Here is a 56423-nt window from a genome sequence, read left to right as displayed (position 1 = left end):
TCACTGCATCGCGCATGTCTTCGGATCACTTCCTCTGGATGGAACTGCACAGTCCCGACGAAGTCTAATCCGGTAAATGAATACCCTGCCAAGCGGATGCTTGGTAGGGACCGCGATTCAGGGTGCGGGTCGTTCCGGCGCGCCCTTGACCAGCTGCATCACGGCCTTGCGGATCTCGTCCGGAATCGGCACCGGTCGGCGTGTGCGCGCGTCGACGTAGACGTGCACGAAACGTCCGGTCGCTGCCGGTGTCAGCGCTCCGTCCGGGCCCTCGCGGAAGATCGCCAGCTGGTAGGTGATGCTGCGTTTGCCGAGGCGGTCGACGTCGATGCCCACCTGCAACCGATCGGGGAACGACAGTTCCGCGATGTAGCGGCAGGAGGTTTCGGCGACCACACCGATGGCGTCGAGTTCGCGGATGTCCACACCGGTCGTCGCCATGAGCCAGCCGTTGACCGCGGAATCGAAGTACGAGTAGTAGGTGACGTTGTTGACGTGGCCGTAGTGGTCGTTGTCCGCCCAACGTGTCTGCATCGGCCACAGCGCCGGGAAGCGGGCCGGGTCGGGCTGCGCGTCGGGAGTCGTCGGCTGGCGGTTGGTCACTAGATCATTGTGTCAGGAAGCACCGAACTTCACCTGAAGAGAGACCGTCGAGGCTTGCTCGGGCCGAATCGTTACCGCTCCACAACCTTTCCTGTACCCGAATTCAACTGTTCGGACGACAGGACCGCGCGCACCGCGAGGCCCGCCACCAGCGCCCAGAAGGCCGCTCCGATGCCGAAGGCGCTCAGCCCCGACGCCGCGACCAGGAACGTCACGACCGCGGCTTCGCGACCGTCGGTGTCGCGCAACGAGGATGCGAGCGCACTGCCCAGGGTGGCCAGCAGTGCAAGCCCGGCAACCGTTTCGACGACCCCGGCCGGGGCGAGCGCCACCAGTGTCGCCACCGCGGTGGACAGCAGGGCGAGTGCCAGGTACGACCAGCCGGCCGTCCACGCCGCCACCCAGCGGCGGTTCGGGTCCGGGTCGGCCTCGGGCGCCGCCGACAGGGCCGCGCTGATCGCCGCCAGGTTGATGGCGTGCCCGCCGGACGGGGCGCCGAGCACGGTTCCGAGTCCGGTCACGGTCATCGCTGCGCGCCAGGGCGTTCGGTAGCCGAACGACGAGAGCACCGCGGTTCCAGGGATGTTCTGCGACGCCATCGTCACGATGTACAGCGGCAACGCGACGCCCAGCAGCGCCTGCCAGGTCCACGCCGGTGTGGTGAACGTCACCGAGGGCAGCAGATCCGCCGGCGCCGGACGAGTTCCGGAGCGCGCCAGGCCGATCGCGATCACCACCGTGGCCGCGGCGAATGCCGCCGGGACCGCCCATCGCGGGCGCAGTCGCAGCACGATCAACCAGGTCAGCGCGACCGGGGCGATGGCAGCGGGATCGGCCGCCAGCGAGGTCACCGGGGCCAGGCACAACGGCACCAGGACACCGGCGAGCATGGCCTGCGCCAGCGACGTCGGGATCGCCGCGATCAGGCGTCCCAGTCGGGGGGAAAGGCCGGTCAGCACCACGGCCAGCCCGACCGCGACGAACGCGCCGACCGCGGCGGGCCAGCCCCCGGCGACGGCACCGGTCCCGGCGAGCAGGGCGGCGCCCGGCGTCGACCAGGCCAGGGTGATCGGGATGCGATAGCGACGGGCCAGCCACAGGATGCCGACGCCCTGTGTCACGCACAGGGTGAGCAGGCCCGATGCGGCCTCCGGCCCGGACGCGCCCACTCCGTGCAGGCCGGTGAGCACGACCGCGAATGAACTGGTGAATCCGACCAGGGCCGTGACGATTCCGGCGCCGATCGGCTGGGAGAGCGGAACCGGTGTCTGCAAGTCGGTGGTCACCGACGGGATTCTGCCGCAGCCCGGGCCGCGGCGTCCGCTCGTACAGCATCGCCGCGGCGGACAAATAGAAGCATTCTCGGTGCACATTTTACTTTCTTAGGATTTTTAAATTGGTACTTGCTTAGGGTTCAGAAATTTGTATTTTTTTAGGATGCGTAAATTGACTGGTTTCGCGACATCGGCCGTAGTTCTCGCACTCGGTTGTGCTCTGGTTGCTCCCGCCGCAGGCGTCGCGGATACGGGTGCCCCTGCCTCGTCGCAGTGCGTGCCCGCGGCCTCCGGAATCGAACAGGCCCGCCTCGCCGAGGTCACCGATCCCACCGGTATCGACTCGTTCGACGCCGCGCGCGACCGCATCGCGCAGCTGCGCGAACTGCTCGTCCACAGTGGCGACTATCGCGGCACGTTCGTGCTGGCGTTCGACGAGATCCTCGAGCTGACCGCTCCGACGCTCAACGCCGGCATCTACGACGACGAGCAGTGGGCGAGCGATCTGGCCGTCGAGGTCGTGCGCCTGTACGTGGCGAACCTGCACGAGTACGTCACCGGCGGGACCCCGGCGCCGCACTGGGCCGACGCGTTCGCGCTCACCGAGCAGTGCGATCGCAGTCCCGGCCGGGTCCTGACCGCGGCGATCGTCGCGCACCTCGTCACCGACTTCCCCGAAGCGCTCGTCACCATCGGATCCGGTCCCGAGCACACGCGCGACTTCTACACGTTCGGGAACGCCCTCGTCGCCGCCGCACCGCGCATCGCCGAGGAGTTCAAGGCCGTGTACGGCACCGACCTCGGACCGTTCTTCACCGGCTGGTTCGTCGGCGATCTGCTCGGCGCCGAGCGGACCACGACGTTGATGTTCCAGTCCGCCCGGACGGTCGCGTGGGTCAACAACTTCGGCCTCCAGAATCCCGCGACCCACGATGCGACCCGTGCCGAGATGCGGATCGCCACCGCCGTGGCCGGCGAGGTTCTCGATCTGCTCGAGGAGGCGCGGACGATCTGAATCCGGCCCTCTTCGTCCGTGGATCCGACTACGGTCGATGCCGTCGGCCCACGGAGCCGAGAAATTCTCCGCGAAGTGTCGATCGCCGGCCGCGCCGCTCGACGTGTACGTGAACGGACCGGAGATGCGGTCCCGTGACGGAGGAGAACCTCATGAAGTACATGCTGATCCTGCGAGTCACCGACCAGGCCCTCGCAGCGTCGAAGGAAGCGGATTTCACGGAAATCGTCAACGCGATGGGCCGATACAACGAAGAGCTCATCAAGGCGGGGGTCATGCTCGCCGGGGAGGGGCTGTCCGACCCCGAGGAGGGATTCGTCGTCGACTTCGACTCCGATCCTCCACTCGTGTCGGACGGGCCCTACGGTGAGACCAAGGAGCTGTTCTCCGGCTACTGGGTCATCCAGACCGCGACGAAGGAAGAGGCAGCCGAATGGGCGAGGCGCTGCCCACTCGGCCCGGGCAGCAAACTGGAAGTGCGCAGGGTCAACGAGCTCGAGGAGTTCGACCAGAGCAACGAGTACATCCAGAAGGAAGCGGGCTGGCGCGAGCAGCTGGGCACGGACCGTCCGATCACCGGCTGAGCCGTGGGCGAGAACGCCGACGCAGAACGCGCACGCCGTGCCGTCGAGGCGGTGTGGCGCATCGAATCGGCGAAAATCGTTGCAGCGCTGACCCGTATGGTCGGCGACCTCGATCTCGCCGAGGACCTCGCCGGCCAGGCGCTGCTCGAAGCCATCGAGCAGTGGCCGGCCGGCGGGGTTCCCCGTAACCCTGCGGCCTGGCTGACCGCCGTCGCCAAACGCCGGGCGATCGACGGGTGGCGGCGGCGGGACCTGCTCGACGAGCGCTACGCGGCGATCGCGCGCGACCTCGACGCGTCGCGCTTCGACGACGAGGCCTGGGATCCCGATCGCATCGACGACGACGTGCTCCGCCTGATGTTCATCGCGTGCCACCCGGTGCTGGGCCGCAAAGCGCAGGTCGCGTTGACGCTCCGGGTGGTCGGCGGCCTGACCACCGAGGAGATCGCCCGCGCCTTCATGATCCCCACCGCGACGGTGCAGCAACGCATCGTTCGCGCCAAGAAGACCCTCACCGCGGCCAAAGTTCCGTTCGAGGTGCCGCCGCGGGCGGAGTTCGCGAACCGGCTGAGCGCCGTCCTCAACGTGCTCTACCTGGTATTCAACGAGGGATACGCCGCGACCTCGGGATCCGAATGGATGCGGGCGGATCTCGGGGCCGAGGCGTTGCGGCTCGCCCGGATCCTCGCCGAACTCGTGCCGCAGGAACCCGAAGCCCACGGGCTCGTCGCCCTGATGGAACTCACGGCGGCGCGTTTCGGCGCCCGCACCACGCCGACGGGAGAGCCGATCCTGCTGGCCGACCAGGACCGCACGCGCTGGGATCGCGCCCAGATCACCCGCGGCGTCGCTGCTCTCGCCCGTGCCGACGCGGTCGGCCGGGGTCGCGGACCGTACGCCCTGCAGGCGGCGATCGCCGAGTGTCACGCGCGCGCGGCAACTTTCGAGGACACCGATTGGGAGACGATCGTGCTTCTCTACGAGGCGCTCGGGCAGGTCGCGCCGTCGCCGGTGGTCGAACTCAACCGCGCCGCGGCCGTGTCCATGGCGTACGGCCCGGCGCCCGCGCTGGAATACGTCGACAAGCTCGTCGCCGACGGCGAACTCGCCGGCTACCACCTGTTGCCGAGTGTGCGCGGCGAGCTGCTCCGGCAGCTGGGCCGCATCGACGAAGCCCGCGCCGAACTGCTCGAGGCCGCGCGGCTGACCGGCAACGAACGGGAGCGCGCGGTCCTGCTCGCGAAGGCCGAGGAACTGCGCGACCGGCCGTGATCGGCACCGTCAGGAGCGGGAGAACTCCGACGCGCGGTGCACCTGCTCGGGCGTCGGGGTCACACCCGTGTACAGCGCGAACTGCAACGCCGCCTGCAGCGCGATCACCTCGGCGCCGGTGATGACCGTGTGACCGTGGGCGCGCCCTGCCCGGATCAGCGGTGTCTCGGGCGGCATCGCGACCACGTCGAAGACCACCGTCGCGGCCTCGACCGCGGCGGACGGGAACGGAAGCGCCTCGGCTTCGGGACCACCCGCCATGCCGATCGGGGTCGCGTTGATCAGCACGGCGGGGGAGGAGTCGCCGAGGTCGGCGCGCCACACGTATCCGTACCGGTCGGCGAGCGCGGTCCCGGCGGCCTCGTTCCGCGCGACGACGGTGACGTCGGTGAAGCCGTGTTCCCGGACCGCCGCGACCACCGCCTTGGCCATGCCGCCGCTGCCCGCGACCGCGACCGACAGCCCCGGATCGACGCCGTGCTCGCGGAGCAGATCCAGCACCGCCTGGAAGTCGGTGTTGTAGGCGTGCAGCACCCCGTCCTCGTTGACGATGGTGTTGACCGAATCGATCGCACGGGCCGACTCGTGCATCACGTCGACGAGCGGGATCACCTTCTCCTTGAACGGCATCGACACCCCGGCACCCCGGATGCCGAGCCCGCGGATACCCGTGACCGCGGCCTCGATGTCGGTGGGCGCGAACGCCTTGTACACGTAGTCCAGGCCGAGTTCGTCGTACAGGTAGTTGTGGAATCGGGTGCCGATGTTGCTGGGCCGGCCCGACAGCGAGATGCACAGCCGGGTGTCCTTGTTGATCCGCGGAGCCATGACCTCCAACCTAAACCCGCTGCACCCCGCGAGGCACTCGGTCTGCGCTCGGAGATGGCGGTCGGTGTACCGACATGTCGGTACCTCAACCACCAGAGCCGGCGCCTCCGACGCGGACGAACCGGGCATGGGCGACCGAGGGGGACGAGACGAACTCGACGCACTCGAAATCGGTGGTGAGCACGTCGTCGTCGAACACGCGCTCGCCGCGGCCGAGCAGCACCGGCACGATCGCCAGATGCAACTCGTCGACCAAACCCGCGCGCAGGTACTGCCGGACGGTCGCGGGACCACCTCCGACCCGCACATCCGCACCGCCGGCGGCCTCGACGGCCTGTTCGAGCGCGTCCTCGATGCCGCCGGTGACGAAGTGGAAGACGGTGCCGCCGCCCAGGGCGATCGGATCGCGGGGATGGTGGGTGAGTACGAAGACCGGGTGATGGAAGGGCGGTTCGTCGCCCCACCAGCCCGACCACTCGTCGCTGTCCTCCCATCTCCCGCGGATGGGGCCGAACATGTTGCGGCCCATGATCGTTGCGCCGATCCCGTCGATCCCGCGGGCCATGAAGTCGTCGTCGACCCCGGTCTCTCCGCCGTCCTTCCCGAACGACCGGTGGAAGGACCGGGTCTCGTGCACCCACCCGAGGATCCGTTCCCCGCCGATCCCGCCGGGGTTCTGCAGGCTCTGATCCGGCCCGGCGGAACAGCCGTCGACCGTGATCGCGAAATTCTGTACCCGAAGCCGTGTCATCGTCGAACTCCTTCGAATCGTCCGGTTGAAATCGTTCCCGTGTCACAGTGAAGTCGGAGACCGTGCCGCGAAGTCGGAGACCGTGCCGCCGTCCGGACATCGGCGAACAGAAATGCGCGATCCGCGATGTCCGGATCGGCCCTGCGACTCCGACTCGGGGGTGAAGCCCCATCCGGGGGCATGGCAGAGGAGACGACCGTGAAATACATGCTGTTGATCTACAACCGTCCCGGCTTCGTCGAGGAACTGAGCGACACCGCGCGGGAGGAACTGTTCGGGGAGGTCGACGCGATCATGGCCGAACTCACCGAATCCGGTGAACTCGTCGGCGGGCAGGCCCTGACCGACCCGTCCACCGCCCGCACCGTGCGGCAGGGGGCGACCGCCGCGCACACCGTCACCGACGGTCCGTTCATGGAGAGCAAGGAACAGTTCTGCGGCTACGTCGAGGTCGATGTCGACAGCCTGGACCGGGCCGTGGAGATCGCCGCGCGCTGGCCCGACGTGCGCTACGGCGGGGCGATGGAGGTCCGGGCCGTGATGCACGACGGCGGGGCCGAGATGTGAGCGACCCGCAGGACCTGCTGCGCACCCTCGCGCCGCAGGTCCTCGGGTACCTCGCGGCGCGGCACGGACAGTTCGACGCGTGCGAGGACGCGGTGCAGGAGGCGTTGCTCGCCGCGCACCGGCAGTGGCCGGTCGAGGGCGTGCCGTCGAATCCGCGCGGCTGGCTGATCACCGTCGCGCAGCGGCGGCTCACCGATGAGTGGCGCAGCGACAGCGCGCGCCGCGACCGCGAACATGCCTGGGCGGCAACGGAACCGGACCGAACCGTCACCGATCTCACCGACGCCGGGCATCAGGGTGACGACACGTTGACAGTGCTGTTCCTGTGCTGTCATCCGGCGCTGTCGCCGTCCTCGCAGATCGCGCTGACCCTGCGCGCGGTCGGGGGACTCGACACCGCGCGCGTCGCGCGGGCGTTCCTGGTGCCGGAAACGGCGATGACCCGGCGCATCACCCGCGCCAAACAGGCGATCCGCGACGCCGGGGCGACCTTCACGCTGCCCGCTGCGGCGGACCGCGCCGAACGGTTGCAGGCGGTTCGCCACGTGCTCTATCTGATCTTCAACGAGGGCTACACCAGTTCCGGGGGACCGTCCCTGATCTCGCACGAACTCAGCGCCGAAGCGATCCGCCTGACCCGCCTGCTGCACGCGCTGCTGCCCGAGGACGCCGACACCACCGGCCTGCTCGCGCTCATGCTGCTCACCGATGCCCACCGCGACGCCCGGACCGACCCCTCCGGCGCCCTGATCCCTCTCGCCGAGCAGGACCGGACCCGCTGGGACCGGGCGCAGATCGACGAGGGAACCGCGCTGGTCACGGCCGCGCTCACCGCCGCCCCGCCCGGGCCGTACCAACTGCAGGCCGCGATCGCCGCGGTGCACGCGGAGGCCACCCGCGCCGAGGGTACCGACTGGGCGCAGATCGTCGCCCTGTACCGGGTGCTGGAACACGTCGCCCCCAATCCGATGGTCACGGTGAACCGGGCGGCCGCCGAGGGCATGCTCGAGGGCCCGCGCGCCGGGCTGGATCTCCTCGCGACGGTGGCCGACGACCGGCGGCTCGCCGGCAACCACCGGGCGGTCGCGGTCCGGGCGCACCTGCTGGAGATGGCGGGTGAGGCTGCCGCTGCGCGCGCGGCGTACCTCGACGCGGCCAGGCTGACGGCGAGCGTTCCCGAACAGCGCTATCTGCAGGGACGGGCGGCGCGGCTGTCGCCGACCGGGATGCCTGAGGAGCATCGGGACAGGTCGCGGTCGCGTCGGTGAGCGCGCGGTGGTCGGCCGCGGTCACCGACAGTCCGTACCGCACCGCGACCGTCAGGTACTTGCCCGCGAACCAGCAGCGGGTGCTCGACGCGGGCGGCAGCCAGTCGGCGGGAGTGCGGTCGCGTTTGTCCTCGTTGGCCTCACCGTCCACGGCGACGAGGTTGAAGTCGATGTCGTTGGCGAACTGCCGGCGCAGCTGCGGTGGCCACGTCGCGGCGCCGAGGTCCCACGCCGCTGCCAGGGGAAAGATGTGGTCGACGTGCACCGCCCGGGCGTCGCTGCGCCGGAACAGGATTCGCTCTCCCGTGTACGGGTCGTCGAGGGTTCCCGACAGCACGACGCAATCGCCCGTGCCGGGACGGAACGTCGCCTCGCGCAGGTCGCGCGCAAGCACGTTGTTGCGGGTGTCGCAGCCGTCGTGCCCACCACGACCGGGATGGTCGTCCGACCAGGCCGGCCCGAAGACGCACGCTTCGCCGGTGTCGCAGCCGCGCTGATATCCCGGCACGTGCGGACGCCGGAACACCACTTCGACGCCGGCGAGCAACCGCCCGAGGTCTTCGCGGGACGGGCTGCCGGGCGCGGCCGGCCCCGTCGGCCCGGTTCGTTCCCATCCCAGCGACGCGACGATCGCGACCGCCACCACCACGACCCAGACGCCCCTGCCCCCGCGCACCGGCCGATCGTCGCAGCAGGCACCGACAACCGGGATCGATCAGCCCCGGGTGCTCATCCGTCGACGGTCAACGGAAACCGGGCAGCGTGGATCGACGAGACGGTTCGGCCGTCGTGCCCGATGATCCACGATCCGCCGCTCTGCTTGCACTGGGCGATCCGGTCGAACACGGTGAGCAGGAAGAAGATCGCCTGCTCGGGACTGGCGGTCGCGGCCAGGCGATGGGATTCGCCGTGTTTGGTGCCGTCGAGCCACACCCCGCACTGGCCGTCCAGCCGCAGGGTGGTGACGTGACCGGAATCGACGAACGCGTACTTGACCTGTTCCCAGGGGGTGTTGGAGCTGTAGGTCTGCTCGAGGACCTGGATCAGAATCGTCATGGCGGACTCCTGGTGAGGGACCTGTTCACCAGTGTCCCAGTGTCGTTCCCGCTGTGCGCCCGATCCGCGGGTGCGCTCAGCGAACCGTGATGACGACCTTGCCGCGGGCATGGCCGCCTTCGACGACGGCGAGCGCCGCACCCGCCTCCCGCAGCGGGAACGTCCGCTCGACGTGCGGGTCCACGGTGCCGTCCGCGACGAGAGCCGCAACGGCCGCGAACACCTCGGTGGTGCGTCGCCGTTCCACTCCGGAACCGCCCAGTTCCGCCGCCCCGGCCGGATCGGCGACGCTGACGATGCGGGCTCCGGGAGCGGCCGCGGCGAACGCCCGGAGGGTCGCGCCGCCGACCAGGTCGACGATCGCGGTGATGCCGGAAGCGGCGGCGCCGGAAACACGGTCGGCCGCGTCGTCGCCGGATTCGATCCAGGTGGCGCCGTTGCCTTCCACCAGGTCCCGCTTGCCGGCCGACGCGACCCCGAGCACGGTTGCGCCGCGAGCCCGCGCGAGCTGGGTCGCGGCTGATCCGACGCCCCCGCCGGCACCGATCACCAGCACGGTGTCCTCGTCCGTGATCGCGAGTGCGTCGACGATGTCGAATGCGGTGCCCAGCGCCACCGGGACGGTCGCGGCGGCGGCGAAACTCACCGGCTCCGGTTTGCGGGCGGCGCTGTGCGCGTTGAGCAGGGTGTACTCGGCGTATCCACCGAACCCGGTCGCGGTCGCGCCGAAGACCGCGTCCCCGATCGCGAAGCCGTCGACGCGGTCGCCGACGGCGGTGACGACACCGGACACCTCCCGGCCCAGCACGGCCGGCAGGGTCACGGGCACCGTGTCCTTGCGGGTGCCCGCCCGGACCTTCCAATCGGCCGGGTTCACGCCCGCCGCGTGCACCGCCACCAGCAACTGCCCGGGACCCGGTACGGGGAAGTCGGGGTCGAGGAACTGCTGGGTTTCGGGGCCGCCGTATTCGGCGAAACCGTAGGCGAGGGGCATGCGCTCAGCCTAGGGCGGCTCCGCCGCCGGTGTGTCTTTGTGGCGGCCCTGACCGCCGGAAAGACGCACCGGCGCCGAAGGCGCACACGCCTGGCACCATGGTGGGCATGTTGCACGGGGTCTGGTCACCGGGATCGGGTCTGTTGTTGTGGCGCGACCCCTCGGCCCCGCGCGACGACGACCTGCTGCCGTCGGTGCTGCGGCGCTGGACCGACCGCCCGTTCCGGCATCGCGTCGAGCTGAAACTGCTCGGGGACGACGAGCCGCGCACCCTGCCCGCGGTCGCCGTGGCACCTCCGGATGCTGCCCAGCTCCTGCTGGATCTGCCGCGCCGGCCCGACGGCGTGTCCGGGGACCTGCGTTTCCTCGCGCACGTCGCCCGCGGCATCGAACGCTGGGCTCAGGCAGGCCGCGTCGCACCCCAGATGCATCGCGCCGAGAAGCAGTGGTGGGTGCGCTGGCAGTTGCTCGGCGGGGAGCGGACCCGCGCGTGGAAGGCGGAACTGGTCGCCGCGATGCCCCCGGTGCAGCGGCAGCTGGGCAATCCGTCGCGGCTGCTCGAGAACCTGTGCACCGAACTCACCGACCCGATCACCCGGTCGATGCTCGGGTCCGGCACCTCGCTGCATCCGCTGATCGCGGCGCTGACCGAGGGGGCGCCGCACCACGCGGGCACCCAGCGCATGGCCGACGCGCTCGACGAGTGGCGCGCGAGCCTGTCGGGCAACGAACCCGACCTGGTGCTGCGGCTCGTCGAACCCGACGAGGCCGACGATCCCGCGGACGCCCTGTGGCGGCTCGAGGTGTGCCTGCGGTCGGAGGGCCAGGCCCCGGCGCCGGTGCCGATCGGCGGCACCGACGCGGAACTGCTGCAGATCGGCATCCGCAAGCTCGGCGCCGCGTTGAAGGCCTACCCGCGGCTGCAGGACGTGCCCCGCGACCCCGACAGCCTGGACCTGCTGCTGCCCACGCCCGTCGTCGTCGACCTCGTCGAGCACGGCGCGCGTGCCTTGCAGGACACCGGCGTGGCGCTGCTGCTCCCGCGCGCGTGGGCGACGGTCGAACCGTCGCTGCGGTTGCGTGTCGAGTCCGCCGCCGCCCCGGTCGCGGCCGAGGAGAGCGCGGTCGGCATGAACGCGATCGTCTCGTACGAATGGCAGCTCGCGGTGGGCGACATGCTGCTCAGCGCGACCGAGATGGAACAGCTCGTCGCCGCCAACAGCGACCTGGTCAAGTTGCGCGGCAAGTGGGTCAAGGCGGACGCCGCCGCGCTGGCCCAGGCCGCCCGGTACGTGACCCGCAATTCCGGGCAGGACACCACCCTCGGCTCGTTGTTCGCGCAGTTCACCGGCGACGACGTGCCGCCCGCCGAGGTCACCGATATCAGTGCCTCCGGCTGGGTCGCGACGCTGCTCGACGGGCAGGCACACCCGGAACCGGTCCCGGCCCCGGCCGGTCTGCACGCGACCCTCCGGCCCTACCAGCAGCGCGGTCTGGACTGGCTGGCGTTCATGAGCGGACTCGGACTCGGGGCGGTGCTCGCCGACGACATGGGTCTGGGCAAGACCGTGCAGGTGCTGGCGTTGCTGGTGCACGAACGCACCCGTGGCCCGGTCCGGCCGACGCTGCTGGTGTGCCCGATGTCGGTGGTCGGCAACTGGCAGCGCGAGGCCGCGAAATTCGCGCCCGGCCTGCGCGTCCACGTCCACCACGGGTCGGGCCGGTTGCGCGACGACGACCTGGCGGCCGTGGTCGACGACAGCGACCTGGTCATCACCACCTACGCGATCGTCGCCCGCGACCTGGCACACGTGCGGGCGCTGCCCTGGCATCGGGTGGTGCTCGACGAGGCGCAGCACGTGAAGAACGCGAACACCGCGCAGTCCCGCGCGGTGCGGTCGGTCGCGGCCTCGCATCGCATCGCGTTGACCGGCACGCCCGTGGAGAACCGGCTCGAGGAACTGAGGTCGATCCTCGACTTCGCGAATCCGCGGCTGCTGGGTTCGCCGGCGTCGTTCCGGGCCCGGTTCGCGGTGCCCATCGAACGCGAACGCGACGCGGCGGCCGCGGCCCGGCTGCGGGCACTGACCGCCCCGTTCGTGCTGCGCCGCGTCAAGACCGACCCGGACGTGATCGCCGACCTGCCCGAGAAGTTCGAGCAGACCGTCCGCGCGAACCTCACCGCGGAGCAGGCCGCGCTGTACCGGGCGGTCGTCGACGACATGATGCGCAAGATCAAGGAGAAGGAGGGGATGGCCCGCAAGGGCGCGGTCCTCGCGGCGCTGACCCGGCTCAAGCAGGTGTGCAACCATCCGGCGCACTATCTCGCCGACGGATCGCCGGTGCTGCGCCGCGGCCGCCACCGCTCCGGCAAGCTCGGCCTGGTCGAGGACATCGTCGAGTCGGTGCTCGCCGACGGCGAGAAGGTCCTGCTGTTCACCCAGTTCCGCGAGTTCGGTGCGCTCATCGCCCCCTATCTCGCCGAGCGGTTCTCCACGCAGGTGCCCTTCCTGCACGGCGGGGTGTCCAAGACCCGCCGCGACGCGATGGTCACCGGGTTCCAGGAACCGGACGGACCTCCGATCATGCTGCTCTCGCTCAAGGCCGGCGGAACCGGACTCAATCTGACCGCGGCCAATCACGTCGTGCACCTGGACCGATGGTGGAATCCGGCGGTGGAGAATCAGGCCACCGACCGTGCGTTCCGGATCGGCCAGCGGCGCGACGTGCAGGTGCGCAAGCTCGTGTGCGTCGGCACCGTCGAGGAACGGATCGACGAGATGCTCACCGGTAAACAGGAACTCGCGGACCTCGCGGTGGGTGTGGGGGAGAACTGGATCACCGAGCTGTCCACCGACCAACTCCACGCCCTGCTGACCCTGAGCGACGACGCGGTGGGTGAATAAACATGGCGCGAAACAACTTCCGCAGATACGGCACACCGATCCGCGTCGACGGCGGCATCGAGGCCCGCACCAAACGCGGCGCGATCGGGCGTAGCTGGTGGTCGAAGGAACTGATCGGTGCCATGGAGCAGGTCGCCGACAAGGGCCGGCTGACCCGCGGCCGCACCTACGCGCGCTCCGGGCAGGTGCTCTCGATGCGGCTCGAGCCGGGCGCGGTCGTCGGCGACGTGCAGGGCAGCCAGCTGCGCCCGTTCACCGCGACCGTCACGGTCCGCACCCTCGACGAGGAGGCGATCGCCGAACTGGTCGAGCAGGTGCGTTCGGCGCCCGGGATGCTTGCGCGGCTCGCGGCCGGGGCGCTACCGGAGGAGCTGGGGCCGCTGCTCCTGCCGCGACGCGCCGGGGAGCTCGACTTCGACTGCACCTGCCCCGACGACGGCTGGCCCTGCAAACACGCCGCGGCGGTGGCGTATCTGCTGGCCGAACACGTCGACGAACACCCGCTGGCCGTGCTCACCCTGCGCGGTGTGGGCCTCGAGCGGCTGATCGGCGAGGTCGATGCGTCGGAGCCGCCCGCCGACGACTTCTACGGCGACGACACGGAACTGCCGGAACTGCCGATGGAGCGGTTCCGCCCGGCGCTCGAGGATCTGGACCCGATGCTGCTGCGGCGTGCGCTGCGCGCGGGCGGCACGGACGAGGCCGTCGTCATCCGCGCGGTCTCCGACCTGGAGGATCTGTACCGCCGCCTGCGATGATGCGGCGTCGCCGGGACCCGGCAAGATGTGACGGTAGACATACATGGACTTCCAACTATAGGATGGACACAGACTTCGAGGGGCGCTTTCGGTGCCCTACGTCCGAACCGTCGATCAGCAAAGGACTCGCGACAATGAGCATTCGTGAACTCACCCACTTCATCGGTGGCGAGCACGTCGCCGGGACATCCGGGCGATTCGGGGACGTCTTCGACCCCAACACCGGCGAGGTGCAGGCACGCGTCCCGCTCGCCACCCAGGCCGAGGTCGAAGCCGCCATCGCCAACGCCGAAGAGGCCCAGAAGGTGTGGGCGTCGTGGAACCCGCAGAAGCGCGTCCGCGTGCTGATGCGGTTCCTGCAGCTCGCGCAGGACAACATGGACGAACTCGCCCGGCTGCTGTCGAGCGAGCACGGCAAGACCATCCCCGACGCCAAGGGCGACGTCCAGCGCGGCCTCGAGGTCGTCGAGGTCGCTCTCGGTGCCCCGCACCTGCTCAAGGGTGAATACACCGAGTCCGCCGGCACCGGCATCGACGTCTACTCGATGCGCCAGCCCCTCGGCGTCGTCGCCGGCATCACCCCGTTCAACTTCCCCGCGATGATCCCGCTGTGGAAGGCCGCCCCGGCGCTCGCGGCCGGTAACGCGTTCGTTCTCAAGCCCTCCGAGCGCGACCCCTCGGTGCCGCTGCGCCTCGCGGAGCTGTTCCTCGAGGCCGGCCTGCCCGCCGGTGTCTTCAACGTCGTCAACGGCGACAAGGAATCCGTCGACGTCCTGCTCAACGATCCGCGTGTCAAGGCCCTCGGCTTCGTCGGCTCCACCCCGATCGCGCAGTACATCTACGAGACCGCCGCGAAGAACGGCAAGCGCGCACAGTGCTTCGGCGGCGCGAAGAACCACGCGATCATCATGCCGGACGCCGACCTCGACCAGGTCGCGGACGCACTCGTCGGCGCCGCCTACGGCTCGGCCGGTGAGCGCTGCATGGCGCTGTCCGTCGCCGTCCCGGTCGGTGAGGAGACCGCCGACCGCCTCGTCGCCAAGCTCCAGGACCGCATCGCCGAGCTGCGCATCGGCACCAGCTTCGACGAGAAGGCCGACTTCGGTCCGCTCGTGACCGCCGCCGCTCGCGACCGCGTGCACGACTACATCGCCAAGGGTGTCGAGGAAGGTGCCGAGCTCGTCGTCGACGGCCGCGGCTTCGTCCTCGAGGGCAACGAGAACGGCTTCTTCTCCGGCGCGACCCTGTTCGACAAGGTCACCACCGACATGTCGATCTACCGCGAGGAGATCTTCGGCCCGGTGCTCACCGTCGTGCGCGCCCGCGACTACGAGGACGCGCTGCGTCTGCCGACCGAGCACGAGTACGGCAACGGCGTCGCCATCTTCACCCGCGACGGCGACACCGCCCGCGACTTCGCCACCCGCGTCCAGGTCGGCATGGTCGGCGTCAACGTCCCGATCCCGGTGCCGATCGCCTACTACACCTTCGGCGGCTGGAAGGCCTCCGGCTTCGGTGACCTCAACCAGCACGGTCCCGACGCCTTCCGCTTCTACACCAAGACCAAGACGATCACGCAGCGCTGGCCGTCCGGCGTCAAGGAGGGCGACCTCGAGGGTGCCCACGTGAGCGACACCGACCACTTCGTCATCCCCACGATGGACTGAGCGCCTCGGACCGGACCGGACGACAGACCCAGACAGGATCAGCATGTTCACCCTCACCGACGACGACCGGGCGATCCGCGACACCGCCCGCGACTTCGCCACCGAGTACCTGGCACCGAACGCAGTGGAATGGGACCAGGCCAAGCATTTCCCGGTCGACGTGATGCGCAAGGCCGCGGCACTCGGCATGGGCGGCATCTACGTCCGCGAGGACGTGGGCGGCTCCGGACTGCGTCGACTCGACTCGGTGCGGATCTTCGAGGAGCTCGCCAAGGGCTGCCCGTCGATCGCCGCGTACATGTCCATCCACAACATGGTCACGTGGATGATCGACAAGTTCGGCAACGACGATCAGCGGCGCCGCTGGGTGCCGGGGCTGTGCTCGATGGAACAGCTCGGCAGCTACTGCCTCACCGAACCGGGCGCAGGCTCGGACGCGGCGGCCTTGAGCACCAAGGCCGTCCGCGACGGTGACGACTACGTGCTCACCGGCGTCAAGCAGTTCATCTCCGGCGCCGGCACGTCCGACGTGTACGTCGTGATGGCGCGGACCGGCGAACCCGGCCCGCGCGGCATCTCGGCGTTCATCGTCCCGAAGGACACGCCGGGTCTGTCGTTCGGCGCGAACGAGAAGAAGATGGGCTGGAACGCCCAGCCCACCCGCCAGGTCATCCTCGAAGGCGCGCGGGTGCCGGCGGAGAACCTGCTCGGCGCCGAGGGCGGCGGCTTCCGCATCGCGATGCAGGGCCTCAACGGCGGTCGCCTCAACATCGCCGCGTGCTCGGTCGGCGGCGGCCAGACCGCCCTCGACCGCACCGTCGCCTACCTCGCCGAACGCAAGGCGTTCGGCGACCGGCTCCTCGACTCCCCGGCGCTGCAGTTCCGCCTCGCGGACATGCGCACCGAACTCGAGGCGGCCCGGACGCTGCTGTGGCGGGCGGCGGACGCTCTCGACCAGGGCGCCGACGACGTCGTCGAACTGTGCGCGATGGCAAAGCGTTTCGCCACCGACGCCGGTTTCGAGGCCGCGAACGAGGCGCTGCAGCTGCACGGCGGCTACGGCTATCTCGCCGAGTACGGTATCGAGAAGATCGTGCGGGATCTGCGTGTGCATCAGATCCTGGAAGGAACCAACGAGATCATGCGGGTGGTCGTCGCGCGCAGCGTGGTGGCCGCGGCGCAGACAGGAGCGGCATGACCGGGCAGGAACCGGAAGTTCTCGTCGAGGTGTCGAACGGCGTCGGCCGTCTGACCCTCAATCGCCCCAAGGCGATCAACGCTCTCAACCACGGCATGGTCCGTACCATCGCCGAAAATCTCCGCACATGGGCCGACGACGACTCGATCCGGGCCGTCGTCGTGTCCGGGGCGGGGGAGCGGGGGCTGTGCGCCGGCGGTGACATCGTCTCGATCTACCACGACGCCAAGGACGGCGGCACCGGATCGCAGGAGTTCTGGCGCGACGAGTACATCCTCAACGCCGCGATCGGCCGCTACCCGAAGCCCTACGTGGCGATCATGGACGGCATCGTGATGGGCGGCGGCGTCGGCATTTCCGCCCACGGCAACGTGCGGGTCGTCACCGAACGCTCCACCATCGCCATGCCCGAGGTCGGCATCGGCTTCGTCCCCGACGTCGGCGGCACCTACCTGCTCTCGCGTGCCCCCGGTGAACTCGGCACCCACATCGCGCTCACCACCGGCCGGCTGAAGGCGGGCGACGCGATCGCCCTCGGCTTCGCCGACCACTTCGTCCCGTCCGAGTCGCTCGACAAGTTCGTCGGGGCGATCGGAAGCGCCGGGCTCGACGACGCGATCGCCGAATACTCCCGTCCTGCACCGGAATCCGAACTGCTCGCACAGCAGTCCTGGATCGACGCCGCCTACTCCGCGGACACCGTCGAGGAGATCGTCGAACGCCTGCAGGCCTCCGGCCTCCCCGAAGCACAGGCCACCGCCGAGCAGATCCTCGGCAAGTCGCCCGTCGCGCTGAAGGTCACGCTGCGCTCGCTGCGGCAGGCCCGGGAGGCCGGCAGCCTCGAGCAGGTGCTCGACGAGGAATACCGGGTGTCGCTCGCGTCGCTGAAGTCGCACGACCTCGTCGAGGGCATCCGTGCCCAGGTCGTCGACAAGGACCGCAACCCGCAGTGGTCGCCGGCCACCCTCGCCGACGTGACCACCGCCGACGTCGATGCCTACTTCCAGCAGCTCGGCGAGCTCGAACTCGGCCTCGCCGCATCCCAAGGAGAATGACATGAGTGCTCTCCCCACCGTCGCGTTCCTCGGTCTCGGCCACATGGGCGGGCCGATGGCCGCGAACCTCGTCAAGGCCGGCTACTCGGTCACCGGATTCGACCCGGTACCCGCCGCCCAGGAACAGGCGACCAAGGACGGAATCACCGTCGTGGCCTCCGCCGTCGAGGCCGTGCGCGACGCCGACGTCGTCATCACCATGCTGCCCAACGGCAAGCTCGTGCTCGATCTCTACGACGAGATCCTGCCCGCCGCCAAGCCGAACACCCTGTTCATCGACAGCTCCACCATCGACGTCGCCGACGCCCGCGAGGCGGCCGAACGCGCCCACAAGGCCGGACATCGCGCCATCGACGCCCCCGTCTCCGGCGGCGTCGCGGGTGCCGCCGCCGGCACGCTGGCGTTCATGGTCGGCGGTTCCGAGGACGACTTCGCCACCGCGCAGCCGCTGCTCGACGTCATGGGCAAGAAGGTCGTGCACTGCGGCGCCTCCGGTGTCGGGCAGGCCGCGAAGATCTGCAACAACATGATCCTCGGCGTGTCGATGATCGCGATCAGCGAGGCGTTCGTGCTCGGCGAGAAACTGGGCCTGAGCAACCAGGCGCTGTTCGACGTCGCGTCCAACGCGTCCGGCCAGTGCTGGGCGCTGACCAGCAACTGCCCGGTCCCCGGACCGGTCCCGACGACTCCGGCGAACAACGACTACCAGCCGGGCTTCGCGGCAGCACTCATGGACAAGGACCTCGGACTGGCCGCGAACGCGCTGCGGGCCAACGGAGTGGAGGGCGAACTCGGGCTGCGCGCGGCCGAGCTCTACCATCGGTTCAACACCGGTGGCGGTGGCGGACTCGACTTCTCCGCCATCATCACCGACATCCGTGCCCGTTCGAATGCAGAGGACAACCAGTGACCGATTTCGAGACCATCCTGCTCGACCGCAAGGGTCGCGTGGGACTCATCACGCTCAACCGGCCCAAGGCGCTCAACGCGCTCAACAGCCAGCTGATGCGCGAAGTGGTCGCAGCCGTCGAGGAACTCGACGCCGACCGCGAGATCGGCGCGATCGTCATCACCGGCTCGGAGAAGGCGTTCGCAGCCGGCGCCGACATCAAGGAGATGGCGCCGAAGACCTACTCCGAGGCGTACGGCGAGGACTTCTTCTCCGACTGGGACAAGATCTCGTCCGCCCGTACCCCGATCATCGCCGCGGTCTCCGGCTACGCGCTGGGCGGCGGCTGTGAGCTGGCGATGCTGTGCGACTTCATCATTGCGGCGGACACCGCGAAGTTCGGGCAGCCCGAGATCAAGCTGGGCGTCATCCCGGGCATCGGCGGTTCGCAGCGCCTGACCCGCGCCGTCGGCAAGGCGAAGGCCATGGACATGTGCCTGACCGGACGCAACATGGATGCCGAGGAAGCCGAACGCGCCGGCCTGGTTTCGCGCATCGTGCCGGCCGCCGAGCTGCTCGACGTCGCGCTCGAGACCGCAACCACCATCGCGTCGATGTCGCTGTCCGCGGCCATCATGGCGAAGGAAGCGGTCAACCGCGCGTTCGAGACGACCCTCGCCGAGGGCGTGAAGTTCGAACGGCGCCTGTTCCATTCGACGTTCGCCACCGCCGACCAGAAGGAAGGCATGGCCGCGTTCATCGAGAAGCGCACGCCGGAATTCAAGCACGCATAGCGTGGTGTTCGAGCACGCCTGAGCGTGATACGACTGCAGGGCCGACCCGGAAGGGTCGGCCCTGCAGTCGTTTTCGTGATCTGGATCGGCGCCGTCACCACTTGGTGGGCGCGCCACCGGTGTCGAAGTCGCCGGCGTCGTGCCGCATTCCGGCCAGGATGCGCAGCAGCGGCTCGAGTTGATCGTCGGGAATGCCGGGTCGCGAGAACACCTCGGTATTGAGCTTCTCGGTCGCGGCGATCGCCAGCGCGCGACCGTCGTCGGTGAGTTCGACCAGTGTCGCGCGGCGGTCGCTCGGGTGCGGGGTCCGGCGCACCAGCCCTGCCGATTCGAGCCGGTCCACCGCGTTCGTGACGCTGGTCGGGTGCACCTGCAGCCGCGCGCTGGCCTTGGCCATCGGCAGGGCGCCCTGGCGCGTGAAGTGCAGCAACGTCAGCAGTTCGTAGCGCGCGAAGGTGAGACCGAACGGTTTGAGCACCTCTTCGACCCGCGCCATGAGGATCTGCTGGGCCCGCATCAGCGACGTCACCACGGCCATGCCGTCCGCGACCTCACCCCAGCCGTGGTCGATCCACTGGCGGTGGGCTTCGGCGATGGGGTCGAGCGGCAGCGGTGCAGGCATACGTCGATCATCCCACGAAGGAACGCCCGATCGGACAGTGGACACCGTCCGAAATCGATTCCGCGGGTGTCGCGGACGGCGATTCCGGGGCAGGTGACGGCCCGAACGGCCGGCACCGGGACCCGGAATGCCCGCTGTGCCGACGGTGATCACCAACCATGGGGTGCCACCGCATGTTTCGCGCCCGCGGACGGTCAGCGGAAGGCGTAGTCGGGGAAGCGTTCGTCCACCTCTTCGACGGTCAGCCCGAACTCCTCGAGGGTGTAGCGATGCGCGGGTTTGCGGTCGCCCTGGCGGCTTTCGGCGTGCAGGGCCGCCATCGCCGCTTCGGCCTCGGCGCTGAGACCGATTCCGAAGCGGTCGTAGAGCGAACCGATCGTGCCGATCGGGTCGCCGACGAAGTCGCGGTAGTCGACGTCGACGAATCGGGCCTGGTCGTGCCGGGCCCGGACCTCGGTGAACTTCTCGAAGCCGCGCGCCCACAGGTCGAGCTGGCTGCGGCCGATCGTGTCGCCGACGAAGGCCTCCGACCACCCCTCCGAGGCCTGCGCGGTGAGGCTGCACACCGACGGGATGACGGTGCGCGGGTCGCGATGGGTGACGACGACGAGCGCGTCCGGGTACACGGTGAGCAACTCGTCGAGCGCGAACAGGTGGCTCGGGTTCTTCAGCACCCAGCGCTTGTCGGCGTCGGGCAGGCCGATGAGCTGCAGATTGCGGCGGTGCCGCTCGTAGGCGCTCGTCCAGTCCTGGGTGGCGAGCCACCGGGAGTAGGTGGGCAGGTGCGCGAGGCACTCGTACGACACGGACCGGAAGGACTGGCGCAGCAGCTGCCAGCATTCCTCGACCTCACCGGCGGACATGTAGTGCACGCCCATGAACTCCGGGTGCTCGATGTGGTGCTGCGCGAATCCGGCCTCGATCCCGGCGAACACCGGGTTGTCCGCCCACGTGTCCCGCGGCGGCCGCGGCTGGGGTATCTCCGTCAGCCACATCTCGAGCCCCTGGTGGGCCGGGTCGGCGGTGAGCAGCCGGTGCAGCGCGGTGGTGCCGGTGCGGGGTAGTCCGGTGACGAAGATCGGGCGGGTGATCTCGACGTCGGCGTGTTCGGGATGCTGTTTCCAGGCGGCCTCGGACAGCAGCCGCGCAACGAGGGCGCCGCGCAGGAACACCCGCGACATCTTGCTGCCGAGCGGTGTCAGTTTCTCATCGCGGGCGTACGACTCGAGCAGGACGCCGAGGGCCTCGTGGTAGTCGTCGCTGCCGAAGTCGGTCAGTCCGGTCAACCGGGTTGCGGACTCGTGCAGGGATTCGGCGCTGCCGATGGTGGTGCGTTCGGTCATGGTGGACTCCGTCCCCGTGTGCCTTCGTGGCGGCTCCTGCCGCCACAAAGGCACACGGCTCAATGATGAAATTCGCCGCAGTTGACGTCGAGGCACTGCCCGGTGATCGCCGACGCCATCGGCGAGGCCAGGAAGATCACCGCGTCGGCGATCTCCTCGGTGGTGGGCAGGCGACGCAGGTCGCTGGCGGCTGCGGTGTGCTCGTAGATCTGCTCGACGGTGGTGCCGTACTTACCGGCCTGGTGCTCGAAGTAGCTCCGGAGGATCGGACCCCAGATGTAGCCGGGGGCAACGGAATTCACTCGGATTCCCTGGGGTCCGAGTTCGGTCGCCAGCGACTGCGACATCGACAGCAACGCCGACTTCGCGATCTTGTAGCTGCCGTACCGTTCCTGGGAATGCCGCAGCACCATCGAATTGACGTTCACCACTGCGCCTTTCGACTCGGCGAGGACGGGGGTGAACAACTGGGTCAGGCGCAGCGCGCCGAGCACGGACAGTTCCACGCTGTCCCGGATGTGCTGGAAGTCGGTGCGCGCCAGCGGCTTCATCGACGGGACCGAGAAGGCGTTGTTGACCAGCACGTGCACGGCGCCGAATTCCTCGACGGCCGCGGCCACCAGTGCGCCGGCGGATTCGTCGTCGGTGATGTCGGTGGGCACTCCCAGGGCGCGCCGGCCCAGCGCGGTGACCTCCGCGGCAACCTCGTCGAGCCGCTCGCGGGTGCGGGCGGCCAGCACGACGTCGGCGCCGTGTTCGGCGCACCGGACCGCGAGGGTACGCCCGAGACCGGGCCCGACGCCGGAGATCACGACCACCCGGTCGTGCAGCAACCCCGCCGGCGCGCTCACGCCTGCATCCGATCGGCGATCGCGGTCTGGCGCGCCGCGATCCGCCGGGACCACGCCTCGGGGGTGATGCGGTTGGACTCGTGGAACGGCAGCGACTCGGCGATCTTGTCGAACGGAACCACCTGTGCCGTCGGACCGTCCGCGGCGGTGAGTTCGCGGTCGATGCGCTGCCAGCGGAACTGCAGGATGCCGCGGCTGCGGCCGAGCGTCTCGATCCAGTTGGTGATCCCGGGGTTGCGGTTCGAGATCACGATGCGGACGTTGCCGTCCGGATCCACCTGGGCCTGAGTGTTGTTCAGCGACGTCTGGTGGTGGATGTAGTCCAGCGAGATGTACCAGAGGCTGCCGATCTGGAAACCCAGGTAGGGGGCGTCGGACGCGGGCACGGTGAGGATCATCGCCTCGTCGTCGGCGAGTTCGTAGTGCCCGACGGACGAGTACTGCGTGTCCAGGCCGCCGGGGGTGCGGCGGGGTGCGGTCACGGTGTTGACCGGCAGCTTCAGGTAGAACCACTCGGGGAACTGCAGCCACGTCTTCACCCGCGAGACGAGCGCACGTCCGGCCCGCTCGTAGCGTTTGACGGCGTCCTCCTGCGTCGGTTCGGCCGCGGGGACGCCGAGCGCGTCGACCCGGTCGATGCGGACGGTGCCGCGTCGCTGCGACCAGTCGCTGTACACCTCCCGGATGACGAGCTGCGACGATCCAGGCGCGAGAGTGAAGTAGTTGCGCTCCGGGTCGGTGGGACCGGGGCCGAAACGCACCTCGAACGTGCCGTCGTCCTCGATGCGGATCGCGCGGTCGTCGAAGGCGGTGACGTTGCCGGGCACGTCGGCGTCGGTGTAGTTGCCGGCGAGCACCTGGAAGCTCAGGTCGCAGGTGGTGCCGCGGCGGCCGGTGACCACGTACTCGGCGTTGTCGCGCACGGCCGCACCCCAGTACAGGGTGTCGGGGTTGTCCAGGCCCATCTTGGAGTACGGGCCGGTGCCGGTGATGAGGACCGGATGGGTACTGCTGTGGGCCCAGGCGGCGTGCACGCACGCGGCGATTCCCCCGGCGAGGTAGGCGTAGCCCTCGGCGAGATCCTGATCGGTGCGGATGTGCGACGCGGTGGCGACGAGTTTCTCGGCCTCGGCGATCGCCGCGGTGAGCGGATCGGTGATCACATCGATCTCCCTGTGGTCCAAATATGTACCGCTGCGGTAAGGTCTGATTGGACCGACGATAGAACGTGTTACAGGAAGTGGTCAATGGTTCGTCGCAGTGATTCCACCGCGCCGATCGGGGACGGCGCTGCCGGGTCCGCCCGCCGCTCACCGCCGACCGAGCGGGTCGTGCAGGTCCTCGACCACCTCGTCGCCCACCCGGGCGTCCGGTTCGGCCTCTCCCAACTCGCCCGCGAGCTGGACCTGAGCAAACCGACCTGCCTCGGCATCCTCACCGCGCTCGCCGACGCGGGTTATCTCATGCGCGACCCGGTCGACAAGACCTACGGGCTCGGCCCCGCCCTGATCGTCGCCGGGCGCGCGGCGCAGCGCGGCTTCGCGGCCGGTCCGGTCGCGCACCGGCATCTCGCGCAGCTCAGCGACCGGTTCGACGCCGCCTGCACGGCCTCGGCCGTGGTCGGCGACCGCATCGCGGTGCTCGACGTCGTTGGACCCCGGGGCGCGACGGCGAGCGCCCGGGTGGGGGAGGTGTACCCGTTCGCGCCGCCCGTCGGCCTGATGTACGTCCTGTGGGACACCGACCAGCGCCTCGAACAATGGCTGCGGCGCGAGCCGACGCTGCCGGTACGGCTCGACCGCCCGCATCTGCAGCGCGTGGTCGACCGGTGCCGGCGCACGGGATACCTCGTCGAATCGCTCACCCGGGGCGGGCGGCGGCTGTATGCGCTGATGGCCGGTGTGGTCGCGCACGACCTGGCGCCGGAACTGCGCGAACTGCTCGGGGAGCTGGTGTCCAGTCCGGGTGAGCGCGTCCTCTTCCCGGAGGAGGCCCCGGCTGGTGAACCGCTCGCGGTGAACCTGATCGCCGCGCCCGCCTACGACCCGGACGGCCACCAATCGCTGGTCCTCGCGCTGCACGTCGAGGCCGAGATCGACGCCGCGGAGATCGCGCGGCGCGGCGCGGCGCTCGTCGAGGCGGCCGATGCGATCACCGCGGAGCTCGGCGGGCGCCGTCCGGAGCGCTGATGGCTGCTCCGGTCTCCCGAAACCGTTGACCCGGAATTGAAACTCGTTCTATCGTTTCGGTAGTTCGACTTCGACCGAATCGGTACATATTTGGACCGACATCCCGGGTGGGGAGTACCTCATGACCACGGCGCAACCGTTTCGACCACCGTCCTACGAGTTGCCACCCCTCCGCGCGCTCGAAGCCGAATCCGTGCACATCTTCCGGGAGGTCGCGGCGACCTTCGAGCGACCCGTGCTGCTGTTCTCGGGCGGCAAGGATTCGGCGGTGATGCTTCATCTCGCCGCCAAGGCGTTCTGGCCCGCGCCGCTGCCCTTCCCGGTGCTGCACATCGACACCGGCCACAACTTCGACGAGGTCGTCGAGTTCCGCGACCGGGTCGTCGAGCGCCTCGGCGTGCGCCTGATCGTCGCGTCCGTCCAGGACGACATCGACGCCGGCCGCGCCGTCGAGGACACCGGCCCGCACGGCGGCCGCAACCGGTTGCAGACCGGCACCCTGCTGCGCGCCCTGCGCGAAGGCGGCTTCGACGCGGTCTTCGGGGGTGCCCGCCGCGACGAGGAGAAGGCTCGCGCCAAGGAACGCATCTTCAGCTTCCGAGACCGGTTCGGGCAGTGGGATCCCAAGGCGCAGCGACCCGAACTGTGGCACCTGTACAACGGGCGGCACCGCAAAGGCGAGCACATCCGCGTCTTCCCCCTGTCGAACTGGACCGAACTCGACATCTGGTCGTACCTGCGCGACGAGAACATCGACCTGCCGACGCTGTACTACGCGCACCGCCGGTCCGTCGTCGAACGTGACGGAATGCTCCTGGCGCACACCCGATTTCTGACTCTGCAGCCCGAGGAGCAGCCACGCGAGGCGCTCGTGCGCTTCCGCACCGTCGGCGACGCCACCTGCACCGGCTGCGTCGAATCCACCGCGGCCACCGCCGAACAGGTGGTCGCCGAGGTCGCCGCCAGCCGCGTCACCGAACGCGGCGCCACCCGCGCCGACGACCGGATCTCCGAGGCGGGCATGGAAGACCGCAAGAAGGAGGGCTACTTCTGATGTCCCACCTGCTGCGCATCGCGACCGCCGGCAGCGTCGACGACGGCAAGTCCACGCTGATCGGCCGGCTGCTGTTCGATTCCAAGGCCGTCTTCGAGGATCAGCTCGAGGCCGTGGCCCGTACCAGCCGGGACCGCGGCGCCGAACAGACCGATCTGGCGCTGCTCACCGACGGCCTGCGCGCGGAACGGGAACAGGGCATCACCATCGACGTCGCGTACCGCTACTTCGCGACGCCGCACCGCAGCTTCGTCATCGCCGACACGCCGGGACACGAGCAGTACACCCGCAACATGGTCACCGGCGCCTCGACCGCCGACCTCGCGCTGATCCTCGTCGACGCCCGCAAGGGCATCCTCGAACAGACCCGGCGGCACGCGTTCCTGGCAAGTCTGCTCGGGGTGCCGCACCTGGTGCTGTGTGTGAACAAGATGGACCTGGTTGACTGGTCGCAGGACCGCTTCGAGGAGATCTGCGACGAATTCCGGCGCTTCGCAGCCAAATTGGAGATCCACGACCTGTACTTCGTGCCGATCTCGGCGCTGCAGGGCGACAACGTCGTCAGCCGCACTGCGAACATGCCGTGGTACGAAGGGACTTCGCTGCTGCATCATCTCGAACAGGTGCACATCGGGTCCGACCACAACCTCATCGACGCGCGCCTGCCGGTGCAGTACGTCATCCGCCGCAGTGGCGAATTCCGCCGCTACGCGGGCACCGGCGACTTCCGCGGCTACGCGGGCACCGTCGCCAGCGGTGTGTTCAAACCCGGCGACGAGGTGGTCGCACTGCCGTCCGGGTTCGGTACCCGCGTCGAGCGCATCTGGGGGCCAGGCGGGGAACCGCTCGAGCATGCGTTCGCCGACGTCGCCGTGTGCGTCGAACTCGCGGACGAACTCGACCTCGGCCGTGGGGACATGCTGTGCCGGCCCAACAACCGGCCGCTCGTCGGCACCGAGATCGACGCCATGGTCTGCTGGCTCACCGAACGCTCGACCCTCGATCCGGACACCCGCTACACCCTGCTGCACACCACGAAGGCGGTCCATGCCCGCCCTGTACGGCTCGACTACCGGCTCGACGTCAACACGCTGCACCGCAACGAGACCGCAACAACGCTGAGCCTCAACGAGATCGGGCGCGTCCAGCTGCGCACCCAACAGCCATTGCTGTTCGACCCGTACCGGCGCAACCGCACCACCGGCAGCTTCGTCCTCGTCGACGAGACCACCGGCAACACCGTCGCCGCCGGCATGATCACCGGACCCACCCTCGCCGAGACGGGCGCCGTGTGGCACCCCGCCGAGGTCGTCCGCGCCGACCGCGCCACCACGGGCAGGACGGTGTGGCTGACCGGCCTGTCCGCATCCGGAAAATCCACGGTCGCAGCGGAACTCGAACGCAAGCTGCTCGCGGCGGGAATTCCCGCCTATCGCCTGGACGGTGACAATCTGCGCCACGGCCTCAACTCCGACCTCGGATTCGGACCCGAGGACCGCGCCGAGAACGTGCGCCGCGTCGGGGCCGTCGCCCAATTGATGGCCGACGCCGGCCTGATCGCGATCTGCTCGCTGATCAGTCCCTACCGCGCCGACCGCGACCGGATCCGGCAGCAGCACGCCGACGCCGGCATCCCGTTCGTCGAGGTGTTCGTCGACACCCCGCTCGCCGACTGCGAGGCCCGCGACCCCAAGGGCATGTACGCCCGCGCCCGGGCCGGGGAGATCACCGGCTTCACCGGCGTCGACGACCCGTACGAACCGCCACAGAGCCCCGACCTGGTGCTCCGCCCGTCCGACGGCGATCCGGTCGCGCAGGCCGCCCGGATCATGGAAGTGTTGATGCCATGACAGACGATGCTGCTCTCGCCGCCGAGATCGCCACGGCGGCAGGAGAACTGTTGCTGACCGTTCGAGCCGCCGAGGCCGATACCCTGAGCGGGCGCGAACTCGGCCGCCGCGGCGACCACGACGCGAACATGCTCATCCTCGAAATGCTGGCCGAGCACCGTCCCGGGGACGCCGTGCTGTCCGAGGAGTCCGCGGACGATCCGGCGCGCGTCGACGCCGAGCGGGTGTGGATCATCGACCCGCTCGACGGGTCGAAGGAATACGGGATGCTCGGCCACACCGACTGGGCCGTGCACGTCGCGTTGTGGGAGGCCGGTCGCGGTCTGACCGCCGGAGCGGTCGCCCAGCCGGGACTCGGCGCCGTGTACAGCACCGACGAGGCGCCCGTCGTCGAACGGCGTCCGCTCGGCGAGGGTCGTCCCCGCATCGTGGTCAGCGGTAGTCGCCCGCCGGAGTTCGCCGGTGCGGTGGCCCGCGACGTCGGTGCCGACCTCGTGCGCATGGGATCGGCGGGTGCGAAGGCGATGGCGGTGCTCCGCGGCGAGGTCGACGCCTATGTTCACGCCGGTGGCCAGTGGGAATGGGACTCGGCGGCCCCGGTGGCCGTTGCGCAGGCGGCCGGACTGTTCTGCGCGCGGATCGACGGCTCGGAACTGGAATACAACCGCCCCCACCCCTATCTGCCGGATCTGGTGATCTGCCGGCCGGACTGGGCGCCGACGCTCATGGCGGCCGTCGCCGAGCACGCGACCGCGCCGACCGACAGTCCCCGCGTCGCGATGGCGCGTGCCTATATCCGGTCGCTGATCAGCCACGATGCGTCCCACGTCCGCCTGGCCGCCGATGCCTGGCGGGTGGAGAACGGGCAGCGTACCGGCGAGACCGGCGCCGAGATCCGGCACCGGCTCGAGCACGGACCGGAGTACCGGCCGCTCCGCCGGGTGCGGAATCTGAAGTTCCACGAGTGGGGCAACAACGTCGTTGCGCGCTTCCTGCTCGACATCGCCGCCGGGGGCACCGATACGACGGTGTCGATCACCGAGCACTTCGACATCCCGGCAGGGGAGATCCGTTCGATTCTCGCGATCATCGAGCCCCTGTCCGGAGAATAGTTGAACCCTTTGCGCTAGCTTCGGAGAAGAAGATGCAGTAGTGCAGATTTCGGAGGCGCAAATATGGAACAGTTCAACGAGGCCCGAGACATCGGGGACGGCATCCACGCGATCCCCGTTCCCGTCGCGGACCTGCCGGTCGGCGACACCCAGGTCTACGCGGTCGAGTCCCCACGCGGGGTGATTCTCGTGGACGTGGGGTGGAACAACGACACCTCCTGGAATGCGCTGCAGGCCGGGCTCGCATCGGCCGGACTGTCGGTGACCGACGTCGAAGGGGTGGTTGTCACACACTTCCATCCCGACCACGTCGGCCTCACCGGCCGCATCCGCGAAGCGTCCGGATGCTGGGTCGGCATGCACGAAGCGGACTTCGAGCAGCTCGGACACATGATGGCCGGCCACGACTGGACGAACCGGGAACTCGACCAGTGGGTCAAGGCCGGCGCGCCCGCCGAGTACATCGAGGAATTCCTCGCCGCCGGCCGCGACCGCGACGGCGTCCCGGACGAGAAACCGGACCGGGTGCTGAAGACCGACGAGATCATCCCGCTCGTCGGACGCACCCTGCGAACCGTGTTCACCCCCGGCCACACCCCGGGCCACGCGTGCTTCTACATCGAGGAACACGGCATCCTCTTCAGCGGCGACCACGTGCTCGCCAAGACCACCCCGCACATCGGCGAATTCGACTTCCCCGTGGCCGAACGCGACGCGCTGGGGGAGTTCCTCGACTCGCTGCGCGCCGTCGCGGCCCTGCCCGCCCGCCGCACCCTGCCCGCGCACCGGCAGCCCATCGACGACCTCGCCGCCCGGACGGAGGCGCTCGTCGAACACCACGAACGCCGCCTCGACGATCTCTACGAGTCGTTCGGGGACGAGGAGCTGACGTTGTGGCAAGCCACCGAACGCATGAAGTGGTACCGGCCGTGGGACGAGACACCGCCGCGCGGCAAGCAGATGGCCATGTCCGAAGGTTCGGCGCACATCCGCCACCTCATCGAGCGGGGGCGCGCCCGCCGCGTCCCCGGAACCGATCCGGCGCGGTTCGTCCGCGTGTGACACTCGATCGGACTGCAACAGGGAGGCAGGCGATGACGCCCGACCAGCTCGTCACCGAATTCTGCGCGGCCTGGGCGGAACCGGACCCGGCTGCGCTCGCCGCGTACTTCACCGACGACGCCGTGTACCACAACATTCCGTTGGAGGAGGTCCACGGTCGCGCCGCCATCGAGGAATACTTCGCCGGAATGGTCGCGACGTTCGGTGGTATCGACTTCCGCATCCACCGGCAGCTCGCGAGCGGCAATCTCGTCCTCAACGAGCGCACTGACGTGCTGACCGTGAACGGGCGCACGGTCGAGGTACCCGTCATGGGGTCGTTCGAGGTGGCCGACGGAAAGATCGCCGCGTGGCGGGACTACTTCGACATGGGCCCGCTCACCGGCGAATAGTCCGAGAATCACGAAAAGCAGTAGGCCCCGCTTCGAATTCGAAGCGGGGCCTACTGCTCGTGGTGCCCTCGGCAGGATTCGAACCTGCGACTTCTTGCTCCGGAGGCAAGCGCTCTATCCCCTGAGCTACGAGGGCAATCCGGGCCCACCGGCTGACCGGCGGTGCGGAGTTAGCCTAGCGCATTGTTGCCCATACGCCACATCGCCTGGTCAGCAGGGGTTTTTCGGCCCGGAACGGCGGTCAGTTCATCGGCAGGGGCTGTGCGCCGCGCTCGGCGAGCATCGACGTCATCAGCTCCGACTCGCCGGTCTGCGTATCGACCATCGTCTGTGCCAGCGTCCGCACCGCGGCGACCTCGCCGTGCTCGGCGCCGTACTCCATCATCGGCAGCCCGCCCTGGTGGTGCCGCAGCATCAACTGCAGGAACAGCACGTCCAGTTCCGGACCCGACGCCGCCCGCAGCGCCGCCAGTTCCTGCGAGGTCGCCATGCCCGGCATCGGAACCGCCGCGGCGGACGAACCGTGGCCCGCGGCGTGACCGTCGTGTGCGGACTCCGAGTCGTCGCTCATCCACGTCATGTACTCGCCGGTGGGTAGAGGCGCCTGATTCCACAACGTCAGCCAGCCCTGCATCTGACCGACCTGATTCTGCTGGGTCGTGAGGATGTCGTACGCCAGGTTCTGCACCCGCTGATCCGTCGACCGGGTCAGCGCGATCGACGCCATCTCGATCGCCTGGTTGTGGTGCACGCTCATGTCCTGGGAGAAACCGACAGCCACGGAATCGGCCGCCGGAACCTCCTGCGCATCCCCGCGGGGGATCAGGAAACCGATCAGGAAACCGACCGCGAGCGCGGCAATCACCCCGAGTACCACCAGGATTCGGCGCTGTCCCGAACCCTGCGAGAGACCGTCGCTCATCGTCAGCTACCTGCCGGAGCCTGCATGTCCGTCTGGACCTCGGCGGGATCGACCGTTCCGCCGGTCATCGGCACGGCGTCCGGGCCGGGAGCCGACGGATCGAACGGCGGCGGATTCGCCGGATCGTACGAGCCGGGAATCGTCGCGCAGCTCGCACCGACCTCCGGGTAGGTGTACCGGTTCTGGCGCAGCGCGGAGATGAACTGGTCGATCCGCTCGTCGTCGGCGGAATCCACCGCGAGCTGGTGGCCCCACGACTGCAGCGAGATCGGCGACGCCTGACCCGGGTACGGCGACATCATCGTGTAGGACTTGCCGTCGACCTTCGCGCTGAGCGTCTCGACCCCCGCAGCGTCGACCAGATCCGGGTTGTACGTGATCCACACCGCACCGTGCTCGAGCGAATGCACCGCATTCTCCGTGCGGATCGCCTCCGGGTAGACGACGCCCGTGCAGGTGGCCCAGATCGAGTCGTGGGGCCCGCCGAACGGCGGGGTCCGGTCGTAGGCGACGCGCTGGGGCGCCTCGATGTGCTGCCCGGCGGGGTAGTCGACCGTCACGATGCCTTCGAGCGCGGTCGACGGATCCTGATTCGACTCGGACGGCGTCCACGCAGCCAGCTTCTGCTGATCCTGGTACTTCGGGATGATGCTGACGGCGATCACGGCGATCAGCGCGACGACCGCGACGACGCCACCGATCACCATCCACGGGATCTGACGCTGCTTGGGAAGTCCGCGGCCCCCGCCGCTCTTCTTCGCGGCGGCCGAAATGGCCTTCGCGGACTTGGCTCCGGACTTCTTGCCGGAACCACCGTTAACCGAACCGCTGGGCATCGCTGGTAGCTCTTTCGATCGGATGGACAACATCGGATGGACAACGAGACCGCGGCCCCGGGCCGCGTGCCCCCACAACTGTACGGGCGTGCTCGTATGGGGCACCGTCGGTGCTCGCAGGGGCCAGCCAATAGGATGAACTCCTGTGACTCCTGCCGACCTTGCCGAATTGCTCCACGGAACCGCTGCGAGGGTGCTCGCCGAGCGTGACCTCGACGTGTCCGTCCTGCCCGAGACCCTCACCGTCGAGCGGCCCCGGAACCCGGAGCACGGCGACTATGCGACCAACGTGGCGATGCAGGTCGCGAAGAAGGCCGGAGTGAACCCGCGCGAGCTCGCAACCTGGCTCGCCGAGGCCCTCACCGCCGCGGACGGCATCGAATCCGCCGAGGTCGCGGGACCGGGCTTCCTCAACATCCGCCTCGCGGCCGACGCGCAGGGCGCGATCGTCGCGAAGGTGCTCACCGAGCTCTCGGCGTACGGCAACTCCGACGCGCTCGCCGGCCGCAAGATCAACCTCGAGTTCGTGTCCGCGAACCCGACCGGCCCGATCCACCTCGGTGGCACCCGCTGGGCCGCGGTGGGTGACGCGCTCGGCCGGATCCTGTCGACGCAGGGCGCCGCGGTCACCCGCGAGTACTACTTCAACGACCACGGCGCACAGATCGACCGCTTCACGCGGTCGCTGATCGCCGCGGCCAAGGGCGAACCGGCCCCCGAGGACGGCTACGCCGGCGACTACATCGTCGACATCGCCGCCGAGGTGCAGAAGCGGGCGCCCGGCGCGCTCGAGCTGCCCGAGGCCGAGCGGCACGAAACGTTCCGGTCCATCGGCGTCGACCTGATGTTCGCGCACATCAAGCGCACGCTGCACGAGTTCGGCGTCGACTTCGACGTGTACTTCCACGAGAACTCGCTGTTCGAGTCCGGCGCGGTCGACGAGGCCGTCGAGACGCTCAAGAGCTCCGGAAACCTGTACAACGCCGACGGCGCGTGGTGGCTCAAGAGCACCGACTTCGGCGACGACAAGGACCGCGTCGTCATCAAGTCCGACGGCAACGCCGCCTACATCGCCGGCGACATCGCCTACTTCCAGGACAAGCGCTCGCGCGGCTTCGACCTGTGCATCTACATGCTCGGCGCCGACCACCACGGCTACATCGGCCGGCTCAAGGCCGCCGCTGCCGCATTCGGCGACGACCCCGACACCGTCGAGGTCATGATCGGCCAGATGGTCAACCTCGTGCGCGACGGCCAGGCCGTGAAGATGAGCAAGCGTGCCGGCACCGTCATCACCCTCGACGACCTCGTCGAGGCGATCGGTGTCGACGCCGCCCGCTACGCGCTCGTGCGCTCGTCGGTCGACCAGAGCATCGACATCGACCTCGAGCTGTGGGCCTCCGCCGGCAACGAGAACCCGGTCTACTACGTGCAGTACGCGCACGCCCGCCTCTCGTCGATCGCGCGCAACGCCGCCGACCTCGGCCTCAGCGCCGAGGGCGCGAACCTCGCGCTGCTCACCCACGATCGCGAGGGCGACCTGATCCGCACCATCGGCGAGTACCCGCGCGTCGTCGCGAAGGCCGCGGAACTGCGCGAGCCGCACCGGGTCGCGCGCTACCTCGAAGAACTCGCCGGCGCCTATCACCGGTTCTACGACGCGTGCCGCATCCTCCCGCAGGGCGACGAGGAGCCCGGCGACCTGCACACCGCGCGGCTCGCGCTGTGCGCGGCGGCCCGTCAGGTTCTCGCCAACGGCCTCGGCCTGCTCGGCGTCACCGCTCCGGAGCGGATGTGAACGCGCATCCCGCGGGTCCGCGGCACGCGGAGATCCCGCACGCACCGGGCCTGCCCGAACGCCCCACCACCCACGAGGAACTGAACGCGCTGCACCGGCAGGTGTGGCCGCGCGGCACGAGCCGCGGTGACGACGGCGTCGTCCGCATCGCCGGGGTTCCCGTCACCGAACTCGCCGAGAAGTACGGCACCCCACTGTTCGTGATCGACGAGGACGACTTCCGGTCCCGGTGCCGCGACATCGCCGCGGCGTTCGGGCCCGACACCAAGGTGCACTACGCCTCCAAGGCGTTCCTGTGCACCGAGGTCGCCCGCTGGGTGCAGCAGGAGGGCCTGTGCCTCGACGTCGCCTCCGGCGGTGAACTCGCGGTCGCACTGCACGCCGGGTTCCCCGCCGAGAAGATCGCGATGCACGGCAACAACAAGTCCGTCGCCGAACTGCGCACCGCGGTCGAGGCCGGGGTCGGGCACATCGTGCTCGACTCGATGGCCGAGATCGACCGGCTCGACGCGATCGCCGGGGAAGCCGGGGTCGTGCAGGACGTGCTGATCCGGGTCACCGTCGGTGTCGAGGCGCACACCCACGAGTTCATCTCCACCGCGCACGAGGACCAGAAGTTCGGTCTCTCGCTCGCCGGAGGGGTCGCGATGGCCGCCGTGCGCCGGGTCTTCGAGACCGCCAACCTCCGGCTGGTCGGCCTGCACAGCCACATCGGCTCGCAGATCTTCGACGTCGACGGCTTCGAACTGGCCGCACACCGCGTGATCGGCCTGCTCCGCGACATCGTCGCCGAGTTCGGCGTGGACAAGACCTCCCAGCTCAGCATCGTCGACCTCGGAGGTGGCCTCGGCATCTCGTATGTGCCGAGCGACGACCCGCCGCCGGTCGAGGAACTCGCCGCGAAGCTCCTCGACATCGTGCGCACCGAATCCGCCCTGGCGGGGCTGCCCACCCCGACCCTCGCGGTCGAACCGGGCCGCGCCATCGCCGGACCGGGCACGATCACCCTCTACGAGGTCGGCACTATCAAGGACGTCGCGGTCGCCGCGGGCCACAGCCGCCGCTACATCAGCGTCGACGGCGGCATGAGCGACAACATCCGCACCTCCCTGTACCAGGCCGAGTACGAGTCCCGGTTGGTCTCCCGCGTCAGCGACGCCGATCCGGTCGTCTCGCGAGTCGTCGGCAAGCACTGTGAGAGCGGCGACATCGTGATCCGCGACACCTGGATGCCGGCTGATGTCCAGGCCGGGGATTTGCTGGCCGTCGCCGCTACCGGTGCATACTGCTATTCGATGTCCAGCAGGTACAACCTGCTGGCCCGTCCCGCCGTCGTGGCGGTCAAGGACGGCGTTTCCCGCGTCATCCTGCGTCGGGAAACCGTGGAAGATCTGCTCAGCTTGGAGGTTACGGAGTGACGACCGAAACGGGGACCAGTCAGGCGCCGCGTCCCGTCGGCGTGGCGGTGCTCGGCCACGGCACCGTGGGCGCCGAGGTCGTCCGCATCATCCGGGACGACGCAGCCGATCTCGAGGCACGCATCGGTGCGCCGCTGGAGTTGCGCGGTGTCGCGGTGCGCACCGTCTCCGAGGACCGCGGCATCCCGGTCGAGCTGCTCACCACCGACGCAGAGGGACTGATCGCGCGCGACGACGTCGACATCGTCGTCGAGGTCATCGGCGGCATCGACCTGCCCCGCAAGCTCGTGCGGACCGCGCTCGACGCCGGCAAGTCCGTGGTCACGGCGAACAAGGCGCTGCTCGCCGAGTACACCGGTGAACTCGCGGAGGCCGCCGAGGCCAAGCGCGTCGACCTGTACTTCGAGGCCGCCGTCGCCGGTGCTATCCCGGTGATCCGCCCGCTGACCCAGTCCCTGGCCGGCGACCGCGTCAACCGCGTCATCGGCATCGTCAACGGCACCACCAACTACATCCTGTCGGCGATGGACGAGACCGGAGCCGACTACGCCGAGGCGCTCGCCGAGGCGGGCCGGCTCGGTTACGCCGAGGCCGATCCGACCGCGGACGTCGAGGGCTTCGACGCCGCGTCCAAGGCCGCGATCCTCGCGTCCATCGCGTTCCACACCCGCGTCACCGCCGCCGACGTGTACCGCGAGGGCATCTCGAAGATCACCGCCGCCGATCTGACGTCCGCTCGCGCGCTGAACTGCACCGTCAAGCTCCTCGCGATCTGCGAGCGCATCACCACCGAGGACGGCAAGGACAAGGTTTCGGCGCGGGTCTATCCCGCGCTGGTGCCGCGGGAGCACCCTCTCGCGAGCGTGTCCGGCGCGTTCAACGCCGTCGTCGTCGAGGCGGAGGCGTCGGGCCGCCTCATGTTCTACGGCCAGGGTGCCGGCGGCGCTCCCACCGCGTCCGCGGTGATGGGCGACCTGGTGATGGCCGCGCGCAACCGCGTGCAGGGTGGTCGTGGTCCCCGCGAATCGAAGTACGCCGATCTCGAGATCGCGCCGATGAGCGAGATCATGACCCGCTACTACGTGAACCTGCAGGTCGCGGACCGGGCAGGTGTGCTCTCCGCCGTGGCCGCCGAGTTCGCCAAGCGCGGGGTCAGCATTTCCGCCGTGCGCCAGGAAGGCGCCGGGAACGGTGCCCGCCTGGTGGTGGTCACGCACCGCGCCACCGACGAAGCGTTGTCGAGTACCGTCGCAGCACTCGATGAACTCGAATCCGTAACTGCTGTGACCAGTGTCCTGAGACTGGAGGGATCCGCCGAATGAGCGCGGCCGAGAAGAACATCACCCCCGTGCACACCCCGTGGCCCGGCCTGATCGAGGCGTACCGTTCTCGACTGCCGATCGGTGAGGGCTGGAAGACGGTGACGCTGCGCGAGGGTGGTACGCCGCTGCTGCCGGCCCCCCGCCTGTCCGAGATCACCGGCTGCGAGGTCCACGTCAAGGTCGAGGGGCTCAACCCCACCGGGTCCTTCAAGGACCGCGGCATGACGATGGCCGTCACCGAGGCGCTGGCGACCGGCAAGCAGGCGGTGCTGTGCGCCTCCACCGGCAACACCTCCGCGTCGGCTGCCGCGTACGCGTCCCGCGCCGGCATCGGCTGCGCGGTGCTCGTGCCGCAGGGCAAGATCGCGATGGGCAAGCTCGCCCAGGCCGTCATGCACGGCGCCAGGATCGTCCAGGTAGAGGGCAACTTCGACGACTGCCTCGAGCTGGCCCGCAAGACGACCGCCGAGTTCCCGACGATCGGCCTGGTCAACTCCGTCAACCCTGTCCGTATCGAGGGGCAGAAGACCGCCGCGTTCGAGATCGTCGACGCGCTCGGCGACGCTCCCGACGTGCACGTGCTCCCGGTGGGCAACGCGGGCAACATCACCGCGTACTGGAAGGGCTACTCCGAGTACTACGCCGACGGCGTGAGCACCCGTCGTCCCCGCATGCTCGGTGTGCAGGCCGCCGGTGCGGCCCCGCTCGTGCTCGGCCACCCGGTCAAGGATCCCGAGACCATCGCCACCGCGATCCGGATCGGCGCCCCCGCGTCGTGGAACGGTGCGGTCGCCGCGAAGGAGGAGTCGGACGGCGCGTTCCGTGCCGCCACCGACGAGGAGATCCTCGAGGCGTACCACCTGCTCGCGAAGTCCGAGTCGATCTTCGTCGAGCCGGCGTCGGCGGCCTCGATCGCGGGTCTGCTCGCCGCGAGCAAGGAGGGCTGGCTGCCGCGCGGCCTCCGGGTCGTGTGCACCGTCACCGGCAACGGGCTCAAGGACCCGGACACCGCCCTGCGCGACGTTCCGGTGGTGCAGCCGATCCCGGTCGACCCCGTCGCTGTGGCCTCGGCGCTCGAACTGGCCTAGCCCTCGAGCAGACACAGTGACCGCCTCGCCCTCCTCTGTTGGGAATCAGGACATGACGCAGACTCTGCCGGTAGGGATCTCGGTGACGGCCCGGGTTCCCGCGTCGAGTGCGAATCTGGGGCCCGGATTCGACTCGCTCGGTCTCGCTCTCGGGTTGTACGACGAGATCACCGTCACCACAACCGGATCCGGTCTCGACATCCGCGTCGAAGGGGAGGGCGCCGAGGAGGTGCCGTGGGGTCCCACCCACCTGGTGGTGCGCGCGGTCGAACGTGGCCTCGAAGCCGCGGGTGTGTGGGCCGACGGCCTGGAGATCGTGTGCCGCAACGTCATTCCCCATTCGCGGGGCCTGGGGTCCTCGGCGTCCGCCGTCGTCGGTGGACTCGCCGCGGCGAACGGCCTGGTGCGCAAGGTCGCACCGGAGCGGGCGCTCGACGATGCGCAGCTGGTGCAGCTCTCCTCCGAGTTCGAGGGGCACCCGGACAACGCGTCGGCGAGCGTTCTCGGCGGTGCCGTCGTGTCGTGGAGCGAAGCCGGTGTCGACGCCGAGCAGCGTGTCTACCGGGCCGTGAAGCTGGCCGTGGACCCGGCGATCAAGGTCGTCGTGCTGGTCCCGTCGGTCCGCTCGTCGACCGCGCACACCCGCGGACTGCTGCCCGATCTCGTGCCGCATCGTGACGCGTCGTTCAACGTCAGCCGCGCCGCGCTGGCGGTGGTCGCGCTGACCCAGCGTCCCGACCTGCTGATGCCCGCGACCGAGGACATGCTGCACCAGGGACAGCGGGCCCCGGCGCTGCCGCTCACCACCAAGTGGATCGCGGTGCTCCGCAAGGCGGGAATCGCCGCCACGGTGTCCGGAGCCGGACCCACCGTGCTGGCCCTGACGACCGAGCCTTTCCCCGCCGAACTGCGCGCCGCGGCGGAAGCGGACGACCTGACGGTCCTCGAACTCGAGGTCGCCGGCGGGGTCGAGGTGATCTGAGCCTCCCGACAGGGGCCGGGAACACGCCGCGGCGGGATTGCGTTCTTGCTCAACGTACAGTTCGTCGCTATCCTGTGCTTTGTCCGCACGTCGTGCGTTTCAGCCGTCGGCTCTTCAGGGTATTGTCTCCAGCTCCATCGGAGCGCCAGATCCTGACCGACCCTCACATGTCCTCGTTCCAGGGGTCAAGGGACTGTAACTGCCGGGGGATGGCGTGATAGCGGACGTGCCGACCGTTCGATCCTGTGAACAGTTAGGCAAATCCCGGATCGGTGCACGAGCTGATCTGTGGGAACGAACCCTCGACTCTGCGTGGCGCGAGTGAGGGAAGGAAAGGATCTCCGTGACCGATACGGATCTGATCGCTACGCCTGTTCTCGACGTCCCGGGGTCATCCGCGGGGGAGCAGGCGGACGATTCTTCGCAGACCTCTTCGCCGCGCGCCGCTGGGCGTCGCGGTGCCGGCCTCTCGGGCATGGTGCTCGCCGAGCTGCGGGCCCTCGCGGCCGAACTCGGCATCAAGGGCACCTCCGGGATGCGTAAAGGCGACCTGATCGCCGCGATCAAGGAACGCCAGGGCGGGGGCGTGTCGAGCGCTCCGGCCGCAGACAAGGCGGCGGTGTCCGAGGAGCCCGCCGAGACCACACGACCGGCGCGTACGCGCCGGACGCGCACGGCCGCACCGGAAAGCGCCGACGCTCAGCCGAAGGCCGACGCTGCGTCGCAGCCGAAGACCGAAGCTGCCGAGCAGCCGAAGGCCGAGGTTGCCGACCAGCCGAAGACCCAGGTCGAGGCCGGCGAGCGTCCCCAGGGTGACGGCGAGGCCGAAGCCCCCCGCCGCGGTCGTCAGCGTCGCGGTCGCCGCGGTGCCGAGCAGGCCACCGAACAGGGTGAGCAGGATCGGAAGACCGAGGCCCCGGCCCCCGAGCAGGCCCCCGAACAGGGTGGACGCGGCGAGGACAAGGGCGAGGGTGACGGCCGCCAGCGGCCTCAGCGCGAACAGGGCGACCGTGCCCAGCGCGAACAGGGCGACCGTGCCCAGCGCGAGGATCGCGGTCAGGGCCCGCGCCAGGACCGCGACAACCGCGGTGGCGAGGACGAAGAAGGCGGCCGCGGCCGCCGGGGTCGTCGCTTCCGTGAGCGCCGTCGTGGACGTGACCGCGGTGAGGCGACCGGCACCGATTCCCGCGAGCCCGAGATTCGCGAGGACGACGTCCTGCAGCCCGTCGCAGGCATCCTCGATGTCCTCGACAACTACGCGTTCGTGCGGACCTCCGGCTACCTGGCCGGCCCCAACGACGTGTACGTGTCGATGAACATGGTGCGCAAGAACGGCCTGCGCCGCGGTGACGCGATCACCGGTGCCGTCCGGGTGCCGCGCGAGGGCGAGCAGGGCAACCAGCGTCAGAAGTTCAACCCGCTGGTGCGTCTGGACTCGGTCAACGGTGGTGAGGTCGAGGCGGCGAAGCGTCGCCCCGAGTTCAACAAGCTCACCCCGCTGTACCCGAACCAGCGGCTGCGTCTCGAGACCACGCCGAATGTGCTCACCACCCGCGTGATCGACCTGATCATGCCGATCGGCAAGGGCCAGCGTGCGCTCATCGTCTCGCCGCCGAAGGCCGGTAAGACCACGGTGCTGCAGGACATCGCGAACGCGATCTCGACGAACAACCCCGAGTGCTACCTCATGGTCGTGCTCGTCGACGAGCGTCCCGAAGAGGTCACCGACATGCAGCGTTCGGTGAAGGGCGAGGTCATCGCCTCGACCTTCGACCGTCCGCCGTCAGACCACACGTCGGTCGCCGAGCTCGCCATCGAGCGGGCCAAGCGGCTCGTCGAGGCCGGTCGCGACGTCGTGGTGCTGCTCGACTCGATCACCCGACTCGGGCGCGCGTACAACAACAGCTCGCCGGCCTCGGGACGCATCCTGTCCGGTGGTGTCGACTCGACCGCGCTGTACCCGCCGAAGCGGTTCCTCGGTGCTGCTCGCAACATCGAGAACGGCGGTTCGCTCACCATCATCGCGACCGCGATGGTGGAGACCGGTTCGACCGGCGACACCGTGATCTTCGAAGAGTTCAAGGGCACCGGTAACGCCGAGCTCAAGCTCGATCGCAAGATCGCCGAGCGTCGCGTGTTCCCGGCGGTGGACGTCAATCCGTCGGGTACCCGCAAGGACGAGCTGCTCATGAGCCCCGACGAGTTCGCGGTGGTGCACAAGCTGCGCCGCGTGCTCTCCGGACTCGATTCGCACCAGGCGATCGATCTGCTCATCGACCGGCTCAAGAAGACCAAGAGCAACGTCGAGTTCCTCCTGCAGGTCACCAAGACCGCGCCCGGGGCACTCGAGGACTAGAAGCGCGGCCCGGGGAATTTTTTCCCCGGGCCTGCGTTTGGCATAATCGAACAGCTGAGTCCGGTCCCGGTTCACGTCTTCGAACGGCGAAGGCGACCCGGCGGCCATCGAAAGGGACACCATGAAGGCAGGAATCCACCCGAACTACGTGGCGACGACCGTCGTCTGCGGTTGCGGGAACACGTTCGAGACGCGCAGCACCGCCGAGTCCGGCCGTATCACGGTCGAAGTTTGCTCGCAGTGCCACCCGTTCTACACGGGCAAGCAGAAGATCCTCGACACGGGCGGACGCGTTGCCCGCTTCGAGGCTCGCTACGGCAAGCGCGCCCCGAAGAAGGCCGCTGCCGACAGCTAGCTGCCCTGCCGACGCCCGGTTCTGTCATAGTCACAGACCGGGCGTCGGTGTTTTCACAGGCTTTTCCCGTTCGCGTGCACCCATACGCGAACAGCACGACAGACAGAGTGGAGCGAACCCATGGCGGGGCAGACCAAGCCGTCGGCCGTCGACGACATCCTGGCCGAACACGCGGGTCTGGAACAGCAGTTGTCCGATCCGGCACTGCACAACGACCCGGCAGCGGCGCGGCGCGTCGGCAAGCGTTTTGCCGAGCTCGCCCCAGTCATGGCGACCTACACGAAGCTGAAGACCGCTCGCGAGGACCTCGAGGCGGCCCGTGAGCTGGCGTCGGACGATGCCGCGTTCGCCGCGGAGGTCCCCGGACTCGAAGAGACCGTCGCCGAACTCGAGAAGACGCTCACCGACCTGCTCGCTCCGCGCGACCCGCACGACGGCGACGACGTCGTGCTCGAGGTGAAGTCGGGGGAGGGCGGCGAGGAATCCGCCCTGTTCGCGGCGGACCTGGCCCGCATGTACACCCGGTACGCCGAGCGTGCCGGCTGGCGTGTCGAGGTCCTCGGCGCCACCTACTCCGATCTCGGTGGCTACAAGGACGTGACGCTGTCGATCAAGTCGAAGACCGACGTGCGCGACGGCGTGTGGTCCCGATTGAAGTTCGAAGGCGGCGTGCACCGCGTGCAGCGCGTGCCGGTCACCGAATCGCAGGGCCGGGTGCACACGTCCGCCGCGGGCGTGTTCATCTACCCCGAGCCGGACGAGGTCGAGGAGGTGCAGATCGACGAGAACGATCTGCGTATCGACGTGTATCGCTCGTCGGGCAAGGGCGGTCAGGGCGTCAACACCACCGACTCGGCCGTGCGCATCACCCACCTGCCCACCGGGATCGTCGTGACCTGCCAGAACGAGCGCTCGCAGCTGCAGAACAAGGCTCGCGCCATGCAGGTTCTCGCCGCCCGCCTCCAGGCCGCCGCCGAAGAGGCCGCCGACGCCGAGGCGTCCGCGGACCGGGCCAGTCAGGTCCGTACCGTCGACCGGTCCGAGCGCATCCGCACCTACAACTTCCCCGAGAACCGCATCACCGATCACCGGATCGGGTTCAAGGCGCACAACCTCGACGCCGTGCTCGACGGCGACCTCGACGCTCTGCTCGACGCGCTGGGGCAGGCCGACCGCGAAGCCCGGCTCGCCGCAGAGTAATCCTCACCTCTGAGTGACCTGCGTCTGAGTGGCCTGCGTCTGAGTGACCTGCGGGGCCGGGCCTGCTCGGATCAGCCGGGGCGATCGGTCAGTCCGGATCGCCCGGTTCCGCCGGGACCTCGGCCAGGTCGATGCCCGGCAGCAGGAAGCAGTTCTCGCCGTCGGAGTTCTCGTACATCCCCCACACCGCGGAGATCACGGTGCCGGCCTCCGGTTCGACCAGCGCGTTCGGAACCCTGAACTGCTCGTCGGGTGCGAACGACGCCGAGCCGGACGTTCCGTTGGAGAGGTTGAACCAGTTGATCGTTCCGCCCTCACCGCCCTGCTCGTTCACGACGAACAGCAGTTCCTCGGCCTCGACGGCCTCCTGTTCGGTGTGAGTGACCGATTGAACAGTCGCGATTCCACCCTGACAGAGCAGCGGCGTCGGCTGGATGTCGATGGGTTCGGCGGCCGCGGCACCCGCGACGGCGACGGTCGTGGCGCCGGCGAACGCGGCCGCAATCGTGGCACGCAGGGCTGTTCTCGACTTCGTCATGGCACTCCCTTTTCGTAGTCCTCGGACGGCCCGACGCTATCCGCGGACGGCCGACGGTGTGCCGACCCCGACCTATCCGTTCTCCGTTCGTGACCGGCATGGCAGTCTGTACGCCGTGAATCGTCAACCTCTGCGCCTGGCCATCATCGAGGCGGTGTCGGTGCTCGAGGAAGCGGGTGTGCCGAGCCCCCGCGCGGACGCCGAACTGCTCGCCGCGCACCTGCTCGGAATCGAACGGACCAGGCTGGGCCTGGTGCCGTTGGTCGATGCTGCGATGGTCGATGCCTACCGGGCGATGATCGCCCAGCGTGCCAAGCGGATCCCGCTGCAATACATCACCGGGACCTCGGCGATGGGGGAGATCGACCTTGCTGTGGGACCCGGGGTGTTCGTGCCGCGTCCCGAGACGGAACTGCTGCTCGGCTGGGCACTGGCGTTCCTCGAGAGCTACCCGCGACGGTCCCCGGTCGTGCTCGACCTGTGTACCGGTTCCGGTGCGCTGGCCCTGGCGATCGCGCACGCCCGGCCGGACGCGGTCGTCCACGCTGTCGAGCTCGAGCCGAAGGCGCTCGCGTGGGCCCGGCGGAACGCCGAGTACCGGGCGTCGCAGGGCGACACCCCGATCGTGTTGCACCAGGGCGACGTCACCGACCGCGACCTGCTCACCGAACTCGAAGGCGGCGTCGACGTGATCGTCGCGAACCCGCCCTACATTCCCGAAGGCGCCGAACTCGAGCCCGAGGTCATCGACCACGACCCCCACTCCGCGCTCTTCGGTGGCCCCGACGGGTTGTCGGTCATCAAGCCGATGGTCTCCAACATCGCGCGCTGGCTGCGCATCGGAGGGGCCGTGGCCGTCGAACACGACGACACCAACGGTGCGCAGACCGCAGAGTTGTTCGCCCAGCGCCGGGTGTTCGGCGAGGTCGCCGAACACCCCGATCTGGCGGGCCGGCCGCGATTCGTCGTCGCGATGCGGGTGCCGACGGACGTCGAGGCGCAACGCGCCCGTGCGGCCGGAGGAACCGGAGCGGACGCGTGACGGAACAGGGTGACGTCGGGCACGCCACCGCGGATGGAAGGATGGTCGCGTGAGCACCGTCTACGACTGCAGTAAGCCGGATTCCCGATCAGCAGGCATCAACGCGGCACGTGGTGCCCTGAAAGCGGGCCGGCTCGTCGTGGTGCCGACCGACACCGTCTACGGAATTGCGGCCGACGCCTTCGACGGCGACGCGGTGGCGAGTCTGCTGCGCGCGAAAGGTCGCGGGAGGGACATGCCGGTCCCGGTGCTCGTCGGCTCCTGGAACACCATCGACGGCCTGGTCAGCACGGTCCGTCCCGAGGCCCGCGAACTCATCCGGGCGTTCTGGCCGGGCGGGCTCAGCCTCGTGGTGCCCCAGGCACCGTCACTCGCCTGGGATCTCGGAAACACCCGCGGCACGGTGATGCTGCGGATGCCGCTGCACCCGGTGATCCTCGAACTGCTGCGTGATGTCGGCCCGCTCGCCGTCTCGAGCGCGAACGTCTCCGGGCAGCCGCCCGCCGCGGTCGTCGAGGACGCCCGCCGGCAGCTCGGCGCCTCGGTGAGCGTCTACCTCGACGGCGGACCGTCGGAGCACGCGGTCGCCTCGACCATCGTCGACATGACCTCGGACCGTCCGCGCATCCTCCGTGAGGGAGCCGTGGCGATCGAGGACATCGCGGAGGTGCTGGGCGAGGACCCGGCCCGTCTGCGCCCCGGCGGGGAGTGACGGGCAGGGACCTGCGTAGGTGACTTCCGTCGACACTGCCCTGGTACTGGCCCAGTCGGGCCGCGGCGCCGGTGTGCCCCTCCGCGAGCTGCTGCTGGTGCTGCTCACCGCCGCGGTCGTGACGTTCCTGGCGACCGGGCTCGTCCGGATCGCCGCGATCCGCTTCGGTGCCGTCGCGGCACCCCGCGAACGCGACGTACACGTGGTTCCGACGCCCCGGCTCGGTGGCGTCGGCATGTATCTCGGGCTCGTCGCCGGGTTGGTCTTCGCGCAGCAATTGCCCGCGCTCACACGGGGATTCGAATACACATCCGACATGAGCGCGGCGCTCGTGGCGGGGTCGATCATCGTCGTCGTCGGCATCATCGACGACCGCTGGGGTCTCGACGCGCTGACGAAGTTCGTCGGCCAGGTCACCGCCGCCGGGGTGCTCGCGGTGATGGGGGTGAGCTGGATCGTCATCTTCGATCCGTTCAGCGGCAACACCCTCGTCCTCGACCAGCTGCAGGGCGGTCTGATCACCGTTGCGGTCGCGGCGGTGATGATCAACGCGATGAACTTCGTCGACGGCCTCGACGGTCTCGCCGCAGGTATCGGGCTCATCGCTGCGGTCGCGATCTGCCTGTTCTCCGTGGGGCTGCTGGCCGACCAGGGTGGCGACGTCAGCGCCTACCCGCCCGCGCTGATCGCCGCGGCCCTGGCCGGTGCGTGCCTGGGCTTCCTGCCGCACAACTTCCAGCCGGCGCGGATCTTCATGGGCGACTCGGGATCGATGCTCATCGGACTCATGCTCGCCGCGGTGTCCACGAGCGCCTCCGGCAGGATCCCGCTGGCCGCGTACGGCACCCGCGACCTGCTCGGTCTGCTGTCGCCGCTCCTCCTGGTCGGCGCCGTCATGTTCATCCCGATCCTGGACCTGCTGCTCGCGATCGTGCGGCGCACCCGGGCGGGTGTCAGCCCGTTCAGCCCGGACAAGATGCACCTGCACCACCGACTGCTGCAGATCGGTCACTCGCATCGGCGCGTCGTGCTGCTGATCTACCTGTGGGTCGGCGTCCTCGCGTTCGGGGCGGTCGGGTCCGCACTCATCGATCGCCGCGCAGTGGTGCTGCTCACCGCGGCGGGATTGGTGTTCGCGCTCGTCGTCACCGCGGTGCCGGCGCTGCGTCACAGTGACGCCGAGGCCCACGGTGACGGCCCCGATCCGGTGCACGGGCCCGGGGGAGGCGACGGCGAGGTCGGTTAGGCTTGATACCCGTGACCTCTTCCGATCAGCCTGCTCAGCCACTTCCCGCCCTGCCCGATCCGTCGGCGCCGATGCGCGCGGCCGTCCGGTACGGCGCGCTCGGGCTGGTCGCCCTGACGGTGGTGTCCGCCGTGATCTCCGTGCTCGTTGCGGGAATGCCGGGCCTGTGGGGTGCCTTGATCGGCGCGGCCGTCGGTGGCGGGTTCATCCTGTTCACTGCGCTCGGGGTGCTGCTCACCTCGCGTCTGCCCGCGACGACCGCCGGGGCGGTGCTGCTGGGCACGTGGCTGCTCAAGCTGATCCTGGCGATCGTGGTGATGGCCCTGCTCAAGCCCCTGGACTTCTACAGCAAGGGTGCGCTGGTCCTGACGATCGTGTTCGCTCTGGTGATCGTGCTGGGCGCGGAGACGTACGGCGTGGTGTCGCAGCGGGCGCTGTACGTGGTGCCCGATTCGGGTAATGCGGGGAACGACGAAGGGGAGTAGTTGCACTTGTCAATTCCCTGCAGCGTCTGTACCCCCCTACGCGTTGTCGTAGATGTGTTGCTAGGGTAATGCCAAGCGAGTTGCGACCAGCTGGTAGTCCCGAGGGGCCGTCGCGGTTGTATCTTTGCAGGCGGTCGTGTTCAAATGGCCGCCGAGTCGACGAGAGTCGCCGACACCGACAGACGCGGGGCCGATCAGACAGCCCACAGCAGCTGGCGAATACGCGAGCCGACCTTGTCGACTTGTTGGATCGTCAATGTCCGATCGAACCGCAGACGGCAATGCCTGCGGCCGACTACGGGAGAGAGCGCTGAGCGTCACCACCTTGGCAGCCGGAGAATTCCACGCGCCGTCACTAGCCGATTTCTTTCCACCAGCAGTTCTGTTCGAGGGCACCCCCTTCGAAATGGACCGGCTGATGCTCATCCGCGTCGTCGTCGCCGTCCTGGTCGCGGCGTTCTTCGCGTTCGCTCTGCGTAGCCCGAAGATCGTTCCGCGCGGCGTGCAGAACGTCGCCGAGATCATGATCGACTTCGTTCGGATCAACATCGCCGAGGACATCCTCGGCAAGGAACAGGGCCGTCGCTTCCTGCCGGTTCTGGTGACGATCTTCTTCCTCGTCGCCGGACTGAACCTGACGTCGATCATTCCGTTCCTGAACATTTCGTCGAACGCCCGCATCGGCATGCCTCTCGTGCTCGCCGCTCTCGCGTACGTCGTCTTCAACTACGTGGGCATCAAGAAGTACGGCTTCTTCCGCTACGTCAAGAGCAGCATCGTCATCCCGAACCTGCCGCCCGCGCTCCACGTGCTCGTCATCCCGATCGAGTTCGTCTCGACCTTCCTGCTGCGGCCGTTCACGCTGACCATCCGTCTCATGGCCAACATGCTGGCCGGCCACATCATGCTGGTGCTGTTCTTCAGCGCGACCCAGTTCTTCTTCTTCTCGTCCGACGGCGCGATGAAGCTGTTCGGTATCGGCTCGGTGATCGGTGGCGTCGCGTTCACCTTCTTCGAACTGCTGGTCATCGTCCTGCAGGCCTACATCTTCGCGCTGCTGACCGCGGTCTACATCGACCTCGCGTTGCACGCCGAAGAGCACTAGCCGAACTGCACCACCACACAACACCACAGACTGACTCGGTTGCCGATCCCCGGGGCCGAGCCACTAGAAAGGGAATGGAACACCAATGAGCGTTGCGCTTCAGGCAGTCGAGATCCTCGCGCAGGAAGAGACCACCTTCAAGGGTCTCGGTGCCGTCGGCTACGGCCTCGCCGCCATCGGCCCGGGCGTCGGCATCGGCATCGTCGTCGGTAAGGCGATCGAGGGCATGGCTCGCCAGCCCGAGATGGCCGGACAGCTGCGCACCACCATGTTCCTCGGTATCGCATTCACCGAGGCCCTCGCGCTGATCGGCATCGTTGCCGGCTTCATCTTCTGATCGTCGCGACCATGGCTGACAGCATCCTGTTGCTCGCGGAGGAAGCGGAGACCCACAATCCGCTCCTGCCCGCGACGTACGACATCGTTTGGTCGCTCGTCGCCCTGATCATCGTCGGTCTCGTCTTCTGGAAGTACGTGCTTCCGCTGTTCCAGAAGGTCCTCGACGAGCGATCGGAGCAGATCGAAGGCGGCATCAAGAAGGCGGAGGAGGCACAGGCGGAAGCCGCTGCCGCGCTCGAGCAGTACCGCGCGCAGCTCGCCGAGGCCCGTACCGAGGCGGCACAGATCCGCGAAGAGGCCCGTGCCCAGGGCCAGCAGATCATCGCCGACATGAAGGCTCAGGCCCAGGAGGAGAGCGACCGCATCGTCGCTGCCGGCCACGCACAGCTGCAGGCCCAGCGCCAGCAGATCGTGACCGAACTCCGTGGCGATCTCGGCCGCACCGCCGTCGACCTGTCCGAGAAGATCATCGGTGAGGCTCTCTCCGATGACGTCAAGCGTGCCGGTTCCATCGACCGCTTCCTCAGCGAGCTCGAATCCCTCAGCGCTGACTCTGCATCCGGAAAGTGAGCACCATGTACGCAGCAAGCCGTGAGGCACTCGCTCATACGCGATCCGCGCTGCAGGACGCCTTGGCGTCGAGCACCGCATCCGCTGGTGCGGGTGCCGCGACTGCCGCTGCGGCACAGGCCGGCTCCGATCTGTTCTCGGTGGTCGAGGTGCTCGACGGCCAGCGCACCCTTCGCGGTGCGCTGGCGGACGCCTCGACCCCGGCGGCAGCTCGCCAGGCGCTGGCCCAACAGGTCTTCGGGGGCAAGGTTTCGGCCGAGGCCCTGGCGACCGTCAAGGCCGCGGTGGGCCAGGACTGGTCGGCGCAGTCCGACCTGACCAACTCGCTCGTTCAGCTCGGCCGCGAGGCCCTGCTGAAGGCGGCGGAAGACCAGAACCAGCTGGACACGGTCGAGGACGAGCTGTTCCGGCTCGGACGGATCGTCGCCGGCAGCGGGGAACTCGAGCAGGCTCTCTCCGACCGCAGCACGCCCGTGCAGGCCAAGCGCGAGCTCCTCTCGCGCCTGCTGTACGGCAAGTGCACGGCGGTCACCGAGGCTCTGGCGGTTCAGGCCGTCGGGCGCCTGAAGAAGGCCCCGGCCGACACGTTCGACGAGCTGTCCGCTCTCGCTGCAACTCAGCGGGACCGCGCGGTCGCCCACGTGCGCAGCGCCGCTCCCCTCAGCGAGGCTCAGACCGAGCGCCTCAGCGCGATTCTGACCCGCACCTACGGGAAGCCTGTGACGGTCCACGTCGAGGTCGATCCCGAGCTCCTCAGTGGATTGGTCGTCCGGGTGGGCGACGAGGTCATCGACGGCACAGCTGCGGGACGACTCGCGGCCGTGCGGAAGAACCTCACGTAGTCCACTACCGAACACACACCTAGAGATCTTTTCGAAGACCAGATACCGAGAGCAGGAAGAACATGGCGGAGCTGACGATCTCCTCCGACGAGATCCGTAGCGCGATTGACAATTACACCGCGAGCTACTCCCCGGAGGCCTCCCGCGAGGAGGTCGGCGTGGTCGTCGACACCAGTGACGGCATCGCGCACATCAGCGGCCTCCCGTCGGCGATGGCCAACGAGCTGCTGGAATTCCCCGGTGGCGTGCTGGGCGTGGCCCTGAACCTCGAGGCCACCGAGATCGGCGCCGTTATCCTCGGCGACTTCCAGGACATCGCGGAAGGCCAGGAAGTCAAGCGGACCGGCGACGTTCTGTCGGTGCCGGTCGGCGACGGCTACCTCGGCCGCGTCGTGAACCCGCTGGGTCAGCCGATCGACGGCCTCGGCGAGATCGAGTCCACCGAGAACCGCGCCCTCGAGCTGCAGGCCGCGACCGTGCTGCAGCGCCAGCCGGTCGAGGAGCCGCTGCAGACCGGCATCAAGGCCATCGACGCGATGACCCCGATCGGCCGCGGCCAGCGTCAGCTCGTCATCGGCGACCGCAAGACCGGCAAGACCGCGGTCTGCATCGACGCGATCCTCAACCAGAAGGCCAACTGGGCGACCGGCGACCCGAAGCAGCAGGTCCGCTGCATCTACGTCGCGATCGGCCAGAAGGGTTCGACCATCGCGGGCGTCAAGCAGGCCCTCGAGGAGAACGGCGCGATGGAGTACACCACCATCGTCGCGGCTCCGGCCTCCGACTCCGCCGGCTTCAAGTGGCTGGCCCCCTACACCGGTTCGGCCATCGGCCAGCACTGGATGTACCAGGGCAAGCACGTCCTCGTCGTCTTCGACGACCTGACCAAGCAGGCCGAGGCGTACCGCGCCATCTCGCTGCTGCTGCGTCGCCCGCCGGGACGTGAGGCCTACCCCGGTGACGTGTTCTACCTGCACTCCCGCCTGCTGGAGCGTTCGGCGAAGCTGTCCGACGAGCTCGGCGGCGGTTCGTTGACCGCGCTGCCGATCATCGAGACGAAGGCCAACGACGTGTCGGCCTACATCCCGACGAACGTCATCTCGATCACCGACGGCCAGGTCTTCCTCGAGTCCGACCTGTTCAACAAGGGTGTTCGCCCCGCCATCAACGTCGGTATCTCGGTTTCCCGAGTCGGTGGCGCCGCCCAGACCAAGGGCATGAAGAAGGTGTCCGGTTCGCTGCGTCTGGAGCTCGCGCAGTTCCGTGAGCTCGAAGGCTTCGCCGCCTTCGCGTCGGACCTCGATGCTGCGTCGAAGGCTCAGCTCGAGCGCGGTCAGCGTCTCGTCGAGCTGCTCAAGCAGGACCAGTACGCGCCGATCGCCGTCGAGGACCAGATCGTCTCGATCTTCCTCGCGGGTGAGGGTGTCTTCGACTCCGTTCCGGTCGAGGACGTGCGTCGCTTCGAAACCGAGCTCCTGGAGGATCTGCACCGCAGCGCCGCAGGCGTCTACGAGCAGATCGCCGGCGGCAAGGCGCTGTCCGACGAGTCGATCGAGGCCCTGCACGCCGCGACCGCCAAGTTCAAGGAGGGCTTCATCGCCTCCGACGGCAGCCGCGTCGTGAACGAGGCCGAGGCCGCCCCGCTGGGCGCAGACGAGGTCGAGCAGGAGCAGGTCTCCGTCAAGCGCACCACCGTTCGCAAGTGAGCGGGGAGACCATGACCGAGCGTCCAGTGAAGGGAGTGTGATCGACGAATGGCTAGCTTGCGTGAGCTGCGCTCGCGGATCAAGTCGGTCAACTCGACCAAGAAGATCACCAAGGCGCAGGAACTGATCGCGACTTCGCGCATCACCAAGGCCCAGGCTCGGGTTGCCGCGTCGAAGCCGTACTCCGAGGAGATCACCAAGGTCCTCTCGGAGCTGGCGAGTGCGTCGGCGTCGCTGGATCACCCCCTGCTCAACGAGCGCGAGAACCCCAAGCGTGCCGCCGTGCTGGTCGTGACCAGCGACCGCGGTATGTGCGGTGGTTACAACTCCAACGTCCTCAAGGAAGCCGAAGAGCTGCGTCAGCTGCTCGTCAGCGAGGGCAAGGAGCCGGTGCTGTACGTGCTGGGCGGCAAGGGCCTGGCCTACTACACCTTCCGTGAGCGCCCGGTCGCCGGCGCGTGGACCGGCTTCTCGCAGGCTCCGCGCTATGCGGACGCCGCGAAGGCCAGCCGCCACCTGGTCGAGCTGTTCATGGCCGGGTCCGGTTCCGAGGTTCCCGACCCGAACGGTGTGGGCACCATCGAGGGCGTCGACGAACTGCACATCGTCTACACGCGTTTCGTGTCGATGCTGACGCAGACCCCCGAGGTCCGTCGTATGGCCCCGCTCGAGGTGAGCATCACCGAGGACGAGATCGACCTCGGCGAGGACATGTTGACCGACGGGCACCGCGCATCGGGCAACGAAGGACCGCGTGCCGGGTACAACTTCGAGCCGGAGGCCGGGACGCTGCTCGCGGCACTGCTGCCGAAGTACATCAGCACGCGTATCTTCGCGTCGCTGCTGGACGCGGCCGCTTCCGAGTCGGCCGCTCGCCGTACCGCCATGAAGGCCGCGACGGACAACGCCACGGAACTGGTGAACACCCTCAGCCGACAGGCCAACCAGGCCCGCCAGGCCCAGATCACCCAGGAAATCAGCGAGATCGTCGGCGGTGCCGGTGCGCTCGCCTCGAGTGCAGGAAGTGACTGAACCACAATGACCGCAGCAGTAACCGACAACAACGCCGGTGCGGCGTCGGCCCTTGCCGGGCGCGTCGTCCGCGTCATCGGCGCCGTCGTCGACGTGGAGTTCCCGCGTGGCGCCGTGCCCGAGCTGTTCAACGCCCTCCACGCAGAGGTCACTCTGCCGACCGTGGCGAAGACCCTGACCCTCGAGGTCGCGCAGCACCTGGGTGACAACCTGGTCCGCACGATCTCGATGCAGCCGACCGACGGCCTGGTGCGCGGCACCTCCGTCGTCGACTCCGGTCGCCCGATCTCCGTTCCCGTCGGTGACGTCGTCAAGGGCCACGTGTTCAACGCCCTCGGTGACTGCCTCGACGCGCCGGGCACCGGTCGCGACGGCGAGCAGTGGGGCATCCACCGCAAGCCCCCGGCCTTCGACCAGCTCGAGGGCAAGACCGAGATCCTCGAGACCGGCATCAAGGTCATCGACCTGCTGACCCCGTACGTCAAGGGCGGCAAGATCGGTCTGTTCGGTGGCGCCGGTGTCGGCAAGACCGTTCTGATCCAGGAGATGATCACCCGTATCGCGCGTGAGTTCTCCGGCACCTCGGTGTTCGCCGGCGTCGGCGAGCGCACCCGTGAGGGCACCGACCTCCACCTCGAGATGGAGGAGATGGGCGTTCTCCAGGACACGGCCCTCGTGTTCGGCCAGATGGACGAGCCGCCGGGAACGCGTATGCGCGTCGCCCTGTCCGCGCTGACCATGGCGGAGTACTTCCGCGATGTCCAGGGCCAGGACGTGCTGCTGTTCATCGACAACATCTTCCGGTTCACCCAGGCCGGTTCCGAGGTTTCGACCCTGCTCGGTCGTATGCCTTCGGCCGTGGGTTACCAGCCGACGCTGGCCGACGAGATGGGTGAGCTGCAGGAGCGCATCACCTCGACCCGTGGTCGTTCGATCACCTCGCTGCAGGCGATCTACGTCCCCGCCGACGACTACACCGACCCGGCGCCGGCCACGACCTTCGCGCACCTCGATGCGACCACCGAGCTCTCGCGTCCGATCTCGCAGATGGGTATCTACCCCGCTGTGGACCCGCTGACGTCGACCTCTCGCATCCTGGAGCCCGGCATCGTCGGTGCCGAGCACTTCCGCGTCGCCAACGAGGTCAAGCGGATCCTGCAGAAGTACAAGGAACTGCAGGACATCATCGCCATCCTCGGTATGGACGAGCTCTCCGAAGAGGACAAGGTCCTCGTCGGCCGCGCCCGTCGTCTGCAGAAGTTCCTCGGCCAGAACTTCATCGTCGCCGAGAAGTTCACCGGTGAGCCCGGTTCGGTCGTGCCGCTGCGCGACACCATCGAGGCGTTCGACCGCGTCTGCAAGGGCGAGTTCGACCACCTTCCGGAGCAGGCCTTCAACAGCTGCGGTGGACTCGACGACGTCGAGGCCGCAGCCAAGAAGATCGCCGGGAAGTAGTCCGCCATGGCTGAAATGACCGTTGACATCGTTGCCGTCGAGCAGCGTGTGTGGTCGGGTTCGGCGAAGCTGGTCTCCGCGCAGACCACCGAAGGCGAGATCGGCATCATGCCCGGACACGAGCCGGTTCTCGGCCAGCTCGTCGAGGGCGGCGTCGTGGCCGTCACGACCGTCGACGGTGAGCGCATCGTCGCGGCCGTGCACGGCGGTTTCCTCTCGGTGACCGCCAAGTCGGTGACCGTGCTCGCCGAGGACGCGGACCTCGTTCAGGACATCGACGTGGAGGCCGCCAAGGCGGTCCTCGCCGAGAGCCAGGACGAGGCAGAGATCGCAGCGGCCAAGGGTCGCCTGCGGGCCGTCGAGCGCGCCTGATCGAGAACTACGAGAAGCCGCGACGGAGCCACGAGCAGTGACAATAGGAATGATCGTTCTAGTCATTCTTGTTGTGCTGCTCGCGGGCGCCGTCGCGGCTTTTCTGTACCGTCTCCGCAAACTCCGCGGCGGTGGAACCGCCGCGATCCTCCGGGTCCTGCCCAACACCGCCGGCAACGGCTGGCGGCACGGCATCATCCGGTACGGCGAGAACAATCTCGTCTTCTACAAGCTCTCCAGTCTCCGTCTCGGGCCGGATTCCCGGATCACCCGCCGAGGCGTCGAGGTGCGCGAACGTCGCAAACCGGAGGGCAACGAGTACGACATCATGACCGAGGACATCGTGATCCTCGAGTTGGCCGACGGCACCGACGCCTTCGAGGTCGCCTTCGACACCGGAGCGCTGACAGCGTTCCTGTCCTGGGTCGAGTCCCGTCCGTCGAACCGGTCGCAGCGCCGCCGCCCCAACAACTGACCCGGTGCGCGATTCCGGTAGCAGCAGCTACCGAAACCGCGCACGAGCAGGTCAGGCGCCGGCGCCCGGCTTCCACAGGACGTCGCCGTCCGGGTTCGCAAGCCGGCCCAGAATGAACAGCAGGTCGGACAGCCGGTTCAGATACTTTGCGGGCAGCACGTTCGTGTCGTCCGGATGCGCATCCACAGCCGCCCACGCCGAGCGTTCCGCCCGCCGCGTGACGGTGCGGGCGGTGTGCAGCAACGCCGCCAGGGGAGTGCCCCCGGGAAGAATGAAGGAGTTCAGCGGCTCGAGTTCCTCGTTGAACTCGTCGCACCATCCTTCGAGGCGATCGATGTAGGCCTGGGTGATCCGCAGCGGCGGATACTTCGGGTTCTCGACAACCGGAGTCGACAGATCCGCGCCCGCGTCGAACAGATCGTTCTGGATCTGCCGCAGGACGGACACGAAGCGTTCCGGCGCGTCGCCCAGAGCAAGCGCGACGCCGATCGCGGCGTTCGCCTCGTCGCAGTCCGCATACGCAATCAGTCGCGGGTCGTTCTTCGATACTCGGGAAAAATCACTGAGCCCCGTCGTTCCGTCGTCGCCGGTACGGGTGTAGATCCTGGTGAGGTGGACAGCCATGGCCGTCACGGTACCGGCTCGGGTGCTATCCCGGAGGCCTCGTTACGCTGTGGCGTTGTGAGTGAACGCTTTCTCGTCACCGGTGGTAGCCGGCTCGTAGGTGAGGTCGTCGTCGGTGGTGCCAAGAACAGTGTTCTGAAGCTGATGGCCGCCGCGTTGCTCGCCGAAGGCACCACCGTCATCACCAATTGTCCCGATATTCTCGATGTTCCCCTGATGGCGGAGGTCCTTCGCGGACTCGGTTGCGACGTCGAACTCGAAGGCGACGAGGTTCGCATCACGACGCCCGCGCAGCCGCAGTACCGGGCAGATTTCGCGGCCGTTCGGCAGTTCCGCGCATCGGTATGCGTGCTCGGGCCGCTCGTCGCACGCTGCCGGCGAGCCGTCGTCGCACTACCGGGCGGCGATGCGATCGGTTCCCGTCCGCTGGACATGCACCAGACGGGCCTGCGTCTTCTGGGTGCGCACAGCACGATCGAACACGGCTGTGTCGTCGCCGAAGCCGACGACCTGCACGGCGCCACCATTCGCCTGGCGTTCCCGTCGGTGGGCGCCACCGAGAACATCCTGATGGCGGCGGTGCTGGCGAAAGGCGACACGACCATCGACAACGCCGCCCGGGAACCGGAGATCGTCGATCTGTGCAACATGCTCGTGCAGATGGGTGCCCGGATCAGCGGGGCAGGGACGACGACACTGCGCATCACGGGCGTCCCTTCGCTGGAGCCGACGACGCACCGCTGCATCGGTGACCGGATCGTAGCCGCGACGTGGGGGATCGCCGCCGCCATGACACAGGGAGACGTCCGGGTTCGCGGCGTCAATCCCAAGCACCTCGCGCTCGTGCTCGACAAATTGCGCGCAGCCGGCGCCGAGGTCACCCCCGAGGTCGACGGCTTCAGGGTCGTCCAGAACGAACGGCCCCGGGCGGTCAACTTCGCAACGCTGCCCTATCCGGGATTCCCGACCGACCTGCAGCCCATGGCGATCGGGCTCGCCGCAGTCGCCGACGGAACGTCGATGATCACCGAGAACGTGTTCGAAGCGCGGTTCCGGTTCGTCGAGGAGATGATCCGGCTCGGCGCCGATGCCCGCACCGATGGTCATCACGCGGTCGTCCGGGGAGTCGAGGAACTGTCGAGTGCACCGGTGTGGTCGTCCGACATCCGGGCAGGCGCGGGTCTCGTCCTCGCCGGCCTGTGCGCGGACGGCGTGACCGAGGTCCACGACGTCTACCACATCGATCGTGGCTATCCGCGCTTCGTGGAGATCATCAAGGAGCTCGGCGGCGGAATCGAACGGGTCGGGACCGACAGCTGACGATGTGCTGCGGGTCACCCGGACCGGATCGGCGCGGTGCGCGTCCGAGGACCCGCTGTGAACAGGCAAAACGCGGCGCGCCAACCTCGTGACCAGGCGATTTGGAAAACGAATTGATCCTCCCGTAACTTATTCCAGGTCAGAGCGACACGGACACCGACCCGGACCGGAAGGTACGGGACAACGAGGTTGGACGAAGGCGCCTGAATGATTTCCCCCGACACAAACCTTCTGGTAAGGTTGGTGTCCGCGCCGGAAGCCGAAAGGCTTGGCGGCGACGAACAAGTCACCCCTGAGCGAGCGAATGCAAGATTCGTAAGCGATGGTGC

55 protein-coding genes, 1 tRNA gene and 1 pseudogene (1 of these 57 running past the window's edge) are annotated in these 56423 nt (G+C 68.7%); 40 read left to right on the top strand and 17 right to left on the bottom strand.

The genetic code is table 11. The features are described 5' to 3' along the window. From ACN675_RS08585 to ACN675_RS08575, 3 genes are all read right to left on the bottom strand, one after another. On the bottom strand, nt 1-16 hold the start of the coding sequence (locus ACN675_RS08585; protein WP_420750443.1) for a thiolase family protein. The gene continues 1157 nt to the left of window position 1, outside the view; 16 of the gene's 1173 nt are visible here — the first part of the coding sequence; its start codon is at nt 14-16; its stop codon lies off the left edge, out of view. Between the two features lie 101 nt (nt 17-117). Beyond that, nucleotides 118-603, bottom strand: coding sequence for an acyl-CoA thioesterase (locus tag ACN675_RS08580; protein ID WP_420750442.1), 486 nt, complete (start codon nt 601-603; stop codon nt 118-120). A 71-nt stretch (nt 604-674) separates the two neighbouring features. After that, nucleotides 675-1889: a benzoate/H(+) symporter BenE family transporter gene (locus ACN675_RS08575; protein ID WP_420750441.1), complete on the bottom strand. Its 1215-nt coding sequence runs from the start codon at nt 1887-1889 to the stop codon at nt 675-677. Nucleotides 1890-2040: 151 nt separating this feature from the next. Between ACN675_RS08575 and ACN675_RS08570 the strand changes: the two genes are divergently transcribed. The 3 genes from ACN675_RS08570 to ACN675_RS08560 all read left to right on the top strand — a co-directional run bounded on the left by ACN675_RS08570 (nt 2041) and on the right by ACN675_RS08560 (nt 4748). Continuing rightward, entirely contained in the window at nt 2041-2892 is an 852-nt protein-coding gene (locus ACN675_RS08570; protein ID WP_420750440.1) for a DUF5995 family protein, read from the top strand. A gap of 152 nt (nt 2893-3044) precedes the next feature. Continuing rightward, nucleotides 3045-3476: a YciI family protein gene (locus ACN675_RS08565; protein WP_420750439.1), complete on the top strand. Its 432-nt coding sequence runs from the start codon at nt 3045-3047 to the stop codon at nt 3474-3476. Nucleotides 3477-3479: 3 nt separating this feature from the next. Next, on the top strand, nt 3480-4748 hold the full coding sequence (locus ACN675_RS08560; RefSeq protein WP_420750438.1) for an RNA polymerase sigma factor: 1269 nt from the start codon (nt 3480-3482) through the stop codon (nt 4746-4748). 9 nt (nt 4749-4757) lie between these two features. Here ACN675_RS08560 and ACN675_RS08555 read toward each other — a convergent pair whose 3' ends face one another. Together ACN675_RS08555 and ACN675_RS08550 are read right to left on the bottom strand one after the other, a co-directional pair. Next, complete coding sequence (locus ACN675_RS08555; RefSeq protein WP_420750437.1) at nt 4758-5576, bottom strand: shikimate 5-dehydrogenase; 819 nt, start codon at nt 5574-5576, stop codon at nt 4758-4760. An 85-nt stretch (nt 5577-5661) separates the two neighbouring features. Further along, the gene (locus ACN675_RS08550) at nt 5662-6327 is read right to left on the bottom strand and encodes a dihydrofolate reductase family protein (RefSeq protein ID WP_420750436.1); all 666 of its coding nucleotides are present in this window, start codon (nt 6325-6327) and stop codon (nt 5662-5664) included. A 207-nt stretch (nt 6328-6534) separates the two neighbouring features. On the opposite strand from ACN675_RS08550, the gene ACN675_RS08545 reads away from it, so the two are divergent. Next, nucleotides 6535-6894 (top strand): YciI family protein, encoded by a 360-nt coding sequence (locus tag ACN675_RS08545; protein ID WP_420750449.1) that lies wholly within the window; start codon nt 6535-6537, stop codon nt 6892-6894. Then, nucleotides 6891-8162, top strand: a complete 1272-nt coding sequence (locus tag ACN675_RS08540; protein WP_420750435.1) for an RNA polymerase sigma factor — start codon at nt 6891-6893, stop codon at nt 8160-8162. Before ACN675_RS08545 ends, ACN675_RS08540 begins: the two co-directional genes overlap by 4 nt. Here ACN675_RS08540 and ACN675_RS08535 read toward each other — a convergent pair. From ACN675_RS08535 to ACN675_RS08525, 3 genes and pseudogenes are all read right to left on the bottom strand, one after another. Beyond that, a pseudogene (locus ACN675_RS08535) lies at nt 8140-8805 on the bottom strand (HNH endonuclease family protein); the annotation flags it as partial. The gene ACN675_RS08540 and the pseudogene ACN675_RS08535 sit on opposite strands and share 23 nt — an antisense overlap. A gap of 86 nt (nt 8806-8891) precedes the next feature. Next, entirely contained in the window at nt 8892-9218 is a 327-nt protein-coding gene (locus ACN675_RS08530; protein WP_197252429.1) for a hypothetical protein, read from the bottom strand. A gap of 76 nt (nt 9219-9294) precedes the next feature. Further along, a complete protein-coding gene (locus ACN675_RS08525) occupies nt 9295-10212 on the bottom strand; it encodes an NADP-dependent oxidoreductase (RefSeq protein ID WP_420750434.1) in 918 nt (305 codons plus the stop codon). A gap of 107 nt (nt 10213-10319) precedes the next feature. Between ACN675_RS08525 and ACN675_RS08520 the strand changes: the two genes are divergently transcribed. The 7 genes from ACN675_RS08520 (at nt 10320) to ACN675_RS08490 (ending at nt 19479) form a co-directional block, all read left to right on the top strand. Continuing rightward, nucleotides 10320-13118 carry a DEAD/DEAH box helicase gene (locus ACN675_RS08520; protein ID WP_420750433.1) on the top strand — a complete coding sequence of 933 codons (2799 nt, stop codon included), beginning with the start codon at nt 10320-10322 and terminating at the stop codon, nt 13116-13118. A gap of 2 nt (nt 13119-13120) precedes the next feature. Further along, nucleotides 13121-13876, top strand: coding sequence for an SWIM zinc finger family protein (locus ACN675_RS08515; RefSeq protein WP_420750432.1), 756 nt, complete (start codon nt 13121-13123; stop codon nt 13874-13876). 134 nt (nt 13877-14010) lie between these two features. Beyond that, complete coding sequence (locus ACN675_RS08510; RefSeq protein WP_420750431.1) at nt 14011-15543, top strand: CoA-acylating methylmalonate-semialdehyde dehydrogenase; 1533 nt, start codon at nt 14011-14013, stop codon at nt 15541-15543. A 43-nt stretch (nt 15544-15586) separates the two neighbouring features. After that, entirely contained in the window at nt 15587-16741 is a 1155-nt protein-coding gene (locus tag ACN675_RS08505) for an acyl-CoA dehydrogenase family protein (protein WP_420750430.1), read from the top strand. Further along, nucleotides 16738-17796: an enoyl-CoA hydratase/isomerase family protein gene (locus tag ACN675_RS08500; protein ID WP_420750429.1), complete on the top strand. Its 1059-nt coding sequence runs from the start codon at nt 16738-16740 to the stop codon at nt 17794-17796. The genes ACN675_RS08505 and ACN675_RS08500 overlap by 4 nt, the downstream gene beginning before the upstream one ends. A gap of 1 nt (nt 17797) precedes the next feature. After that, a complete protein-coding gene (mmsB, locus tag ACN675_RS08495; RefSeq protein ID WP_420750428.1) occupies nt 17798-18706 on the top strand; it encodes a 3-hydroxyisobutyrate dehydrogenase in 909 nt (302 codons plus the stop codon). Further along, on the top strand, nt 18703-19479 hold the full coding sequence (locus tag ACN675_RS08490) for an enoyl-CoA hydratase (RefSeq protein WP_420750427.1): 777 nt from the start codon (nt 18703-18705) through the stop codon (nt 19477-19479). The genes mmsB and ACN675_RS08490 overlap by 4 nt, the downstream gene beginning before the upstream one ends. Nucleotides 19480-19573: 94 nt before the next feature. Here the strand turns inward: ACN675_RS08490 and ACN675_RS08485 are convergent, their stop codons facing one another. From ACN675_RS08485 to ACN675_RS08470, 4 genes are all read right to left on the bottom strand, one after another. Next, nucleotides 19574-20101, bottom strand: coding sequence for a MarR family winged helix-turn-helix transcriptional regulator (locus ACN675_RS08485; protein WP_420750426.1), 528 nt, complete (start codon nt 20099-20101; stop codon nt 19574-19576). Between the two features lie 194 nt (nt 20102-20295). Further along, nucleotides 20296-21444, bottom strand: coding sequence for a sulfotransferase family protein (locus tag ACN675_RS08480; protein ID WP_420750425.1), 1149 nt, complete (start codon nt 21442-21444; stop codon nt 20296-20298). A gap of 59 nt (nt 21445-21503) precedes the next feature. Then, on the bottom strand, nt 21504-22295 hold the full coding sequence (locus ACN675_RS08475; protein ID WP_420750424.1) for an SDR family oxidoreductase: 792 nt from the start codon (nt 22293-22295) through the stop codon (nt 21504-21506). After that, complete coding sequence (locus ACN675_RS08470) at nt 22292-23458, bottom strand: hypothetical protein (RefSeq protein WP_420750423.1); 1167 nt, start codon at nt 23456-23458, stop codon at nt 22292-22294. The genes ACN675_RS08475 and ACN675_RS08470 overlap by 4 nt, the downstream gene beginning before the upstream one ends. An 84-nt stretch (nt 23459-23542) precedes the next feature. On the opposite strand from ACN675_RS08470, the gene ACN675_RS08465 reads away from it, so the two are divergent. The 6 genes from ACN675_RS08465 (at nt 23543) to ACN675_RS08440 (ending at nt 29954) form a co-directional block, all read left to right on the top strand. After that, a complete protein-coding gene (locus ACN675_RS08465; RefSeq protein WP_420750422.1) occupies nt 23543-24484 on the top strand; it encodes an IclR family transcriptional regulator in 942 nt (313 codons plus the stop codon). Nucleotides 24485-24605: 121 nt separating this feature from the next. Then, nucleotides 24606-25538 (top strand): sulfate adenylyltransferase subunit CysD, encoded by a 933-nt coding sequence (gene cysD / locus ACN675_RS08460; RefSeq protein WP_420750421.1) that lies wholly within the window; start codon nt 24606-24608, stop codon nt 25536-25538. Further along, nucleotides 25538-27388, top strand: coding sequence for an adenylyl-sulfate kinase (gene cysC, locus ACN675_RS08455; RefSeq protein WP_420750420.1), 1851 nt, complete (start codon nt 25538-25540; stop codon nt 27386-27388). The genes cysD and cysC overlap by 1 nt, the downstream gene beginning before the upstream one ends. Next, nucleotides 27385-28500 (top strand): 3'(2'),5'-bisphosphate nucleotidase CysQ, encoded by a 1116-nt coding sequence (locus tag ACN675_RS08450; protein WP_420750419.1) that lies wholly within the window; start codon nt 27385-27387, stop codon nt 28498-28500. Before cysC ends, ACN675_RS08450 begins: the two co-directional genes overlap by 4 nt. A 63-nt stretch (nt 28501-28563) precedes the next feature. Further along, nucleotides 28564-29562, top strand: a complete 999-nt coding sequence (locus ACN675_RS08445) for an MBL fold metallo-hydrolase (protein WP_420750418.1) — start codon at nt 28564-28566, stop codon at nt 29560-29562. Between the two features lie 32 nt (nt 29563-29594). Further along, on the top strand, nt 29595-29954 hold the full coding sequence (locus ACN675_RS08440) for a limonene-1,2-epoxide hydrolase family protein (protein WP_420750417.1): 360 nt from the start codon (nt 29595-29597) through the stop codon (nt 29952-29954). A 60-nt stretch (nt 29955-30014) separates the two neighbouring features. On the opposite strand, the gene ACN675_RS08435 is transcribed toward ACN675_RS08440, so the two are convergent. The 3 genes from ACN675_RS08435 to ACN675_RS08425 all read right to left on the bottom strand — a co-directional run bounded on the left by ACN675_RS08435 (nt 30015) and on the right by ACN675_RS08425 (nt 31712). Next, nucleotides 30015-30090, bottom strand: a tRNA-Arg gene (locus ACN675_RS08435). 105 nt (nt 30091-30195) lie between these two features. Then, complete coding sequence (locus tag ACN675_RS08430) at nt 30196-30876, bottom strand: DUF305 domain-containing protein (RefSeq protein ID WP_420750416.1); 681 nt, start codon at nt 30874-30876, stop codon at nt 30196-30198. A gap of 2 nt (nt 30877-30878) precedes the next feature. Next, nucleotides 30879-31712: a DUF3105 domain-containing protein gene (locus tag ACN675_RS08425; protein WP_420750415.1), complete on the bottom strand. Its 834-nt coding sequence runs from the start codon at nt 31710-31712 to the stop codon at nt 30879-30881. A gap of 145 nt (nt 31713-31857) precedes the next feature. Here ACN675_RS08425 and argS point away from each other — a divergent pair, with 145 nt between their 5' ends. The 8 genes from argS to prfA all read left to right on the top strand — a co-directional run bounded on the left by argS (nt 31858) and on the right by prfA (nt 42231). Continuing rightward, nucleotides 31858-33510, top strand: coding sequence for an arginine--tRNA ligase (gene argS / locus ACN675_RS08420; RefSeq protein ID WP_420750414.1), 1653 nt, complete (start codon nt 31858-31860; stop codon nt 33508-33510). Further along, a complete protein-coding gene (gene lysA / locus ACN675_RS08415; RefSeq protein ID WP_420750413.1) occupies nt 33507-34928 on the top strand; it encodes a diaminopimelate decarboxylase in 1422 nt (473 codons plus the stop codon). The genes argS and lysA overlap by 4 nt, the downstream gene beginning before the upstream one ends. Next, entirely contained in the window at nt 34925-36250 is a 1326-nt protein-coding gene (locus ACN675_RS08410) for a homoserine dehydrogenase (protein ID WP_420750412.1), read from the top strand. Before lysA ends, ACN675_RS08410 begins: the two co-directional genes overlap by 4 nt. Beyond that, nucleotides 36247-37338 (top strand): threonine synthase, encoded by a 1092-nt coding sequence (gene thrC / locus ACN675_RS08405; protein ID WP_420750411.1) that lies wholly within the window; start codon nt 36247-36249, stop codon nt 37336-37338. Before ACN675_RS08410 ends, thrC begins: the two co-directional genes overlap by 4 nt. Before the next feature lie 52 nt (nt 37339-37390). Beyond that, nucleotides 37391-38320: a homoserine kinase gene (gene thrB / locus ACN675_RS08400; protein WP_420750410.1), complete on the top strand. Its 930-nt coding sequence runs from the start codon at nt 37391-37393 to the stop codon at nt 38318-38320. Between the two features lie 343 nt (nt 38321-38663). After that, complete coding sequence (gene rho / locus ACN675_RS08395) at nt 38664-40676, top strand: transcription termination factor Rho (RefSeq protein ID WP_420750409.1); 2013 nt, start codon at nt 38664-38666, stop codon at nt 40674-40676. A gap of 121 nt (nt 40677-40797) precedes the next feature. Beyond that, complete coding sequence (gene rpmE / locus ACN675_RS08390) at nt 40798-41031, top strand: 50S ribosomal protein L31 (RefSeq protein WP_248675229.1); 234 nt, start codon at nt 40798-40800, stop codon at nt 41029-41031. Between the two features lie 120 nt (nt 41032-41151). After that, nucleotides 41152-42231: a peptide chain release factor 1 gene (gene prfA / locus ACN675_RS08385; protein ID WP_420750408.1), complete on the top strand. Its 1080-nt coding sequence runs from the start codon at nt 41152-41154 to the stop codon at nt 42229-42231. Nucleotides 42232-42319: 88 nt separating this feature from the next. Here prfA and ACN675_RS08380 read toward each other — a convergent pair whose 3' ends face one another. Beyond that, nucleotides 42320-42769 (bottom strand): hypothetical protein, encoded by a 450-nt coding sequence (locus ACN675_RS08380; RefSeq protein ID WP_420750407.1) that lies wholly within the window; start codon nt 42767-42769, stop codon nt 42320-42322. Between the two features lie 115 nt (nt 42770-42884). Here ACN675_RS08380 and prmC point away from each other — a divergent pair, with 115 nt between their 5' ends. From prmC to ACN675_RS08315, 13 genes are all read left to right on the top strand, one after another. Further along, entirely contained in the window at nt 42885-43811 is a 927-nt protein-coding gene (prmC, locus tag ACN675_RS08375) for a peptide chain release factor N(5)-glutamine methyltransferase (protein ID WP_420750406.1), read from the top strand. Between the two features lie 49 nt (nt 43812-43860). Continuing rightward, complete coding sequence (locus ACN675_RS08370; protein WP_420750405.1) at nt 43861-44523, top strand: L-threonylcarbamoyladenylate synthase; 663 nt, start codon at nt 43861-43863, stop codon at nt 44521-44523. Between the two features lie 19 nt (nt 44524-44542). After that, on the top strand, nt 44543-45769 hold the full coding sequence (locus tag ACN675_RS08365) for an MraY family glycosyltransferase (protein ID WP_420750404.1): 1227 nt from the start codon (nt 44543-44545) through the stop codon (nt 45767-45769). Nucleotides 45770-45840: 71 nt separating this feature from the next. Beyond that, nucleotides 45841-46254, top strand: coding sequence for a hypothetical protein (locus tag ACN675_RS08360; RefSeq protein ID WP_420750448.1), 414 nt, complete (start codon nt 45841-45843; stop codon nt 46252-46254). 256 nt (nt 46255-46510) lie between these two features. Further along, the gene (gene atpB, locus ACN675_RS08355; protein WP_420750403.1) at nt 46511-47359 is read left to right on the top strand and encodes a F0F1 ATP synthase subunit A; all 849 of its coding nucleotides are present in this window, start codon (nt 46511-46513) and stop codon (nt 47357-47359) included. 85 nt (nt 47360-47444) lie between these two features. Further along, nucleotides 47445-47696: an ATP synthase F0 subunit C gene (locus ACN675_RS08350; protein ID WP_068166623.1), complete on the top strand. Its 252-nt coding sequence runs from the start codon at nt 47445-47447 to the stop codon at nt 47694-47696. An 11-nt stretch (nt 47697-47707) separates the two neighbouring features. Further along, a complete protein-coding gene (locus ACN675_RS08345; RefSeq protein WP_197252040.1) occupies nt 47708-48268 on the top strand; it encodes a F0F1 ATP synthase subunit B in 561 nt (186 codons plus the stop codon). A 5-nt stretch (nt 48269-48273) separates the two neighbouring features. Beyond that, nucleotides 48274-49110: a F0F1 ATP synthase subunit delta gene (locus ACN675_RS08340; RefSeq protein ID WP_420750402.1), complete on the top strand. Its 837-nt coding sequence runs from the start codon at nt 48274-48276 to the stop codon at nt 49108-49110. Nucleotides 49111-49172: 62 nt separating this feature from the next. Further along, the gene (atpA, locus tag ACN675_RS08335) at nt 49173-50816 is read left to right on the top strand and encodes a F0F1 ATP synthase subunit alpha (RefSeq protein WP_420750401.1); all 1644 of its coding nucleotides are present in this window, start codon (nt 49173-49175) and stop codon (nt 50814-50816) included. Nucleotides 50817-50864: 48 nt separating this feature from the next. Continuing rightward, entirely contained in the window at nt 50865-51848 is a 984-nt protein-coding gene (locus ACN675_RS08330; RefSeq protein ID WP_420750400.1) for a F0F1 ATP synthase subunit gamma, read from the top strand. A 6-nt stretch (nt 51849-51854) separates the two neighbouring features. After that, complete coding sequence (atpD, locus tag ACN675_RS08325) at nt 51855-53303, top strand: F0F1 ATP synthase subunit beta (protein WP_420750399.1); 1449 nt, start codon at nt 51855-51857, stop codon at nt 53301-53303. A gap of 6 nt (nt 53304-53309) precedes the next feature. Continuing rightward, on the top strand, nt 53310-53675 hold the full coding sequence (locus ACN675_RS08320; RefSeq protein ID WP_420750398.1) for a F0F1 ATP synthase subunit epsilon: 366 nt from the start codon (nt 53310-53312) through the stop codon (nt 53673-53675). A gap of 49 nt (nt 53676-53724) precedes the next feature. Further along, complete coding sequence (locus ACN675_RS08315; RefSeq protein ID WP_420750397.1) at nt 53725-54150, top strand: DUF2550 domain-containing protein; 426 nt, start codon at nt 53725-53727, stop codon at nt 54148-54150. 51 nt (nt 54151-54201) lie between these two features. Here the strand turns inward: ACN675_RS08315 and ACN675_RS08310 are convergent, their stop codons facing one another. Further along, entirely contained in the window at nt 54202-54774 is a 573-nt protein-coding gene (locus tag ACN675_RS08310) for a cob(I)yrinic acid a,c-diamide adenosyltransferase (protein ID WP_420750396.1), read from the bottom strand. A 57-nt stretch (nt 54775-54831) separates the two neighbouring features. Here ACN675_RS08310 and murA point away from each other — a divergent pair, with 57 nt between their 5' ends. Next, a complete protein-coding gene (gene murA / locus ACN675_RS08305) occupies nt 54832-56094 on the top strand; it encodes a UDP-N-acetylglucosamine 1-carboxyvinyltransferase (RefSeq protein ID WP_420750395.1) in 1263 nt (420 codons plus the stop codon). Nucleotides 56095-56423 lie beyond the last annotated feature (329 nt).

Source organism: Rhodococcus sp. O3, from assembly GCF_048897285.1.
Lineage (GTDB): Bacteria > Actinomycetota > Actinomycetes > Mycobacteriales > Mycobacteriaceae > Rhodococcus.
The sequence above is the reverse complement of the archived record's forward strand: the minus strand, read 5'-3'. Positions and strand labels throughout refer to the sequence as shown.

Bases quoted from the DNA above. Each gene is read 5' to 3' on its own strand.
- ACN675_RS08570 (WP_420750440.1), top strand. From the start codon at position 2,041: ATGCGTAAATTGACTGGTTTCGCGACATCGGCCGTAGTTCTCGCACTC.
- ACN675_RS08565 (WP_420750439.1), top strand. From the start codon at position 3,045: ATGAAGTACATGCTGATCCTGCGAGTCACCGACCAGGCCCTCGCAGCG.
- ACN675_RS08555 (WP_420750437.1), bottom strand. From the start codon at position 5,576: ATGGCTCCGCGGATCAACAAGGACACCCGGCTGTGCATCTCGCTGTCG.
- ACN675_RS08550 (WP_420750436.1), bottom strand. From the start codon at position 6,327: ATGACACGGCTTCGGGTACAGAATTTCGCGATCACGGTCGACGGCTGT.
- ACN675_RS08545 (WP_420750449.1), top strand. From the start codon at position 6,535: ATGCTGTTGATCTACAACCGTCCCGGCTTCGTCGAGGAACTGAGCGAC.
- ACN675_RS08530 (WP_197252429.1), bottom strand. From the start codon at position 9,218: ATGACGATTCTGATCCAGGTCCTCGAGCAGACCTACAGCTCCAACACC.
- ACN675_RS08525 (WP_420750434.1), bottom strand. From the start codon at position 10,212: ATGCCCCTCGCCTACGGTTTCGCCGAATACGGCGGCCCCGAAACCCAG.
- ACN675_RS08520 (WP_420750433.1), top strand. From the start codon at position 10,320: ATGTTGCACGGGGTCTGGTCACCGGGATCGGGTCTGTTGTTGTGGCGC.
- ACN675_RS08515 (WP_420750432.1), top strand. From the start codon at position 13,121: ATGGCGCGAAACAACTTCCGCAGATACGGCACACCGATCCGCGTCGAC.
- ACN675_RS08510 (WP_420750431.1), top strand. From the start codon at position 14,011: ATGAGCATTCGTGAACTCACCCACTTCATCGGTGGCGAGCACGTCGCC.
- ACN675_RS08505 (WP_420750430.1), top strand. From the start codon at position 15,587: ATGTTCACCCTCACCGACGACGACCGGGCGATCCGCGACACCGCCCGC.
- ACN675_RS08500 (WP_420750429.1), top strand. From the start codon at position 16,738: ATGACCGGGCAGGAACCGGAAGTTCTCGTCGAGGTGTCGAACGGCGTC.
- mmsB (WP_420750428.1), top strand. From the start codon at position 17,798: ATGAGTGCTCTCCCCACCGTCGCGTTCCTCGGTCTCGGCCACATGGGC.
- ACN675_RS08485 (WP_420750426.1), bottom strand. From the start codon at position 20,101: ATGCCTGCACCGCTGCCGCTCGACCCCATCGCCGAAGCCCACCGCCAG.
- ACN675_RS08480 (WP_420750425.1), bottom strand. From the start codon at position 21,444: ATGACCGAACGCACCACCATCGGCAGCGCCGAATCCCTGCACGAGTCC.
- ACN675_RS08465 (WP_420750422.1), top strand. From the start codon at position 23,543: ATGGTTCGTCGCAGTGATTCCACCGCGCCGATCGGGGACGGCGCTGCC.
- cysD (WP_420750421.1), top strand. From the start codon at position 24,606: ATGACCACGGCGCAACCGTTTCGACCACCGTCCTACGAGTTGCCACCC.
- cysC (WP_420750420.1), top strand. From the start codon at position 25,538: ATGTCCCACCTGCTGCGCATCGCGACCGCCGGCAGCGTCGACGACGGC.
- ACN675_RS08450 (WP_420750419.1), top strand. From the start codon at position 27,385: ATGACAGACGATGCTGCTCTCGCCGCCGAGATCGCCACGGCGGCAGGA.
- ACN675_RS08445 (WP_420750418.1), top strand. From the start codon at position 28,564: ATGGAACAGTTCAACGAGGCCCGAGACATCGGGGACGGCATCCACGCG.
- ACN675_RS08440 (WP_420750417.1), top strand. From the start codon at position 29,595: ATGACGCCCGACCAGCTCGTCACCGAATTCTGCGCGGCCTGGGCGGAA.
- ACN675_RS08430 (WP_420750416.1), bottom strand. From the start codon at position 30,876: ATGAGCGACGGTCTCTCGCAGGGTTCGGGACAGCGCCGAATCCTGGTG.
- ACN675_RS08425 (WP_420750415.1), bottom strand. From the start codon at position 31,712: ATGCCCAGCGGTTCGGTTAACGGTGGTTCCGGCAAGAAGTCCGGAGCC.
- thrC (WP_420750411.1), top strand. From the start codon at position 36,247: ATGAGCGCGGCCGAGAAGAACATCACCCCCGTGCACACCCCGTGGCCC.
- thrB (WP_420750410.1), top strand. From the start codon at position 37,391: ATGACGCAGACTCTGCCGGTAGGGATCTCGGTGACGGCCCGGGTTCCC.
- rpmE (WP_248675229.1), top strand. From the start codon at position 40,798: ATGAAGGCAGGAATCCACCCGAACTACGTGGCGACGACCGTCGTCTGC.
- prfA (WP_420750408.1), top strand. From the start codon at position 41,152: ATGGCGGGGCAGACCAAGCCGTCGGCCGTCGACGACATCCTGGCCGAA.
- ACN675_RS08380 (WP_420750407.1), bottom strand. From the start codon at position 42,769: ATGACGAAGTCGAGAACAGCCCTGCGTGCCACGATTGCGGCCGCGTTC.
- ACN675_RS08360 (WP_420750448.1), top strand. From the start codon at position 45,841: ATGCGCGCGGCCGTCCGGTACGGCGCGCTCGGGCTGGTCGCCCTGACG.
- atpB (WP_420750403.1), top strand. From the start codon at position 46,511: ATGTCCGATCGAACCGCAGACGGCAATGCCTGCGGCCGACTACGGGAG.
- ACN675_RS08350 (WP_068166623.1), top strand. From the start codon at position 47,445: ATGAGCGTTGCGCTTCAGGCAGTCGAGATCCTCGCGCAGGAAGAGACC.
- ACN675_RS08345 (WP_197252040.1), top strand. From the start codon at position 47,708: ATGGCTGACAGCATCCTGTTGCTCGCGGAGGAAGCGGAGACCCACAAT.
- ACN675_RS08340 (WP_420750402.1), top strand. From the start codon at position 48,274: ATGTACGCAGCAAGCCGTGAGGCACTCGCTCATACGCGATCCGCGCTG.
- atpA (WP_420750401.1), top strand. From the start codon at position 49,173: ATGGCGGAGCTGACGATCTCCTCCGACGAGATCCGTAGCGCGATTGAC.
- ACN675_RS08330 (WP_420750400.1), top strand. From the start codon at position 50,865: ATGGCTAGCTTGCGTGAGCTGCGCTCGCGGATCAAGTCGGTCAACTCG.
- atpD (WP_420750399.1), top strand. From the start codon at position 51,855: ATGACCGCAGCAGTAACCGACAACAACGCCGGTGCGGCGTCGGCCCTT.
- ACN675_RS08320 (WP_420750398.1), top strand. From the start codon at position 53,310: ATGGCTGAAATGACCGTTGACATCGTTGCCGTCGAGCAGCGTGTGTGG.
- ACN675_RS08315 (WP_420750397.1), top strand. From the start codon at position 53,725: ATGATCGTTCTAGTCATTCTTGTTGTGCTGCTCGCGGGCGCCGTCGCG.
- ACN675_RS08310 (WP_420750396.1), bottom strand. From the start codon at position 54,774: ATGGCTGTCCACCTCACCAGGATCTACACCCGTACCGGCGACGACGGA.